Source organism: Pedobacter sp. Hv1 (genome assembly GCF_001412215.1).
Taxonomy (GTDB): Bacteria; Bacteroidota; Bacteroidia; order Sphingobacteriales; family Sphingobacteriaceae; genus Pedobacter.
This window is the reverse complement of sequence record NZ_LLWP01000007.1, coordinates 1-57,671: the sequence shown is the minus strand read 5'-3', so window position 1 is coordinate 57,671 and position 57,671 is coordinate 1. Positions and strand designations below refer to the sequence as shown.

The 57,671-nt window shown below is 38.5% G+C and carries 42 protein-coding genes and 1 pseudogene (1 of these 43 running past the window's edge); 19 read left to right on the top strand and 24 right to left on the bottom strand.

The window, feature by feature from the left end; genetic code table 11:
* Positions 1-2,683: pseudogene (locus AQF98_RS14145) on the bottom strand (N-6 DNA methylase) (it extends 2,743 nt beyond the left edge of the window).
* The gene (locus tag AQF98_RS14140; protein ID WP_055132623.1) at positions 2,670-3,107 is read right to left on the bottom strand and encodes a DUF1896 domain-containing protein; all 438 of its coding nucleotides are present in this window, start codon (positions 3,105-3,107) and stop codon (positions 2,670-2,672) included. Before AQF98_RS14140 ends, AQF98_RS14145 begins: the two are co-directional and overlap by 14 nt.
* 171 nt (positions 3,108-3,278) lie before the next feature.
* On the opposite strand from AQF98_RS14140, the gene AQF98_RS14135 reads away from it, so the two are divergent.
* Both AQF98_RS14135 and AQF98_RS14130 read left to right on the top strand, forming a co-directional pair.
* Positions 3,279-3,455 (top strand): histone H1, encoded by a 177-nt coding sequence (locus AQF98_RS14135; RefSeq protein ID WP_055132622.1) that lies wholly within the window; start codon positions 3,279-3,281, stop codon positions 3,453-3,455.
* A 218-nt stretch (positions 3,456-3,673) separates the two neighbouring features.
* Positions 3,674-4,897 carry a DUF6051 family protein gene (locus AQF98_RS14130; protein ID WP_055132621.1) on the top strand — a complete coding sequence of 408 codons (1,224 nt, stop codon included), beginning with the start codon at positions 3,674-3,676 and terminating at the stop codon, positions 4,895-4,897.
* 54 nt (positions 4,898-4,951) lie between these two features.
* On the opposite strand, the gene AQF98_RS14125 is transcribed toward AQF98_RS14130, so the two are convergent.
* The 6 genes from AQF98_RS14125 to AQF98_RS14100 all read right to left on the bottom strand — a co-directional run bounded on the left by AQF98_RS14125 (position 4,952) and on the right by AQF98_RS14100 (position 11,268).
* Complete coding sequence (locus AQF98_RS14125) at positions 4,952-5,833, bottom strand: ORF6N domain-containing protein (RefSeq protein WP_055132620.1); 882 nt, start codon at positions 5,831-5,833, stop codon at positions 4,952-4,954.
* On the bottom strand, positions 5,833-7,917 hold the full coding sequence (locus AQF98_RS14120) for a type IA DNA topoisomerase (RefSeq protein WP_055132619.1): 2,085 nt from the start codon (positions 7,915-7,917) through the stop codon (positions 5,833-5,835). Before AQF98_RS14120 ends, AQF98_RS14125 begins: the two co-directional genes overlap by 1 nt.
* Positions 7,918-7,923: 6 nt before the next feature.
* Entirely contained in the window at positions 7,924-9,399 is a 1,476-nt protein-coding gene (locus AQF98_RS14115; RefSeq protein WP_055132618.1) for a DUF3945 domain-containing protein, read from the bottom strand.
* 85 nt (positions 9,400-9,484) lie between these two features.
* Positions 9,485-9,793 (bottom strand): helix-turn-helix domain-containing protein, encoded by a 309-nt coding sequence (locus tag AQF98_RS14110; protein WP_055132617.1) that lies wholly within the window; start codon positions 9,791-9,793, stop codon positions 9,485-9,487.
* Positions 9,794-9,819: 26 nt separating this feature from the next.
* Positions 9,820-10,173: a helix-turn-helix domain-containing protein gene (locus tag AQF98_RS14105; protein ID WP_055132616.1), complete on the bottom strand. Its 354-nt coding sequence runs from the start codon at positions 10,171-10,173 to the stop codon at positions 9,820-9,822.
* A 249-nt stretch (positions 10,174-10,422) separates the two neighbouring features.
* Positions 10,423-11,268, bottom strand: coding sequence for an RteC domain-containing protein (locus AQF98_RS14100; protein WP_055132615.1), 846 nt, complete (start codon positions 11,266-11,268; stop codon positions 10,423-10,425).
* A 454-nt stretch (positions 11,269-11,722) separates the two neighbouring features.
* Here AQF98_RS14100 and AQF98_RS14095 point away from each other — a divergent pair, with 454 nt between their 5' ends.
* The 5 genes from AQF98_RS14095 (at position 11,723) to AQF98_RS14075 (ending at position 16,145) form a co-directional block, all read left to right on the top strand.
* On the top strand, positions 11,723-12,067 hold the full coding sequence (locus AQF98_RS14095; protein WP_055132614.1) for a hypothetical protein: 345 nt from the start codon (positions 11,723-11,725) through the stop codon (positions 12,065-12,067).
* 160 nt (positions 12,068-12,227) lie between these two features.
* Positions 12,228-12,578, top strand: a complete 351-nt coding sequence (locus AQF98_RS14090; RefSeq protein ID WP_055132613.1) for a hypothetical protein — start codon at positions 12,228-12,230, stop codon at positions 12,576-12,578.
* 133 nt (positions 12,579-12,711) lie between these two features.
* Positions 12,712-14,487, top strand: coding sequence for an arginine--tRNA ligase (gene argS, locus AQF98_RS14085; protein ID WP_055132612.1), 1,776 nt, complete (start codon positions 12,712-12,714; stop codon positions 14,485-14,487).
* Between the two features lie 215 nt (positions 14,488-14,702).
* A complete protein-coding gene (locus tag AQF98_RS14080) occupies positions 14,703-15,362 on the top strand; it encodes a hypothetical protein (RefSeq protein ID WP_055132611.1) in 660 nt (219 codons plus the stop codon).
* Between the two features lie 18 nt (positions 15,363-15,380).
* Positions 15,381-16,145, top strand: a complete 765-nt coding sequence (locus AQF98_RS14075; protein WP_055132610.1) for a TSUP family transporter — start codon at positions 15,381-15,383, stop codon at positions 16,143-16,145.
* A 451-nt stretch (positions 16,146-16,596) separates the two neighbouring features.
* Here AQF98_RS14075 and AQF98_RS14070 read toward each other — a convergent pair whose 3' ends face one another.
* On the bottom strand, positions 16,597-17,709 hold the full coding sequence (locus tag AQF98_RS14070) for an AI-2E family transporter (protein ID WP_055132609.1): 1,113 nt from the start codon (positions 17,707-17,709) through the stop codon (positions 16,597-16,599).
* A gap of 280 nt (positions 17,710-17,989) precedes the next feature.
* Here AQF98_RS14070 and mnmE point away from each other — a divergent pair, with 280 nt between their 5' ends.
* Positions 17,990-19,348: a tRNA uridine-5-carboxymethylaminomethyl(34) synthesis GTPase MnmE gene (gene mnmE / locus AQF98_RS14065; protein ID WP_055132608.1), complete on the top strand. Its 1,359-nt coding sequence runs from the start codon at positions 17,990-17,992 to the stop codon at positions 19,346-19,348.
* Positions 19,349-19,570: 222 nt separating this feature from the next.
* On the opposite strand, the gene AQF98_RS14060 is transcribed toward mnmE, so the two are convergent.
* From AQF98_RS14060 to AQF98_RS14050, 3 genes are all read right to left on the bottom strand, one after another.
* Positions 19,571-20,908 (bottom strand): metallophosphoesterase family protein, encoded by a 1,338-nt coding sequence (locus AQF98_RS14060; protein ID WP_055132607.1) that lies wholly within the window; start codon positions 20,906-20,908, stop codon positions 19,571-19,573.
* A gap of 534 nt (positions 20,909-21,442) precedes the next feature.
* The gene (locus AQF98_RS14055) at positions 21,443-21,997 is read right to left on the bottom strand and encodes a dihydrofolate reductase family protein (protein ID WP_055132606.1); all 555 of its coding nucleotides are present in this window, start codon (positions 21,995-21,997) and stop codon (positions 21,443-21,445) included.
* A gap of 167 nt (positions 21,998-22,164) precedes the next feature.
* On the bottom strand, positions 22,165-24,699 hold the full coding sequence (locus AQF98_RS14050; protein ID WP_055132636.1) for a M1 family aminopeptidase: 2,535 nt from the start codon (positions 24,697-24,699) through the stop codon (positions 22,165-22,167).
* Between the two features lie 194 nt (positions 24,700-24,893).
* Here AQF98_RS14050 and AQF98_RS14045 point away from each other — a divergent pair, with 194 nt between their 5' ends.
* From AQF98_RS14045 to AQF98_RS14030, 5 genes are all read left to right on the top strand, one after another.
* A complete protein-coding gene (locus tag AQF98_RS14045; RefSeq protein ID WP_055132605.1) occupies positions 24,894-25,415 on the top strand; it encodes a GNAT family N-acetyltransferase in 522 nt (173 codons plus the stop codon).
* 30 nt (positions 25,416-25,445) lie between these two features.
* Positions 25,446-25,655, top strand: coding sequence for a helix-turn-helix domain-containing protein (locus AQF98_RS22440; RefSeq protein WP_200911889.1), 210 nt, complete (start codon positions 25,446-25,448; stop codon positions 25,653-25,655).
* A 204-nt stretch (positions 25,656-25,859) separates the two neighbouring features.
* Positions 25,860-26,318: a hypothetical protein gene (locus tag AQF98_RS14040; RefSeq protein ID WP_152969722.1), complete on the top strand. Its 459-nt coding sequence runs from the start codon at positions 25,860-25,862 to the stop codon at positions 26,316-26,318.
* Between the two features lie 19 nt (positions 26,319-26,337).
* Positions 26,338-27,036 carry a hypothetical protein gene (locus tag AQF98_RS14035; protein WP_055132603.1) on the top strand — a complete coding sequence of 233 codons (699 nt, stop codon included), beginning with the start codon at positions 26,338-26,340 and terminating at the stop codon, positions 27,034-27,036.
* A gap of 6 nt (positions 27,037-27,042) precedes the next feature.
* Positions 27,043-27,756, top strand: coding sequence for a DUF1266 domain-containing protein (locus AQF98_RS14030; protein ID WP_055132602.1), 714 nt, complete (start codon positions 27,043-27,045; stop codon positions 27,754-27,756).
* Between the two features lie 145 nt (positions 27,757-27,901).
* Here the strand turns inward: AQF98_RS14030 and AQF98_RS14025 are convergent, their stop codons facing one another.
* From AQF98_RS14025 to AQF98_RS13990, 8 genes are all read right to left on the bottom strand, one after another.
* Positions 27,902-28,681 (bottom strand): hypothetical protein, encoded by a 780-nt coding sequence (locus AQF98_RS14025; RefSeq protein ID WP_055132601.1) that lies wholly within the window; start codon positions 28,679-28,681, stop codon positions 27,902-27,904.
* Between the two features lie 344 nt (positions 28,682-29,025).
* The gene (locus AQF98_RS21935; RefSeq protein WP_082435077.1) at positions 29,026-30,162 is read right to left on the bottom strand and encodes a nuclear transport factor 2 family protein; all 1,137 of its coding nucleotides are present in this window, start codon (positions 30,160-30,162) and stop codon (positions 29,026-29,028) included.
* A gap of 36 nt (positions 30,163-30,198) precedes the next feature.
* Entirely contained in the window at positions 30,199-30,663 is a 465-nt protein-coding gene (locus tag AQF98_RS14015) for a nuclear transport factor 2 family protein (protein WP_055132600.1), read from the bottom strand.
* Between the two features lie 290 nt (positions 30,664-30,953).
* Positions 30,954-32,090: a serine hydrolase gene (locus AQF98_RS14010; protein WP_082435080.1), complete on the bottom strand. Its 1,137-nt coding sequence runs from the start codon at positions 32,088-32,090 to the stop codon at positions 30,954-30,956.
* Positions 32,091-32,153: 63 nt separating this feature from the next.
* On the bottom strand, positions 32,154-32,876 hold the full coding sequence (locus AQF98_RS14005) for a hypothetical protein (protein WP_055132598.1): 723 nt from the start codon (positions 32,874-32,876) through the stop codon (positions 32,154-32,156).
* A gap of 28 nt (positions 32,877-32,904) precedes the next feature.
* Positions 32,905-33,675: a DUF4097 family beta strand repeat-containing protein gene (locus AQF98_RS14000; RefSeq protein ID WP_055132597.1), complete on the bottom strand. Its 771-nt coding sequence runs from the start codon at positions 33,673-33,675 to the stop codon at positions 32,905-32,907.
* 86 nt (positions 33,676-33,761) lie between these two features.
* Positions 33,762-34,586, bottom strand: coding sequence for a HEAT repeat domain-containing protein (locus tag AQF98_RS13995; protein ID WP_055132596.1), 825 nt, complete (start codon positions 34,584-34,586; stop codon positions 33,762-33,764).
* Entirely contained in the window at positions 34,576-35,115 is a 540-nt protein-coding gene (locus AQF98_RS13990; protein ID WP_082435075.1) for an RNA polymerase sigma factor, read from the bottom strand. The genes AQF98_RS13995 and AQF98_RS13990 overlap by 11 nt, the downstream gene beginning before the upstream one ends.
* Before the next feature lie 243 nt (positions 35,116-35,358).
* Here AQF98_RS13990 and AQF98_RS13985 point away from each other — a divergent pair, with 243 nt between their 5' ends.
* The 6 genes from AQF98_RS13985 to AQF98_RS13960 all read left to right on the top strand — a co-directional run bounded on the left by AQF98_RS13985 (position 35,359) and on the right by AQF98_RS13960 (position 44,008).
* Positions 35,359-35,727: a BlaI/MecI/CopY family transcriptional regulator gene (locus tag AQF98_RS13985; RefSeq protein ID WP_055132594.1), complete on the top strand. Its 369-nt coding sequence runs from the start codon at positions 35,359-35,361 to the stop codon at positions 35,725-35,727.
* Positions 35,728-35,885: 158 nt separating this feature from the next.
* Positions 35,886-36,836 (top strand): M56 family metallopeptidase, encoded by a 951-nt coding sequence (locus tag AQF98_RS13980; protein WP_161805873.1) that lies wholly within the window; start codon positions 35,886-35,888, stop codon positions 36,834-36,836.
* Positions 36,837-36,954: 118 nt separating this feature from the next.
* On the top strand, positions 36,955-39,381 hold the full coding sequence (locus AQF98_RS13975) for an outer membrane beta-barrel family protein (RefSeq protein ID WP_055132592.1): 2,427 nt from the start codon (positions 36,955-36,957) through the stop codon (positions 39,379-39,381).
* Positions 39,382-39,520: 139 nt separating this feature from the next.
* Positions 39,521-40,132, top strand: coding sequence for an RNA polymerase sigma factor (locus tag AQF98_RS13970; RefSeq protein WP_055132591.1), 612 nt, complete (start codon positions 39,521-39,523; stop codon positions 40,130-40,132).
* Between the two features lie 92 nt (positions 40,133-40,224).
* Positions 40,225-41,250 carry a FecR family protein gene (locus AQF98_RS13965; protein ID WP_055132590.1) on the top strand — a complete coding sequence of 342 codons (1,026 nt, stop codon included), beginning with the start codon at positions 40,225-40,227 and terminating at the stop codon, positions 41,248-41,250.
* A gap of 88 nt (positions 41,251-41,338) precedes the next feature.
* Positions 41,339-44,008 carry a TonB-dependent receptor gene (locus AQF98_RS13960; protein ID WP_055132589.1) on the top strand — a complete coding sequence of 890 codons (2,670 nt, stop codon included), beginning with the start codon at positions 41,339-41,341 and terminating at the stop codon, positions 44,006-44,008.
* Between the two features lie 310 nt (positions 44,009-44,318).
* Here AQF98_RS13960 and AQF98_RS13950 read toward each other — a convergent pair whose 3' ends face one another.
* From AQF98_RS13950 to AQF98_RS22045, 4 genes are all read right to left on the bottom strand, one after another.
* The gene (locus tag AQF98_RS13950; RefSeq protein ID WP_055132587.1) at positions 44,319-45,560 is read right to left on the bottom strand and encodes a TlpA disulfide reductase family protein; all 1,242 of its coding nucleotides are present in this window, start codon (positions 45,558-45,560) and stop codon (positions 44,319-44,321) included.
* Positions 45,561-45,848: 288 nt separating this feature from the next.
* On the bottom strand, positions 45,849-47,810 hold the full coding sequence (locus tag AQF98_RS13945; RefSeq protein WP_055132586.1) for an OmpA family protein: 1,962 nt from the start codon (positions 47,808-47,810) through the stop codon (positions 45,849-45,851).
* Between the two features lie 34 nt (positions 47,811-47,844).
* Positions 47,845-48,816 (bottom strand): type IX secretion system membrane protein PorP/SprF, encoded by a 972-nt coding sequence (locus AQF98_RS13940; protein WP_055132634.1) that lies wholly within the window; start codon positions 48,814-48,816, stop codon positions 47,845-47,847.
* Between the two features lie 59 nt (positions 48,817-48,875).
* Positions 48,876-57,671: gliding motility-associated C-terminal domain-containing protein (locus AQF98_RS22045; protein ID WP_055132585.1), on the bottom strand; the 8,796-nt coding region annotated here is incomplete at its 5' end.

The following is a 57,671-nucleotide window of genomic DNA, read 5'->3' as shown; positions in this document are numbered from 1 at the left end:
GGGCATGAAGCCATTCGGTAAAAGCGGTACGGATTTCGTCAATCCTGGTATTCGCCATTTGTATGGCTTCCATATCCCGCACCTTGACCTCTTGGTCGCCAACCGTAATTTTTTTGGTAATATCAGGCGTGGTATTGACAAGGGCGTGTTTGAACAGGGCAATCCCATCAAACGTCCGGCTTTCAGCTTTGACAGCGTATTTTTCCCATATAAGCAAATTCTTCCGGTCACACTTTACTGAAAAGTCATCAGAGCTTTCAGAGTAATGAACGAGTACATCCGTATCAAAAAGATGTGAAGCAAAACGGGCATAAATGCCAGTGGGTATCCAGCGTTCGCCGAGGTTAAAATCGAGTTCCTCAAATTCGATACGCCTTGGTCGGGCTTCTTCTATGACTGTAAGGCTTGCTTTGGCTTCGGCATCATCGGGATTGCGTTCGAGATACGCTTTGACCTCTTGGGCTTTCTCTACTACATTCCCTGCAATCCAGCGTTCGGATATTTCATATTCCTGTTGCAGAGGATTGTAGTAAATACGACCGTGCAATGCTTCTTTCAAAGCATCGTCCGTCATACCGCTGATTTCGGACATATACTCCAAATCCACGCTTCCGTATTTGTTCAGCGAATCCGCTAACGCTTCTTCGGGATTGTCCGTTGCTATTGTTAAGGTGGAGAAACTTACAGGACGGCTGAATATATCCGCTTTGTGTACCACGCCACCAACGACACGTTCCAAATAAGGGATTTCCTTACCGGAGCTATCCGTTTTGATGAGCTTGATATTATCGGCACTGTTGAGATTTCCGTACCTTTTGACAAAGGCATCGTAAAGGCGGTTAAGCGTTTCCCTTTCTTCCTTGTATTCGGTCTGAAACTTTGCCTCTTTATTATAAAGGTCTTGGTAAACATCACGTACAGCAATGTACGCTTCGGCTCTTGCTTTCTGTAAGGTCGGTAAAGTTAAAGGGTGGAAAACTGCCGTACCGTCTGATGTATCTACATCTTGCAGATAACCGACCCAACCATTATCCACAACAAGACAATCGTTACGGTGGTACGATTGCAGTTTGCCACTATAAGGGGCAGGTTCGGGAATGGTATTGGGAACGGCTGGCTTATCAGCTTGGCCATTCCCGTTTATTTGTGAAAACAGGTCGCCGATAGCTTCCTGTTTTTTACCGTTATTAAATGTATTTCCATTGGTAGCTCTATTAATAACAGGGGGCGTATAAGGTTGCTGCATCGCACTGCTGAACAGGTCAGGTTGGCGACCTATTGCACCTCTTCTTTTGTTGGTGCTTTGCCTTTTAACTTGTGTCGTTCTTTTGGGCGGAGCAGCAACCATTACAGGTTCGTCCGCATTTTCAAACAAGTCGAAAATGCTTAGTTGCTTTAATTCCTGCGGACTTTCCCGATTGATTATAGGAACAGATAAAGATTGTATTTCTGGTTGAATGGTTACAGGTTCGATAACCGGAGGTGTAACCGTTGGTTCAATCGGAATTTGTATTACAGGCTCATCGTTTCGTTCGCCTTTATATAAACTCAAATTCAGGTGCTTTCCAAAATCTTCTGAAAGCATTTGTTTGAGGTCTTTAGCAATTCCCTCAATACCGACTTTGTGTGTATAAATAAGTGCAGGTTGCCCGTAAGGGTCGGTATCTAATCTGCGGTCGGTATGCACAATCCTTGTGCTGTCCTGAAAGAGCGCATTGCCCGGAGTATTGTATTCTGTTTGCCTGCTTTGGCAAAACAGATCTTCCCTTTCGGTCAGACTTTGTTTTGCCGTGTTCTTTTGCAGGATAATCAAATCGCTGCCAACCTCCGTTCCTGCATATTCCGTAAACAGGTTGTTGGGTAAGCGGACAGCCGAAACCAAATTATTATCCTGCATCAACGCCCTGCGTATCGGCTCGTTCTTCGGACTATTCAGAATGCCCTGTGAAGTAATGTAAGCCAGTAAACCGCCCTCACGGAGCATATCAGCACCTTTCAGAAAGAAGTAATTGTGCATGCTTCGGGCTGCTTGTACTTTTGCACTGTCCCTGCTTCGGGAATAGGAAAGGTCGAAAACGGAAGTATCGCCAAATGGAATATTACTGGCGATTACATCAAAGCTGTTTTGTCCCTTTTCGGGGATTTCCTCAAAACCGCTTATACGGATTATGCTTTCGGGATAAAGCTGTTTTAAAATCTTGCCTGTCAGCAAGTCTTTTTCATAAGCGGTAACATTTGCCGATTGATTTTCCGAAAAGGATTGTATGAATGACCCTATACCTGCGGAGGGTTCAAGGAATTTATCAATGTTCAGACCGCTTTCACGCAAAGTTGCGGAAATCGCATCTATGACCTGTGGCGGTGTATAAAAAGCCGTCAGAACAGAGCTTTTCATACTATCCACATACCTGCGGTATTGCTTTTCGTCTTCGGAATTTTCTTTGAGTAGCTGGTGGAGTTCCTGTGTGAGCGGAAAAAGTTCGTGTTCAGTCTTTCTCCAATTGTTGATGTCTATTTCGTTCGCTATAGGGTTCAACACGAATTTAAGACCGCCAAATCCGCTGTATTGCATCATTAGCAGTCTTTCGCCTACGGTGGCTTGCCGTTTCTCCTTTTCCAGTTTAAAAGCAATTCGCAGGGCATCAATGTTCTGTTGGAGATGTTGCTTTTTACTGAAGCCCATTTTTCTCTATCCATATTGCGATGGTTCCGGTTATTTCGGTATAGAGTAAATCAAACTCATAACCGTATGCGAAGTCATCAGTTAGTTCATAGCCGGAGAAAACAGGCTCACAAACAGGAAACATTTTAAGGGCGAACGGTCGCAGTTCCTCGTCTGCCATTATGGTATCAAACTCATTGCATACCACCTGAAACACGGTATCGAATTTGGAGAAGTGCAAACCCTCAAAAAGAATGTAATTGGCTATTTCGTTGCATTGCTCAATGCCGTTTCCCGAACTGAAAGCACCCTCGTAGGCATTGGCAGCCCACGAAGAACGTTGCTCAATAAATTTTTGGTCGTTAGCTTTTTCGGGGAAGCTGGTGTTTAATAATTCTTGCAGTCGTAATCTGAAATACGATAGGTCTTTTTGTTGTGTATTCATACTATAATTTTGTTTAGAATTTTACTTGAAGCCTAAAATTATAGCAGTAGATAAGCCCCTTTGCAGAAGTGGCAGGGTTTGGCGTTGAGAGGCGGGATTTGGCGTAGAGTAACAGGATCTAATAAAACGAAAGTGTATTTTTGCCACTATAAATTTTGATCCATTACCATAATGAACGAACTAATTGAAAAAATCAATGTGAGCTTTGAAACCCTAAAAGCCGACGTAGAATTGCAAGCAGAAAAAGGAAACAAAGTAGCAGGAACAAGAGCCCGAAAAACTTCTTTAGAGTTAGAAAAACTATTTAAAGAATTTAGAAAAGTATCTTTAGAAGCATCAAAAAATTAAAATAAGCCCTCTGAATTCAGAGGGCTTATTGTTTATTCAGGATGCGGAACATTCATTTAAAAGTAGATTTATGGTACTTTGGCAGGAGTTTCAAGCTTTGACGTGAATGGGCATAATTTGAATTAAAATATATGTTTTAACAGCTTGACCATGAGTTGTTTTGTATATTTGCATAAAATCTATGCTTGCTCTAAGCCCGTAGAAGAAATACAGTATATATGCATTATTACCAACTCTATGAATTATTAAAAAAATCCTTTCATAATTCAGATAAAATAACAGATTTGTCTGAACTTGATATATCGATATCACATTATGATTTTGATTCTGAAGATGCTAAGTTTCTGCTTCCGGGAAGTCATAACCTTACTTGTAATAATCATCAGATTTCTTTTGAAGAAATCAGTAACCATCAACCTTATAATCCCGCAATACTTAATAATTCTGATTTTGATATTGACTGCAATAAATCTTTTAAGTATCATGTAATTCAAAATATTTCTTCTCAAAAGGCTAAAGGAATAATCATTATGTTTCATGGACTGAATGAAAAGAATTGGGACAAATACCTTACGTGGGCATATGGGATTGCTCATAAAACTCAAAAAACAGTGATACTTTTTCCTATAGCTTTTCATATGGATCGTGCTCCTAAATTATGGGGACTTCGAAAAGAAATGTATGATATTTCAATAAATCGTAGTAATGAAACAGGAAATTCCGAATCTTCCTATGTCAATGCAGCAATAAGTTCACGATTAGAAGAAAACCCTCAAAGAGTTTTTTGGTCTGGTTTGCAGACTTATACAGATATATTAAGACTTATAAATACTATTCGTGAAGGAAAAATATCCACCATAGATTCCAATGCAACTATTGATTTATTTGGATATTCTATTGGCTCCTTTTTATCTATGATATTAATGATGGCCAACCCGGGAAATATTTTTTCCAATTCAAAACTATTTTGTTTTTGCGGAGGTATGACAATGGATAGGATGAATCCAATATCCAAATATATAATGGATACCCGTGCAGCTATTGAAATTCAGCGATCTTTTGCTTTACTGCTAAATTCAAATTTCTCAACCGATGCAAGGCTTTCCCATTATTTGAATGATATGGATGATCACAAAGAGGGGTGGTTCAAGTCTATGTTAAGATACAGTTATTATCAGGAGGAGCGTGAACAAAGAATTAAAGAAATACAATATCAAATAAAGTCTTTGGTTCTGAAAAAAGATATAGTAACCCCGCCTGTAGAAGCTTTAAACACTCTTCAGGGAGGATACAGAGATATTAATACAGAAGTTCAAATTGAAGATTTCCCGCACCCTTATTCTCATATGGTTCCCTTTCCATTGACAACCAAGAACGCATCAGAGATTGATAAATCATATCATTTATTAATAAATTCTGCTTCTGATTTTTTCAATAATTAAACAAAAGCATCAATCAGTAAGTTATAAGAAGTAAACCCTCCAATTTTGGAGGGTTTACTGTTTGTTTAAAATTTGAAGCATCCTGCCGACTTCTATATCCATTCGTGAAAAGGCAAACCATTTTTTACCCAGGTCTTTCAGTGATGCTCCGATATGGTAGAGTTCCGTATCATCAATAATTAAAAAGCGGTCGTGTGCATCGGAAAAAGCCTCAATTTCAATCAGAGGGTATTGGCTATTGTACCGTTGCACATCCAGCCTTAGCTGGTTGCTGATATTTTTGGTATAGATGGTTGCAGTTACGGCATCGCCACGTTTACCCAATAAGGTCAGTACCGTATCATCTACATAATTATCCAAAAGGATAATGGAACTTTCGGCACTTCGGATAATATCGGAAACAAAGGCATAGGCATCAAAAACCTGCCCGTTGTAGAAAATACCTTTTTCACTGCGGAGCTTATCGCTTTCCATAGCCTTAAAAATCTCTTCAAATTTTTGGTCAGCTTCTAATTGTTTCAGTTCAATGTTATCTAAACGATGAAACAAAGAGGCATTGCTGATAAGCATTCGCCGCATTTCTACAAAGGCTTCCATAATTTCAACACTGGCTTTAACCGCTATATCTGAACGGAGTATAGCAGAAGCCATTGCAACCCCTTGTTCGGTAAAAACATAGGGCAAATAACGTCTTCCGCCGTAGCTTAAACTTGAGGTTCCAAATTGGAACCTCAAGTTTTCAACTTCCTCATCGGTCAGTTGAAAGCAGAAAGAAACAGGAAACCTGTCTATATTTCTTTTTACGGCTTTGTTAAGGTTCTTTGTTTCTACCTGATATAAATTAGCAAGGTCGCTATCCAACATCACTTGCTTGCCCCGTACAGTATAAATCAGGTTTCTGATTTCCTTGCTAATAATGATGGATTTATTTTCCATTACTTTTTGTAGCTTTTATTTTTATCAAACTCAAAAGAGGTTGTACAATCCTCTTTCAATACGATATACGCATCGAATTTCTTACCTGCCTTGCTTTTCATTCCTTTGATTAGTGAAGTTTTCTTTTTATTGATAAGGATTTCAATATCGGCTATGCCGATTTGTACGCCACACACATTACGGAACTGTACCCAATTACAATCCTCATCAGGACACTTCACGATTTTATCACGGATAATGAGTTGATGGCTTTTGCATTTCGGGCAGACCAATTTAGGCAGGTTGTTTTGGGCAATGGAAGTTTGCAACAATTCATCGGTAATAGATGAAGCGTATTTCTCCATTTCCTTTTGAAATGCTCCGGCATCAGTTTCGTTGTTTTCGATTTTCTGCAATGCGAGTTCCCATTCGGCGGTCATTGCCACGTCCGCAATTTTGCGGTCTTTGACCAATCCATATACCTGCAATCCCTTTTCGGTTGGTATCAAAGATTTCTTTTCCCTTTGGATATAATTTCGGGTAAACAGGGTTTCGATTATTGCGGCTCTTGTAGCCGGAGTACCGATACCGATATTTTGCAGGGCTTTCCGTTCGTCTTCATTTTCGATTTCCTTTCCGGCACTTTCCATAGCCGACAAAAGCCCTGCTTCGGTATAAAGCACAGGGGGTTTAGTTTTCTTTTCGAGAACGGAGGCTTCTTTTATTTTAAGTTCATCGCCTTTTTTCAGTTCGGGCAAATCCTGTAAAGGTTCGGTATCATCGTCCGTGAAACTTCCCTTAACGGAACGCCAGCCAGCTTCTATAACCTTACAGCCTTTTGCGGTAAAATCGTAATGCAATACCTGTAAACCGACATCGGTTAGCTCTTTGATACAGGCTTGTGAAAGGGCTTCGAGCAATCGAAAGGCAATCATATCATAAACGGCATTTTCCTTTGCGTTCAGTGCTGAAGGAATTTTGTCTGTAATCAATAATCCGTGGTGGTCTGTAACACGCAAATCGTTCACGATACGTTTATTGAAACGTCCCCATTTCATTTTTGATACGGTTTGCTTGCAGGCTTCCCTGTCCTGCAAAGCTCTCACGAGATTGGGAATTTCTGCCCACATATCTTCAGGAATGTATTTGCTTCCGGTGCGTGGGTAAGTGATAAACTTCTTTTCGTAAAGGCTTTGGGCAATGTTGAGGGTTTCTTCGGCAGAAAGGTTCAATTTTTTGTTGGCTTCCTTTTGCAAGCCCGTAAGGTCGAACAATAAGGGTGGTTGATCTGTAACGCTTTTGGTTTCTACTGATATAACTGTTGCCGTTTCGCTTCGCTGAATGGCTTTCAGCGTATCATCGGCAAGTTTTCGGTCTTCCCATTTGGTTTTGGAAAGGCTTTTAAAATCTATCCCTTCTTTATTGTGCAATAACTGTATCTGCCAATATTTCTTTATTGAGAAATTCTTGTTCTCCAAATAGCGTTTGCATATCAAAGCCAGTGTGGGTGTCTGCACTCTTCCGAGCGAATAGATGCCATTGCCTGCGGCAATGCTCAATGCCTGTGTAGCATTAATGCCCACAAGCCAATCGGCTCGGCTTCTGCCTTGTGCCGCCTGATGCAATCTGTCAAATGCTGCCCCGTCTTTAAGGTTATCAAAGCCTTGTTTTATGGCTTTTTCGGTAAGCGAACTAATCCAAAGGCGTTCAAATGGCTTGTTGCATTTGAGGTATTCGTAGATATAGCGAAATATCAATTCGCCCTCACGTCCTGCATCGGTAGCAACAATAATGCTGTTGCTACGGCTAAAAAGCTGTTCGATAACTTTCAGTTGCTTTAATGCACCTGTATCGGCGGTATAGCCTTTGTCCTTTTTGACTTTCCGGACGGTCAGCAAAAACGGGTTGGGGAGTATTGGCAAAGCTGCTTTGTCAAATCCCGAAATCCCGTAATCTTCGGGCATTCCCAATCCTATCAAATGACCGAATGCCCACGTAACAAAATAGCCGTTACCTGTCAGGTAGCCGTCCTTTTTATCAGATGCTCCCACAAGTCCGGCTATTTCCCTTGCTACGCTTGGTTTTTCTGCAATAATTGTTTTCATACTTGATTACCTTTTTACGCCTTTGGACTTTGCAGGAGCTTTGGGTTTTTCCTGTTGTTCCTGCTGTTGCTTGTTTTTAGGGCTTTGCTGTCCCGACTTCAAAGGCTCGTTGATGTTTTTGGTCGCTTCGTTGGTTTTGCCCTCCGAATTGACGGCAGTTTGCGTTTTGTGGGCTTCGGCAGGTTTTGCCTGTGCCTTAACCTGGCTTGGAAATTGGAAGTTTGTTTTTCCCGTTTCCGCATTGAAAGTGATATAGCCCTGATAAGGTTGCCCTTTCTTATCCCTCAATCCCTCAATGTAGATGGTTTGACCGTTTTTGAAATCCTTATGTTGCTCGTCGGTCAGTTCCTTGCCACGGAATGTTTTTGGAGCTTCCTGCGGTTGGTTTTGCTGATTACTTTGCCCGTTGTTTTGAGTTTGACCGTTGCTTTGGCTTTGCCTGTTGGAATTATTGCGGTCAAAAAGGAACTCCACATAACGTTTGTCTGCATTGAATTGTACCGTTGCCGAAAATTCAGTTCCTTTTGTGGAAATCATACCATCTAACTTTAGCGGTTTGCCCTCCATTAAGGTTTGCTTTTGAGCATCGTCCAATTTTACACCCTTAATTTCATCGGGAATTTTTATGAAATCCGTTCTTAGTGCAACAAGTTCATTGGTAAGCCTGTCCACACTGATAATGGATGGCATTAGTTCGCCAGTTTTGGAATTTTTCAAATCAACCACACGCCCCATATTTGCAGTTTCGAGCAAGTTTTTCTTGTCGTCATCTGTAAACTTGTGTCCGAAAAACTCAAAGTTGAGGTTAGGTTCTTTTCGGATACCGTTTAATGCCGGAACTACTTTTCCATCTTCGGTAGTCTGTAAAGACAAACGTACATCTGTACGAAGAATAGCTGTACCGAAATTAACGCTCACAGGTATAAGCTCATTGGTTTTGTAGCCTTTCAATAAAGGTTCAAGGAGGTTTCTTTTTTCAAGGTATTCCTTGCTTAATCCGAGATTGTTCATTGTGTCCCAATCAATCTGTTCCGGCTTGTAGCGGTATTCGCTTGTTTCCGGCGTTGCCTGTGCTGTTTCCATATTATTTTGATTTTCTTGTTTCTTATCCGGTTGGGGTTCAGTTTTCACTTCGTGTTCTTTCATCACTTTTTCGCCTTCGGGAGTTGGCTTATCCACCTGCTTTTGCATTTCCTGTGCTTTTTCAATGGCGGTAGGTGCGGGTACTTTGAAGAATGAAAAGTTGGTAGGGTTCTTCAGTTGGCTGAAAAAATTGGAGAAGAAGTTGGAAAAGAAATCACCGCTTTTGTCCACACGCATAAACTGGTTTTCGTTTTTCTTTGTGGGGTCAACGGTTTCCATTTTCCCGTTTTCGTCTATACTCTTTACGGCTTGGATTTTCATTTTCTCTTTATCCAGCACCAATAATATGTCCGATAGTTGTTCGGGCATTTCCTGTTTGTTTGTGGTTTCTTCACTCATAATCTGAAAAATTTTAAAGTTCGATGCCGAAAGTAAAGGAAGTGTTCACCGCATTGCACTAATTGGCACTCAAAGGCAGCGTTTGTCACTTATTGGCATTCAGTTTAGTTATGGGAGGATTAAAACTCTCCCTTATAAACTGATGCACATCAGACAGCTTGTAATACAATTTTCCGCTGATGGTATAATAGGGCAGTTTGCCGATTGAACGATACCGTTGCAGGGAGCGGTTGCTGATTTTTAGCATTTGGAGCAAATCCTGGTTATCCAACAATTCCTCACCATCTATACTGTTTCGTTTCTTCTGTAACTCATCTATATTGTCCCCCAGCATATCAAGGCGACCCATTAAGCGTTCCATCCATGCCAAAAATTCAATTCTATCTATATTCATAGGGATATACTTTTAAGGGTTCATACCTACTTTTTATCTGTCTTTAGCTTTCTGCCTTTTTCGATATAGCTTTTGCCCTTTGCCATAAGTTCCCCTACAAATTCATCACTGCTCTGTATGGCGTTAGCATTGAGCATATCCTTAATAGCTCCAATGGTGTAGAAGTATTGACCATAGATTTTTGAATAAGCTATCTCCCCTTTGGTACGCATACGCCAGAGGGTTTTCTCGCTGATATGCAGGTACTGGCATACCTCGTGGTTATTGAGCCATAGGTCATCATAGCTTTTATCTTTCTGTCTTTTCAGATAATCGGCAATGGCATTGATACGGCTGTTAAGCTGTTGCCAGGCTTCTTCTTCAATGGTTATTATTTTCATTGCACAGTTTTTTAATATTCACTATGCAAAATTGTGAAAGGTGGCAGTGTTTGTCTGCCAATGCTTGCCAATTGGTTTGGCACTTTTTTGAAAATTTTACAATTAGGGAAAACCCTTGTTTAATAAGGATTTTGGGGCAGTGGGGATATTTTGTCATCGAGTTTTGCCAACATTTGCCAATTGGCAGATATGGGTAAAGAAAAAGCAGCACGTTTTAGGTACTGCTTTGAATTAATTGTGTTGATATGGCTAAAGGTCTTTATCCATATATTCTTCGAGGGATATTTTGAGCTGGTCTAAAAATGCAGTCCGGGAGCCAGCTCTTGTTTTCATTCGGTGGAAAGAATGATGCAGGTCACCAAGTGGGATATGGAAAAGTATCTGAAACATAAGGCTTATTTTTCGGATACCGATTTTACCGTGAGAAATTACACCTGAAGCGTGAAGTGCATACACTAATTCAATGAGAGCATTTTTGCTGTCTGTCCAAAATATATCTTTGGAGCTTTCCTGCTTTTGCAAAATCATATCAGGACCTTCATCAGGATTGATTTTTGTAAGCAAGTATGAATAGAGCAATTCATTAGCGATAATCCTTGCAATTTTGTAATCGAAAAAAGTCGAGAATGCCGGATCTATTTCAAACACAATACTGTTAAGCCCATCATGGTAGTTTATATTTCCACGTTTGAAATAAGTATCATCACGGTCTGTTCGTCCCGAGCGGTAATACCTGTAAAAATCGGAATTACAAATATGCTCAATATACTCCCGTTTCAGGTTTGCAAACTGTGTGGAAAAGTAACTGTAATACATTTTTCCATTGCTTACTGGGCAAGTTGTTTCTATTCTATAAACTTTATTATAAAAAATGAGCTTACCGAGTATTTGTGGCTTTATGGTATGGAAGAAATGTATCTCTTCCGCATCGTTTTTAAATCCTTCTTCAATGATGTATTTCTTGACCGAAAATAAAAGGTCTTGGAGATACAAAGTCATTTCATAAGCCTCATCAATCAACCTTTTGCTTTGTGCTGAAATCTTATTCTCCTTGTTGTGTATCTCTAAAAGGATGTTTTGCAGAAAGTATTTCATAGCTTGTAATTTTATAAGGATTAACAGTACTTCTAGGCGGTTTTCCCTAATTAAATAACAAACATTAGTATAATAAATGACAATCTTTCCCAACTTGGGGGCAACAGGGGAAAGGTTTTTTTGATTTGCCTATTAATAATTTAAGTTTTATACTGCTAAATAGAAAAATAAGTAGGCATTGTATAAGTATAAAAATATAAGCATCCCTTAACCTATTTTTTGTATTTTTGTAATGATTTACAAGGAAAAAAATAGAAAATTAATGCAAATAGTACCATTACTAAATCGTTACCTGATACGATTTCCTACCTCGTAAACTACTCTTTATTAGCCACTTTGGACTTTATTAACCTTTTTCAAATAAAATAATGAATGAGATGAACATTGAATTTCTTGTATAGAAAAATTCAAAAAAGATATATTTAGTTAATCTTTAACCCTAAAACTAAAAAACATGAAAAAATTATGTTGTCTATTGCTGTTCGCCAGTTTGTTCTTGGTATCGCCAGAATTTTCTAAAGCCAATGCTGTTAGTGCTAAGTTTGATCCACCACCGATTCTAACCTGGTATTGTGGAGTATTTGAGTGGGGTGGAGGTGGAGGGCTGCCTGCAGGTACTTATCAGGTATTGTCTGATTTAGATGGATCACATACCGATGTGCTCTATATCTACGATGGTACTACCAGTTACGCTTGTACAGGTAGTACTTATGATCCGTTTGCTGGTACGGCCAATTTAATTGTGCAAATTCCAGGTTATGGTTACAGCTTTATAGGCAATGTAACTGTCGTCTATTAATAAGAAATTAAGGGAGAATAGTTATCGTGCTGTTCTCCATTAATTATTTAATGTTTTGAGTTTTTTTACTCACAATGAATGAGATGAACATGAAATTCTTTGTTGAGCTAAGTTTAATAAAAGGTATATTTAGTTAACCTTTAACCTAAAACTTAAAAACATGAAAAAACTATTTTTGTTGCTATTTATTTCTTGTGCTTTTTTAGCTAGTCCATTACATTCAACCGCCGAAGTTGCCGTTTTAAAAAGTGATACCCCTCCAGTAAAAACCTATTATTTAGGTTATTTTGAATGGAGTGGAGACATGCATTTACCCGCTAGTACTTATCAGGTATTGGCAGACCCTAGTGATACTACCAAAATACTTTATCTGTACGATGCGTATAACGATATTAGTTATGAGTGTTTGTATAGCACTTATGATGCTGTAAATAAGATTGCCAATATTACATTAAATACACCTACCCACGGAATGGTGTATTGGGGTAGTGTAGGTGTGGTAGAAGAATAAAACTAATGAAATGGAGCAAGGTTTTTTGAGCCTCGCTCCATTTTTATGATGATTTCTCTGTGTTTTCATCTTGCTGCAGCGTTCTTTCTGCTTTGTACTTTCAGCTTTAGGGTTTAATCGCTATTTTTGGAACATGAATTTTATCATTACCGAAACTTTAAACGCAATTAAACAAATCTACAACGAAGAAGTTGCCGAAAGCGTAATCAATGTACAAGAAACCCGCAAAGAATTTGAAGGGCAGCTCACCATTGTTGTTTTCCCGATTGTACGGTTTTCTAAGAAATCGCCAGAAGAAACGGCAAGTGCTATTGGCCAATACTTGGTAGATCATGTAGCAGAAGTTACGGCTTTTAATGTGGTAAAAGGCTTTTTAAATTTGAGCATTGCCGATAGTTATTGGTTAAATCTATTTAACAACGAATTGTTGAGTGCTGATTTTGCCAAAATCAAACCTAATGGCAAAAAGGTAATGGTAGAATATTCATCGCCAAATACCAACAAACCTCTACACTTGGGCCATGTTCGCAATAATTTATTGGGTTATTCGGTTTCGGAGCTGTTAAAGGCCGATGGTTACGAGGTATACAAAGTAAACTTGGTAAACGATAGGGGTATCCATATCTGTAAATCGATGTTGGCTTGGCAAAAATGGGGCAATGCAGAAACCCCAGAAAGCTCAGGGCTAAAAGGCGATCACCTGGTTGGAAAATACTATGTAATTTTTGATAAAGAATATAAAAAACAGATCGAAGCCTTAATGGCTGAGGGGAAAACCGAAGACGAAGCCAAAAAGGGTGCAGCTTTGATTAAAGAAGCACAACAGATGTTATTGGCCTGGGAAGCAGGTGATGAGGCTGTAATTGCCCTTTGGAAAATGATGAATGGCTGGGTTTACGATGGTTTTGCCGTAAGTTATAAAAACTTAGGTGTTGACTTTGATCAATATTATTATGAAAGCAATACCTACCTATTGGGTAAGGATATTGTTGATGAAGGATTAGCAAAGGGTGTTTTCTTTAAAAAGGAAGATGGCTCTGTGTGGATTGATCTCACTGCCGAAGGCCTAGACCAAAAATTGGTGTTACGTGCCGATGGTACTTCGGTTTACATTACCCAGGATTTGGGAACTGCCCAAATGAAATATGATGATTTTCATATGGATCAATCTATTTATGTGGTTGGTAACGAACAAGATTACCACTTTAAGGTATTGTTCTTGATCTTAGAGAAACTAGGTAAAAGTTGGGCAAATGGTTTGCACCACTTGTCGTACGGAATGGTAGATCTACCAAGCGGAAAAATGAAAAGCAGGGAAGGTACGGTAGTGGATGCTGATGATCTGGTAGCTGAAATGATTGAAACTGCTAAACAAAAGACGGAAGCCCTAGGTAAAATCAACGATTTCTCTGAAACTGAAAAAGAAGAGCTGTATTACAATATTGGTTTGGGTGCTTTAAAATATTTCTTGTTAAAGGTAGAACCTAAAAAACGTTTATTGTTTGATCCAGCAGAGTCGATCGATTTTCAAGGTCATACAGGGCCATTTATTCAGTATACCCATGCAAGGATCAAGTCTTTATTAAACAAAGCTAATTATCAGTTAACGGTTGGTGCAGATCAGTTTTCGGTTGGGCTTTTACCTACAGAACTGGAAATGATCATGTTGTTGTCCAAATATCCAGAAGAGATTGCGGCAGCTGCCAAGGCTTATAGTCCAGCATTTTTAGCCAACTATTTATACGAGGTGGCTAAACTGTTCAACAAATTCTACCACGAGGTACCACCTATTGTAAAAGAAGAAAATGTAGCCTTGAAACAGCACCGATTAAATATCTGTAAGTTAACAGCAGATATTTTGAAAACCGGAACTGCTATTTTGGGTATCAATGTGCCTGAAAGGATGTAGGTTGGTTCATTAGTATCATTGGTTCATTTGTTCACTAGTGTTGTTATTGGTTCATTGTCTTCGATACTTCGTTCAACTCAGTATAAACTAAGCTCAGACTGACAAAGTCATTGGTTCATTGTCTTCGACAGGCTCAGACTGACAAGGAATGGCTTTGTAATACGATAATTGATAAATTGTGGCTATCTTATGGCCGGTTTAAACAATCTTTTGATATGAAAAATATAGCTCTGGTTCTTTTATTTGCTTGCTTGTGCTGTTTGATAGCTAATGCGCAAGAAAAAGTCATTTTTAAAGATGATTTTGAAGGGTATGACAATGACTGGAAGCTTGTGAATAACAAGGAGTTTGAGGTTAAACAAGAGAATGGCATTTTATCTATCAAAAAAGCAACTGAAAACAAAGTGATCAATGGCTGTTTATGGTATAAAAAAACCATATACGATTTTGATGTCACCAAAAATTTCTCGATTGAGTTTGATGCAAATTACCTCAGCTCAGAAGCTGATTTTCGTGTTTTTGATATTCAATGGGGTAAGATACATGAGGCCGATGGTGTAAGAAGAACAACCATCTACCAAATCGATTTTGGAGCTACGGCAATTAGAGTAAATAAATTCGACTTGCATAAAGGTTGGACGTATGGGAAGTGGTCATATCAATTAAGAGATGAAACTCTTTCAAAGTTTAATATCAAAAGTGGTACTTTTAATAAATATCAAATTATACAGCAAGATGGCATGCTGATGGTAAAAATGGATGGTCAACTCGTTTACAAGGTACCTATAGAACCATTACTGATTGGAAGTGAGATAGGTTTTCAACAATGCTTAAAAGGTGAATGGCAAATGGATAATCTTGTAATCAAACAATAACTTTTCTCTATCAATTCCATGCTCCAAGAACTCATTTTACTTTGTTTGGCAGCCTTTGCTGCAGGTTTTATAGATGCCATTGTAGGTGGCGGAGGTCTATTGCAAACGCCTGCTACGTTGCTGATCTTGCCACATTATCCGGTAGCTACACTTTTCGGCACGGTTAAACTTCCATCTTTGGCGGGCACCTGCGTAGCGGCTTTTAAATATTCTAAACAAGTAAAGTTCAATTACAGGGTGTTGATTGCCTGTGTGATTGCAGCATTTTTTGCTTCGTTACTAGGTGCATATTCGGTAAGTATGATCAATAATGCGGTGATTAAGCCTATTATTTTGGTGGTATTGGTCTTGGTAGCAATTTATACTTATTTTAATAAACAGTTTGGTATCCATCAACATAAAGAACACTCTGTTAAAAAGCAGGTGCTGTTGGCCGCCATCTTTGGTTTGGTGATTGGTTTTTACGATGGGTTGATTGGCCCTGGGACTGGTTCTTTTCTAATTTTGGTATTTATAGCAGTTTTGGGTTTCGATTTTATTGGGGCAAGTGCACATGCCAAGATCGTCAATATTGCTACCAACCTGGCGGCTATCATCTATTTTAGTTCTACGGGTCATGTATTGTTTCAATATGCAATTCCTATGGCTATTTTTAATGTGATCGGTTCCTTTTTTGGGGCCAAGCTTGCCTTGCTTAAGGGCAATAAGTTTATCCGAATCTTCTTTCTGATCGTTATTTTTGGAACTATTTTGAGGTTCGCTTATGATGTGTTGCTGAAGTAGTAGTTTTACTATATAAAAAATACAACCACATAGGTACATAGTTCACATAGATTTTAACCATCTAAGACACCTGAGTTGCACATCTAAGTCTTAGCATCCCTTAGGTTTCTTAGGTGGTGAACAATTAAAAATGCGACCACATAGGCACATAGCTCATATAGGGTTTAATTATATAATGCATCTTAGTCTAATTATTTCTTAGGTTATTGAGGTGGTGAAAAATCATAATCATGACCACATAGGGTTTACCATCTAAGGCACCTGAGTTGCATCTAAGGCTAAGTATTTCTTAGGTTACTAAGGTGGTGAATAATTAGAAACATGACCACATAGCTACATAGTTCACATAGGTTTAATCATCTAAGACACCTTAGTTACATCTAAGTCTGCGTGTTTCTCAAGTGGTAATAGAAAGATTATCTTAATGCCTTCATGTTTCAACCTATTTTAATCAATCCGCACTTTTGGTGCTTACTTTGGTCTTTTTGCCAAAACCGGGAAAAGACATTGGACTTTTTGATGGTCTTTCATCGCCCAATAAAACACCCCATTGTTGATACGAATCTGTACGATCGAAAATGATTTTTAGTACCGCAATAATTGGTAAGGATAGGAACATGCCGGAGACCCCTGCTATAGTACCTCCAATCAGCACACCTAAAATGGAGAATAAAGCATTTATTTTAACCTTCGAGCCTACAATACGAGGCATCAAGATATTGTTGTCTAAAAATTGTACCACTGCAATTACCCCTAAAACAGTTACTACAGGCCATAATTCGGTAGAAGAAGTTAAGGTTAACAATACTCCAATCAAGTTGCCAATCAATGCCCCAACATAAGGAATCAAGTTTAAAATGGCAAAGATTACCCCAATTAACAAAGCATGTTTAATGCCAACCAACATCAAAATACCGCCCAATAGAATGGTCATGTAACTTACCTGAATCAATAAGCCAATTAAGTAACTTTTAATAATCGATTCGGTTTCGTAAACAGCTTCTTTTACTTTAGGGTGATCGTTAGTTTTGAACCACATAAAAGTAAAACGGAGTAGAATATCTTTGTAAAATAAGATCAGGTAGATGTAAATTGGCAAGAGGCCCACAAATACAAAAACACCACTCAACGTTACAGCGGCACCACCAGCAGCTTTGCCTGCCATGCTCAGCATATCATTGCTTTTGTTTTCTATAAATTCGGTTTGTTTAGTGGTTTCAACCCCAGTTAGATTAAATATCCATTCTTGTAGAGATTGGAGGTGTTTGGTTACGTTCTGTTTAATTTGTGGGAAATCACTTACCAAAATACCGATCTGTGCCGAAAAGAACCAGACGATACCTGCAATAAAAATCACTACAAATAAAATGGGCAGGATAATAGAAATAGATTCGGGTACTTTATATTTTCTTAAAAATCGGTAAATGGGCAAGAGCATAATGCTGATGAAAAATGCCATCACAATCGGCATGATGATATCTCGGCCCACCACCAAAATGGCAATCAATAATACAAGGCCCAATAATTCGATAGATCGTTTTACACTTAAGGGTAGTTCTTTCATAGGTTTCTAGTTTGTTCCAGCTTTAAACACTAATGTAGGTAAATTGTTTTGAGTACTAAGATTCAAGTACGAAGTATAAAGGTTAGAGTACTAAGTATAAAGATTAAAGTACAAAGATCAGTTGTCAGTTAACAGTTTGTATGCTTTAACCTTTGGTATTTGAGCTATGAACTATAAACGATGAACCATGAACCATGAACAATCGACAATTGACCAATAAACCATTGTGCGAATGAACCTACAAAATCTTTGCCCTTAATCCTGTATCTTTGCACTCAATATGTATACAACAGATACCATCATTGCTTTGTCTACTCCTCCAGGTAGCGGTGCCATTGGCGTAATTCGTCTATCAGGTCCAGATGCTATTCAACTGACCAATCAGGTTTTTGCAGGTAAGGACTTGACAAAGCAAGCTACCCATACCTTACATTTTGGACTGATCAAGGATGAAGACATGATGATAGACGAGGTGGTGGTAGGTTTGTACATTGCCCCAAAATCTTATACCAAAGAGAATGTGGTAGAGATCTCTTGCCATGGTTCTAACTACATTATCCAGCAGATTTTAAACTTGCTGATTAAAAAGGGGGCAAGGGCAGCCAAACCGGGCGAATTTACCTTAAGAGCCTTTTTAAATGGTGCATTCGACCTGAGTCAGGCAGAAGCTGTGGCCGATCTCATTGCCTCAGATAGTAAAGCCTCTCATGATGTAGCTTTGCAGCAGATGCGCGGTGGTTTCTCTACCGAGCTGAAAGACCTTCGTGAGCAATTGATCCATTTTGCCTCCATGATAGAGCTAGAACTTGATTTTGCGGAAGAAGATGTAGAGTTTGCCAATCGCGACCAATTAAGGGCATTAATCGTCCGCATCAATACGGTATTGCATCGCTTGATTTCTTCTTTCGAAATGGGAAATGTACTTAAAAATGGTGTGCCCATTGTAATTGCGGGTAAACCAAATGTAGGTAAATCGACCTTGTTAAATGCCTTGTTAAACGAAGAAAGGGCTATCGTATCTGATATTGCAGGGACCACTCGCGATACTATTGAAGACGAATTGAACATTAGCGGCATCATTTTCCGTTTTATCGATACTGCCGGGATCCGTGATACCGCAGATATTATTGAAGCCAAGGGGGTAGAGCGTACCTTAGAGCGAATGAAACAGGCCAAATTGATTATTTATATGGTCGATGCCTTGCAAACGCCCGATGAGTTGCAAGAACAACTGGTAGACCTGCGCAAAATAGATATTCCTTATCTGGCCTTAGTGAACAAGGCCGATCTGTTTACACCTGAACAACGCCAAGCTTTTGAGCAACAAGAAGTACTTTTCCTTTCTGCCAAAGAGAACATCGGGGTTGATGAACTCAAAACCAGTTTATTGGAAAAAGTGAACCTGCACCACATCAATACCAGTGAAACCTTGTTGAGCAATATTCGCCATGTAGAAGCGCTTAAAAACACGGAAAATGCCTTACACAATGTGCTCAACAATATCGATAACCCCATTACCTCCGATTTTTTAGCGATGGATATTAAACAGGCTTTACATTACCTTGGTGAGATTACTGGTACGGTTACAACGGATGATTTACTGGAGAATATTTTTAGTAAGTTTTGTATAGGTAAGTAGTTGATTATCAATTAATTGCATATATTATCATATGATCGATTGAACTAGGTTTCTGCTTTCTTATTACTTCTTTTAACTTCATTTACCTGATAATTTTTCAGAGTATTTCCGAAGTTTTATTTTTCGTTCGAAAAACGACAGAAAACAGTTTTATTTTCGTGTTATCATATAGCTTCTTTTATCTACAGACTTTATGGCTACTACTAAAGCTGTCCGACTGCTTTACCTTAATTTTTTCGATTTTGATTTTACCGATACCTGATCGATCGCATTGCCATTTCGATCGTAAAGTGTCAGCGTTAAGCGCTTTTTCTCAGCTTTCATAATTAACGCTCCGACGGTTTTACTCCCTTCAGACCAGCGGAACTTGATTAAATCTTTGTTGTAGAGTTGCTCTTCAAGGGGACGACCTCTCTCGTTATCCGAGGAAGGTGTTTGTATATAAACTGTTCCTTTTGAACCGTCTGTTTCCTTGTCAGCATATATGGCATTAGTTCGCACGTAGATATGGTTATTCCCGCTGATGGCGAGGTCAACACCGCACTGGTCAAATAACTCCTTCCACCTGTTATATTGTGAACTCTTGCCATCGTCTCCCATGAACCATTGGTAATGCTCTAAGACTATAACGTATTTGGCCGGATTGTTTTTGATTACTTCCCTTGTCCAGTCCTGCGCCTTTGCTAGCTCTTCATCGCTTTTCATGGCCTCATTGTTAAGCATAACGAATAATGCATCGCCATAAATAAAATGATAGGATACTCCAATTTCTCCCTGATAACCATTGAGCGGATTGTTGTTCACGCTGTGAAAAAATTTATTGCTTTGTGCATTTAGCCGGGTCATATTATCGTGGTTTCCATTGACTCCCGCCCAAACGTATTTACTGAAAGTGGAATCTGCGTACAATGTAGGCCAAAACGAATAACTACCTCCCCAAGCGGCCATATCTCCAACATGGAGCATCATATTAAAAGGTTTTTTATTTTGTTTTTCCAGTTGCCGTACCATTTCCATAGCAGCCTTTTGCCTGTTTGGTAGGGGAGCGTAAACGTGCATATCGGAAATAATGCCCATGTTCCATTTTGAGGATTTTGGAGCTGTTTTGAAATAATGAATTTCGCTGTTTTGGTTAGAATGGGGACTGCTAGTAGGTTTTTGTTCTGAAGAGAGCTTATATTGATACTCCGTATCCTCTTTTAGTCCTTGCAGGGCAATGGTATTACGTATAAAGCGGACATCTTCATAGAAATTTTCACCATTTGGTTTTTTTGAATAAATGCTATCGAAGACGGTACATAATTCTTGATCGGCTCGAGCACTGATCGCGTTCTTCCAGTTTTTATCTGATCTCCTGGTATATATAATGTAAGAATCCCCGCTACCAATGTTTGTATGCCAGTTGAACCGGATTTCGCTTGAAGCATTTTCTCCGGGGTTGGCTATGATGGTATAGGGAGTATTTTGAGCTGCAACCGGATTTAGCCATGCAAAAGCGGTTATCACAGCTAGAAGTAGAGACAGTTTTTTGAGCATTTCTAAATAATTTCTAGCATACATCCTTCAAAGATATTGTTTATTCCTCTCCTTTAAAAAGGTTCTTTTGGTTAAAATCGGACCATATTTTGGGACAAATAGATACCGCCTTTGCACTGAACTAGTTTTGCGGAGATTAATTATGACAAACTATCTAATCGTTTGATAACATAGCTTGAACTTTGGTTCTGGGCATTCTGGAATTGGTTGTTATAGCTTCTGTGGGGATTTGATTTCGCTTAACACGGTTTAATAAAATTAGTACAACAGGGTTAATAGAAACAGCACCGAGAAAATCTCCTTACTTGGAAAGGAAAATAAACGCACAAAATAGAGTAAGGAAAAATAAATAAAATCACTTATAGTCAATTATTTAAGTTTTTTTGCGCTGCAAAACCATTAGTTCTTGCTTTCTGTTCTTAGGGAAGGCATACATAAAGGCTTTGTTTTTACTTTAGGGGCGCACTCTGACGAGACGCACTTTTTGTTTAGCCACCAAGAATAGGTTTAAGAAAGTCACCATTTGTTCTGCCTTTCTACCTTTTCAACTAATTATGCTTAAGCCTTTTTGCGGTAATGATGGGCTACGCAACCATTTTTAAAGGTTCGTGTTCCTACCAGATCTAGCTTAAAGTGCTCTTGAAGGCTGCCGTCATTAAGTAGGTGCCTGCCGCTACCCGCTATAACCGGATGCACTATGATATGAAATTCATCAATTAGCCCAGCGGCCATTAGCTGGGGCAACATGCTGACTGTGTCCATCGAAATTGTTTTACCAGGCTGCTGCTTAAGTTTCCGTAGTTCGGTTGCTGGTTCACTACGAATGATCGTTGTATTGTCGTCTACTTTTTCTAGAGTTCGTGATACCACCACCTTATTGGTGGAAACAAGCCGATCAGCAAAACTGATCTCGGCAGCAGAACCGGAACGGTCCCTTGCCACATCGGCCCAGTAGGGGAACATGAGCTGGTACATGATGCGGCCATAAAAGAGCAGGTCTACATCATCCATCAATTCGGTGAAGTACTCCATCAGCTCTTCGCTGGGTTCCCCTAGGGTATGGTCGCAGTAACCGTTAAGGCTAATGTTGATGGTAAATGATACGTTTCTCATTCTACAAATTTAAGTGATGTGGTCAAAAATGGTGAGGGTCGCTCTTGACAAAAACAAGGGTCTTTTGAGCCAAATGAAAGCTATGAATAACCCTTGACACCATGCTTTTGTAAGGTTTCTGCAATTTCATTAAACCCTTTCTCTTTTTGTCTGCATCTTTTTGTCTCCTAGTTTAACTTTTGAGCCCTGCGAAGGTTGTCTGTTGCCTGCAAGATCTTGTCTTTTAACATGGGATTATAGTTTGGATGCGTCTTTAAGAAATTTTGGACAACCTGATAGGCGTATTCAGACTGATAGGAGCCAAAAACAGCAGCAAGCCAGCTTTGCGGAAAGAAGATATCACCAGTCTGCTTAATCTGCTCTAGCAATAGCAGACTTTCTTCAAGGTAGGCCTGCGATTGGCGCTGGCGTAATGGATGGTGTAAGTAGGAGAGACCAGCGGTTACCCAAGCCTCTTTTTTACGGTTCGCTTTCTCCCGTAGGCTATAAAAAAAGGCTGCTCTTTCGGCCGGGTCAGTAGCTAATGATGGTGCCAGGAAGGCAAGTCGCTCCTTACGGTCGTTATTTAGCGTTCTTTCAATTTGTTGGGCTATAATAGTTGTTGGACTGTTTGCCCTTAATGCGATGGAAACAGCTAGGGATATATAATCATCTTCAGTAAGCTTTATCCCCTCAGGTGGCGTTTTCTTTTCCCATATTGCTACCATGCGCTCTGATGCCTGGTTGCTTAAGTAAAGGTTCTGATAGGCATTGAATAAGATTTTTTTACCATTTGCTTGTTGCTGGCCCATCATATTCCATATCGATTTTTCTAGTTCCTGATGAATTGCATTCCTGTCTTGCTCTTTAATAAAATTCCAATAAAGGTTTGACAGATAGCCGGTAAGGAGCTTCAAGTTTAGTTCGTTCTTTTCAAGCCCTAGCATTTTAACGTAGAAATCTATGGCCTCGAGAGGTTTCAGATACTTGCCTGCAAGGGTGTTTTCATAAAGGTTGATATATACAGATGCCCGCTCTACCGGTTCAGCTAGCAGGTTAACGGCCTGGAGCATTGCGTTATCTACCGGGAAAAGTCCATATCCCATTCCATTGGCATTAAAAAAGTAATAGAGTGGCTTTTCTGTACCATTTAAGCTTGGTAGATCAAGCTTTGCGTCTTTCATGTTTACCGTTACCGTGGTGGTGCGACCGGGATAAACCAGGTTCAGGGTAAATACTTGGGGCCAGAGCCTAGGTTCGCCCTGCTCTGGACGCTGGCTAATGCTAAAATTGCTTATGCGATTGCCTTGATACTTTACATCATAACTGAAGATGGGCCTGCCTGGAAGATTAACCCAAACCTTGTTCCATGCATAAAGATCGGCTGTCGTATGCCTAGCTAAAATGGTGATCAACTCTGGCCAGTCTGCATTTTTATTGGCATATTTAGCCAGGTATTCCCGTATTCCTTTTTGAAAGTCTACCGGTCCCATAAGGGCCTCTAATTGGCGCATCATAATTGGAGCTTTATGGTAGATGATATTACCGTACATAGAGCCGGCATCTTGCAGGTTGTTGAGCTTCTGCCTGATTGGATTGGCACCAAGGGTTCGGTCTACCCCATAAGCAGCTGGAAAATGGTCCTGAAGAAATTTGAGGTTAAAGGCCTGTTCGCCCATCATTTTTTCAGCAACTTTATCTGCCATAAAATTTGCAAAGACTTCCTTCATCCATACATCATTGAACCATTTCATGGTTACAAGGTCTCCAAACCACATGTGCGCAGTTTCATGAGAAATCAGATTGGCCCTTGAAATGTATTGATCTTTAATTGCGCCATCATCCAGAAATAGCGAAGAAGACTTGTATAACACCACCCCGGGATGTTCCATTCCCCCAAATTGGAAATCTGGGATCGCTGCAAATCCGATTTTTTGGAAAGGATAGGGGATGGCTGTCCAACTGGTCAAAAAGTCAAGGGCATCAGTATGTAATTTGAAGATGGAATCTACGCTTAGGCTTATTTTTTGTGGATCGTTTTCACGATAAAGCAGCTCCATAGGTTGCTTGCCCATTCTTTTTGCCTGATCAAATTTTCCGCTACAGAAGGAGAACAAGTAAGTAGAGATCTTATCTGAATTGGTAAACTGGTACCTGACAGTGCTGTTTTGTGTAAGGGAATCCTTTAATTTACCATTTGCAAGTACCTTCCAGCCTTTGGGAACGGTAAGGCTCAACTCAAAACGGGCCTTTAGATCTGGCTGGTCGAAGCAAGGGAAAGCTGTCCGGGCATTTGCGGGTACAAAAAGTGCATACAGGTATTCTTTATTTCTGTTGAGCGATCCGTTTCCTGCAATAAAAGCAATCTTAATACGATTTGCTGTCTTTTTAAGGTTTTTGCCAAATAACAAGATATGCTCATTTTCAAAAATAATGGGTGTTTGCTGCCCGTTTACCCATAAGCTTTTGAGCTTGCTTTTATCCTCTTTAAAATCTAATTGTAAGACCTGGGGTAGCTTGCTGAGATCGAATTCAAGCTCGAGCAATGACTCGATGTCCTGCTCCTTGTTTACTGGGATATTAAAATCCAATCGGTATTGAATGTTGCTGATCAACTCGCTGCGAAAGGTAGCAAGCTCCTTGGAGACGCCCTTTTCGATTTTTTGTGCAAATGCACCTGTACAGATCAGCAGCGCAATAAAGGCAGCTATAAGAGATTTCATCTTCATTAATTTAATGTCATTGGCTTAATTCAAATAATTAGCACAATATAGCAAATATTGCCAATGACCCAGTTCATGTTGAATAGCTTTAAATAGAAGTCATACCTGTGGAATCTATGAAGTAAAAATTTATCTTAATTGTGAAATTGCTATTGAGTGGATAGATTGCTTATTTTTGCGCTTTACTTAATGTTATGACAATAAACCGCGCTACCCCTGAAGACGTAAAGGAACTGAACAAACTGGTGAATTCTGCCTATCGCGGTGAGGAATCGAAAAAAGGCTGGACAACAGAGGCTGAAATCCTTGATGGCATCCGGATAGATGAACATACGCTTGAGGCCCTGTTGACTAGATCAGAAGCAACGATCCTTAAATGTACGGATTCGGATGGTAGGATTCTGGGTACGGTATGTTTGGAAGTAAAACCGCATGGCCTTTACCTAGGAATGTTTGCCGTGTCACCTGTTTCCCAAGGGCTTGGTATCGGAAAATCCCTATTAAGTGCAGCAGAAAGGTTTGCCCTTGAAAATCAATGTGGCAAGATTATCATTTCTGTGATCAGTACCCGCATTGAGCTAATTGACTGGTACAAGCGCCATGGCTATGTTGCAACTGGAGGAGCTATTGCCTTTGAGCAGATCGAGGGTAGGTTCGGTGATCCCAAAGTGCCAGCTATTAGCCTGATCGAGATGGAAAAGGTACTAGACAAGTAAGTAAGGGAAAGTCGAGACTGATCTCTCCTAATCAATCATCAGTTAAGACAGCATTTTTATGATTTTGTAAATGCCTATCGTATTGAAAGTGCAATGGATATTTTAAAAGGTGCTACAAAAAGCAAGGTAACGCTCCTGAAAATTCTATATGAAGTAGGTTTTAATTCAAAATCTTCTTTTAACACAGCTTTTAAAAAGCACAGCGGCAGCACGCCTACCATTTACAGCAAACAACTGTAAAACAATGTTTTGTGATTATTCGTACTTCTCTTTGTAACTATTCGTACTTGTTTTTTGAAACAAATGCGTACGAGTATTTTTATTCGGTCGTAGAGGGCCGACTTCCTTCTTATGTTTGTCGCAGATTTTTAAGTGAGTTGGGCAAATCAAAATTCGAAAATTGTTTTCCAGGAGCTTACACGAGCGAAAATCAAACACAGAAAAATGGTAAAAAAAAATCTCCTATTGTCTTTTGTTTCAATGTTGGCAGCAAATGCTGTATCAGCAAAGCCAAAAATTCCGTTTGGCAAGATTGACAAAATAGAGATTGTAGCCGATCTCCCAAACACAGAAAAGTATGCGGTAAGTATAGGCTCCAAGGAATACCTGGATTTAGCAAGAATGCATCAAGAATATAATATTGCCTGGGTTATTCCAGTTTGGATAACACAAGACCCAAAATTGGTTTTGGCAAAAAAAGAAAGTGATGAATATTTCGAATTAACCAATGCACAGCTTGATCAGATTGTGAATGAGAATAAATTGAATAAAGAAAGTCTTCTGCAACTTGGGCTTTACACAAAATATGGAGGAAAGCTTATAGTGCTATTGATCATCGGACTAATCCTCTACGGAATTTTTTCTAAAGACAACACTAAAAAAGTAAATCCAATAAATATTTAAACACTTAAACCGAAAAAGAATGAACCCATTATTTTTAATTCCAGTTGTATTGATAATTGTAGGTGTAGTTTTCATGATGATCATGAATAAAAAACACAAAACAGCAAAATCAGAAATTGATTTAGATTCTGAAAGAACTAAATATGACCAATATAAACGAGAACTTTTAGCTCAGGATTTTTCAAAACTAACAGCATGGATGAAAGGTAAACCAATTGACGCTTTTACTTCGGCATCTGTTCCCCAGTCAACAACTCATAAAATACAAGAGCTTGTAACTGATGGCATAAAAAATATAGCATTATCCGCAATTGGTATAAAACTTAAACGAATTGAAACAGATTGTTTCTGGATTTTAAGTGGAAGCGATTTGCATTTTTTTAGCACTGATACAGTTGGCAAATTAGATGAACACATTGTATTTGATAATTTTAGAATCGAAAAAGCTACGCTTCAATATGGGGGCCTTCTGAAATCGCAATTGGGTGTTTATTCAAAATCATCAGAAGAATATTTACCAAAAACACATGTTATCACTTTTGATATTGACGGAAGTTCGTTAGCTCTTGAAATTCACGATAGACTTAATTATATGGTTGATCCTGAAGATCTGCTTAACCTAAAAAAGCAATTAGAAACAAGAGCAAAATATCAGGTAGTTGGCGAAAAATTTGTGAAAATTTTGCAGGATAAATTTCCTAACCTAAAAATGTCTTAATATAACATGACATTTTTTTCAAAATTTTTAAATTCATTTAGAAGCATACGATTAAATGATAAGAATGCTGTAGATGGTTATTTGTTAGATCATTTGCTTGTAGGTTCAATGTATGCCGAACAACAGTCGGCATACCTGAATTCTTATGAAACAGGTTTAAACAAATCAAATATTACAAAGTTAGTTGAAACATATTGGGAAATATCAGACCAAAATCAGGCAATAGAAGTTCTCCAAAGTTTGCACGACAGAAATCAAGATGAAAATCTTGACATTGTATTTAAAGCATTTGAAAATTCGGAAAACTACGCTGATATTTTAAGATCAAATCTATCAAATGAAGACGGCGTTTTTGATGATTATTTAAACCTATTCAGAAAATTAAGGAATATTGTCCCTGAATTGATTGAGGAGAAAATCATCACAGATTATCTTCAAATAAAAAAGACAAAAGATAGCGGTTGGAATTATGGAAGAGCTGTGTTTTTAGCACGCTGCTGCTACGAATTAGGTTATATTTCCGAAAAGGAATTAATAGCATATTTAGCAAAATCGCACAAGGAATTGAAAAAATATTGTAGCACATGGAAAGAATATACAACGAGTTATATTTTTGGAAGGGCAGTTTGGGGTGGAGGCAATAATAATGGGATGGTACAGATTGCAAATGATTTATTGACTAACAACCAAAGCCCACTCAAAAATAAAATGTACATCTAGATGTTTATCAAAGCTATTTCAGGCCTGATTACAATGGGAAAACCGATTTGCTTTCTATCTTTTACAAGGTAGATGTACCCTGTTAATGAGGTATTTTTGATAAAATAAATTATAAAATGAAGGATAAGCTGTGATTGGTATATGCTTACAATCTATCAAATTTTACAATCCAATCTTCAATTGCCCTTTTGGTACTTGGATGCAATGAAGTGGTATTTGTCTTTTGAAGACTTTCTAAGTAGTAATTTTTGATCCAGATGTATTTTTCAAAAATACTTTGATCAGCATATAAATTACTTTTTATCATTTCATAAACAGATGAAACTGTTTTATGAATTTTATTGTCTTCATATAAGATTTCAGCATAGTTTATAAATACAGCATCATCTTTGATAAGTGAGGAAGAACTGTTTTTGTAAATTAAAGCGTCATCGTTATTATAGGTTTTGATAAAATCAGTTCTGTCTTGATTATTTAATGAAATGATATAGGGATCGATAATTACTCTGGGATAAATTGCTTGGCTTTCGAGCTTATAAGCTTTTATATATCCTTTTCCAACAAGTATATTGTTCTGGTTATCAAAAAATACAGGGCCGAAAGAAAGCGCACCTCTAAGTAGAATTCTTTTCTTTAGCAGCGTGATTTGGATTTCCTTAATCGTTCTTATGATTTGTTTTAATCCATTTATTCCTGTGGGGGCTACTATGATTATAGAGTCGCTAATTGAAATGAAATCGATCTTGGAATTAGTTTCCTTGAGCTTTCTTAGAATTTCATTCACATAATAAAAGTAACGATCAAGTTGCTCTAGGTTATTTTGAGAGACAAGATTGCTAAAACCCATCACATCTAGGAAGGCCACAAACTGGTCTTCAAATTTTTCAGGTAATATTTTGCGTATGTAAGTATAATTTTTTTCCATTAAGAAAGTAATGCTCAACGTAGCTGAATGTCACATACCATTTTATATAGTACTCCTCTAAGGTAAAAAACTTGATATGATATTTATCAAACTATTCAAAAATAGTAGGATACAGTAGCTATATTTTGCAAAAAAGTAATGCGGAGCATAAGAGATAGAAAAACGAAAGTTAATATTGGTTTAGTTATACCCATTGGCCGATAATCTATTTTCTAAATATAATTAAACTTGATCTTATTAATGCATGGATAAATCAACAACGAAAAACTGGGCTCGCCAGCCCAGTTGATCTACTAAAAACTAAATTGAAATATAAATTGGCTAATACTAAGGAAAGAGCAATGCTAACGGCTGTCTTTTGATAATTCTCGCCAACTATAACTTTTGTGTACAATTTTCCAAGTGCCTTTGTATTTAAGGAGTAGAAAGTAGTCTGTGAAAATTCGAGAATTGGGAACTACAATTTCTGCTTTCGCAATTGCTGCGTCTTTTTCAATATCAATGGAAATGATCCGCCCAATTCTGTTGGACTTTTCGCCAACTTTGATGTTAGCAATGTATTGTTCACCAGAACGAGTCCATAAGGTATCTTTTGCAACCGTGTACAGATTGAAATTAGGATGAAAGGCCTTGCGCAGTCTTTCGGGTTGTCCATTTGCTGTACCTTCAATGTAATCAAGCAATACCGCTGTAACTTCATCTAATTCAGTTTTTACAGGTGCCTTATTCGTACCCTTAGCATTGGTATTTAAAATGGTAATAATTGCATTGGTCATTTTGGAGGCAGAAGAAGGGTCTTGTCCAGTTACAAAGCGGCCATCAACAATATAAAAGCTATCTCCGCCCTTGTCTGAATGCACAAAGTTTCCATCATTGTTTTGAATTGCCTTATCTATTGCAAATGGAAATGTTTTGTAATATTCCATCTCTTTATTCTCAAATTTGTCTGGATAACCTGTCAGTTTTCTGCTTTTATATAAAGAATTGCCATTTTCATCTTTTAAAAAAGCCAATCCGGCTGTGCCATGACATATGGCTGAAACTACCCCATTTTTGTTGTAAATTTCTCTGGCAATTTTTTGGATGGTTACATCCTCTGCCACACCATACATGGCCGCACCACCACCACTATAAAAAATGGTTGAATAGTTGGCAGGATTAATTTCACTTGGTTTGTGGGTATGTTCCAATTTGTCCATAAACCAACCATCGTACAAATACTTTTTTTGAAGACTGTCTGACGCGTTAATGTAGCCAATAGGAATTGCTCCTCCCTTTGGGCTGATGAAATCGACCACGTAGCCAGCTTTTGTAAATAGGTGATAGGGAACCACAATTTCTTCAAAGTGGTTCGATGTACTTATTTTTGTATTTCCATAAAAGCTCTGATTTGAGGTAACAAATAGGATTTTTTGTTGTGCAGAGCTACTTATTGGGTGTAAGCCAATTAAAACAAGTAATAAAATGATTATTTTATTCATATCATTAGAATGATGAGGTAAGAAGAAGACAATGAATTATTCCTTTGATTTGGCTACTGGTACTTCGACCGTTTTATGTGGAATACGGCTTGAAATTTTATCTACAATCAGCCAACCCTGATTCGTTTTCAGGAGATTGAAGTAGTCGGTAAACAATAATTTTGCCGTACTGATTTCAACTTTTGCCACAGCCGCATTGTTTGAAATGTCGATAAATACGGTACGGGCCGACCAATTGTTGGGTTTGCTATCACGTTTTTTATAACCTACCAAGTACTTTGATTTGGGTATGATCCTAAATTCGCCATCGCTAAAACCTTTCAGTTGCCAAGAGTCGTGAAAGGCTTGCGCTACCATGGCCGAGTCGCCCGTGGCCTGCCCATCAATGTAAAGGTTTAACGTTTTTTTAATCGCCAACCAATCATTGTTAGTTTCATCTACTTGAGCATTTACATTCAGAAACAAAAGACTAAGTCCGATACATAGAAATACTTTTCTCATTTTTTTAAATTTTGATTGTTAAATAATGAGGGCAAATGTCTGGGGTATGCTTCTTTTAAAGGCTTTGGTTTATAAAGTAGAAGTTTGATTCTATAATATTGAACTCATTTTGAGCATTATTTTTGATCTGTTGGGTGAGTATCAAAGTTTTTATGCAGTAGGGGTGGTCAATTTTGAACTAAAACTGCTATCAAAAAAAATCCCGGCTACTGTTGCAACCGGGACTGATAATGAATTCGTCAACTTATTTCAGGACGATTTACTGCAAACTAGGTGTAATTGAAAGAATGTTATTTCTTGTCTAAGGGTATTCCATAGAGTATTCTTCGGGTGTTTTTAGAGGGAAGTTCAGTGTTCTTCAACATGTTGTTCTGCAGGATAATGATCGTTTTGTCATTATCTAAGTCCCTTTCAATATAGGTAATATAACCTGCCCAACTGCCCGAATGATAAACCATTTTGCCAAAATCTTTGCTGTTGTTGATAAACCAGCCAAAACCATAGTTGGTGCCTTTAGTGTCATTGGTAGGGTAAGAAGAGAAGATCATTTTTTTATCTTCTTCATTCACTAGTTTATTGGTGTATAAAGCCCTGTCCCATTTGAGGAGGTCTTTTGCCGTAGTATTTACCATCCCATCTCCAACAATTCCATCTAAGAAAACGTACATATTTCTTCCCATTTCATCCACTGTAATTTTTCTTTTTAAACTGTCAGAGTAGCCATACGCCAAGGCATAATTTTCGATTTTTTGCGGCTGGTACCTGCTCCGGTAAACCAAGCTGTTCTTCATATCCAATGGTTTAAAGATGTATTGTTTCAGGAATTCGCCAAAAGATTGGCCACTTGCCCTTTCAATAATACTGCCTAAGATCAGGTATCCTGTGTTGCTGTATTGCCACTTTTCATTGGTTTCAAAAGCCTTTTTTGGTTTCAAGGTTAGAAATAAGTTGAGGATATCGTTATTGGTAGCAATCTTATCCTTATCCCAATTGGCAATGGCCATATTCATGTAATCGGGCAGGCCCCCAGTATGCACTAACAGGTTTTGAATGGTTATTCCCTTGTAATCGGCCAATTCTGGAATATATTTAGTGATATCATCCTCATAAGATAGTTTTCCTTGTTTTTTTAGTAGAACAATGCCCATTGCAGTAAACTGTTTGGAAACAGAAGCCAGCTCAAAAGTGGTATTTGCATTTAATTTTGCGCCTGTTTTTTCGTTGGCCAGCCCGTAACTTTTCTCAAAAATAACTTTGCCCTTTTCGGCAATCAGCACGTTGCCATTAAAAGCATCAGCCGCATGCAAGGCGCTATACATTGAATCCAATCTTTTGGTCCTTTCATCTGCATAATTGGTTTGGGCAATGGTCACAGTTGTGCTAGCCCATAAAATAAGGGCTGCTAAAATTTTCAGCTTATTTTTCATTGTTGGTTTGTTTGGTTTGATTATCCGGGTAGGCTTCATCTTCCTCTCGGTATCTGTAAAAGCTTATTGTTTCCTTAAGTAAATCTTGCCGTAGGTCGATTCGAAAACGTAAGCTGGTCCTTTACCAGGCTCGGCTGTAATGGAAGTTAGAAAATTCTCCTGTTTTTTGTCGGTTAGTACCAGATCAAGGTTGGAGTAGATTCTGCCATAATTGGTGGTTACTTTTATTTGCCCTATTTGTGCTTTGCTAAGGCTGGCATCAATGCCACCATATTTAGCATCTACATTAACTGGTGCATTGAAATCAACCAGCTCAACCATCCCATAGGTCGATTTGATATTTGTAACAATGTGAGCCGGCACTTTTATTTCCAGTTTAACATCAATATCTGTTCCTTCCGAATAAGATTTGATACCAGTTTGGTCTTTATAGGCTTTAAGATCTTCGATGGTTTTAAAAGTGGTTTTCTTTCCATCTTGCCATATGGTATACCGACGTGGCAATTTGTCTTGGTCCTTAATCAGATCGCTTATTTCTAAGGTTTCTGCCGTAGATTGGTCTTGTAAAGTAAAAGCACTATCATGTTCACCACCATTTATAGTCACTTTTGCTGTAATAGCTACTTCATTTTTATCCCAGGTGCTGATCCTTACTAGTGGATGATCAAATTTTAAAGATAATTTCTGCCCGGCTTTAACTGGGTAAGAGCGATTGATTACTGTTTGTGCAAAGGTAACCAGTGGTGAAAGCAATACTAAAAGAATAATGATCTGTTTGGTTTTCATGTTATTCAAATTAATGGTCGATGTTCAATTAATTTCCTTTTCTTAGGTATACTTTTCCATATTCGGAGGTGAGGTTAAATTCGATACCGCCACCGTTTAAATTGCCGGCAATATTGCTGCTATTGTATTCAACCATACCATCTTCTACACGCTTTTTCAAATCAATCTTCATCTCTGAAGCGGCAAAAACATAACCATAAGAGCTTTTAAGTTTGAGGCTCGCTTTGGTATCAAGTGGTACAGATACATCAACATTTCCATACATAGACACAAGGGTGATTGGACCGGTAATTTTATCTTTAAATTTGGCAATAACCGATCCATAGATGCTATTAATGCTGATTGGTCCGCTTACATCTTCTAGTTCTATTGTATTGTTACGTGCAGAGATGTCGATCTCTTTTTGGATGTTTTTGAAAACAATTTTGCTCGCATTGATCATATTTTGCCAGTTATATGATATGCTCATACCTTTTGGAACCAATATTTTGATCTTGCCCAAATTAGGCGCAACCTCATTCACTTCTATCGTTGTTCCTTTGTCTGTTACATTGATGCCAATTCCGGTATTGTCGGTAATACCTGTACCGCTAAGTACTGATAAGCCTGCTGCCCGTTCATCAGTAATTCTTTTGTTTTGACTGCTGAAGATCACTTCATTTCCATCGTAGCCCTCAACACTAACTGATGATAGTTTGATGACCAGTTTACCAGTTGCTTTCGCTACTTTAAACTCTTGTGCAGAAGCACCACCTAGGGCACCTAGGCAAATTAATAGGATAATAATTCTCTTTTTCATTTTTGTGTTTAATAAATTGTTTGGTTAAATAATTATTTTGATTTCTGATTAATATTTGGAAATAGACTAGGCTAGCTTTTGATGATTTAAGTTTTTTTCAACTCGAACATACTGGTATAAGCTCTTTCTTTAACCGCATCCATGGTATCTTGGTCTTTTACCATCTGCTCCAGTTCTGAGAGAATGGCCGATTCCTTCATTCGGGTTAACAAGCCAATCAATGCAATCTGTACCATCGGATCTTGTTGTTTCTTTAAAGAATTGACCAATTGCTTTTTAACATAGCTTTCTCGGTAAAATTTAGCAAGACCATCTAATGCCGCCAACCTTACGTTGGTATTTGGATCGTTGTTCATCGTTTGAACGAGTACATCTACTACATCCTTGCTCATGTTTTTCATTTGGTAAACACCCGATAGTATATGAATACGGGTAGCTGGCGATTCCTGATTATGCAGCTTATCAAACAAGACCTGTTTAGTAGCAGGAGCATTGGTCTTTTCAAATACTTCCTTTATGCGTACTTTTCGGTTAGCAATGTCTTGATCTACGTCCTCAAAACGATGCTCTTTAGTTAATGGTTGTTGTGCAACTTCATTTGATGGCAATGTTGCGCCACTAGTAGTTGTTACCTGTTGAGGAGCTTTGTTAGCTGTTTTTGCAACTATTTTGGTCTCCTCAGGTTTGTTGTTTGCATTCATTTTCCAAAACACTGTACCCAATACCAATACAAAACATGCTGCTGCACTCCATTGTAGGGCTCTGAAAGAAATGACAACAACTTTCTTTGGTTTTTTAGGTTCTTGCCCCTGCATTTGCAGTTTGATCCGCTCCAGTACCAAAGGGTTTGGTGTACGGTGATCAAATGCTTCGCTTTCACTATCAATAAACTCTTCTAATTTACCTTTCATATTGTATCTCCTTTAAGGTTTCCAAGAGCTTGTTTTTTGCTCTGAAATATTGTGTTCTTACTCCTGTGTGTGTCATGCCCAACAATTGCGCAATTTCTAGCTGGGGTATATTTTCAATGGCATAAAGTTGAAAAACCGTTTTATAGATCAATGGGAGGGCCTCAATGGCTTTATTCACTTTGCTCATGGTGTATTCAAAATCATCCTCATCAATTGGTTCTTCTGCTATGCTTTCTTTTTCTGGTTCCAACTCGATCATTTTAAATCGCCTTCTTTGCAGCCAATTGATCGCTTTATTGATCGCTATTCTTTTTACCCAGCCTCCAAAATTATTTGGGTTGTTTAAGCTGTTGATATTTCGATAAGCATCTACAAAGGTTTCTTGCAATATATCTTCCGCTTCGGCAGTGTGTTCTACATATCTGCAAATTGCATTATAGACATATTTGGCGTATTTATTATAGAGCTCCGTATACGCATTGGGGTCTCCATTTTTGCACATGACTATAAGGCTTTCTTGTGTAATCATTTACCTGTATTGTATCGATAGTTTTAGGTTCGTTACTTTAAAGTCACCATTCGAAATGGAATGTTGCAGAATTTTTTACAAAATCTTTATTTTTTTTATCAGTTCTGCTGTTAGGATAACTTTTAGCTAAAATTATCCCAAATTGAGATCTAAATGGGAAAAATTTTTGCATCATCAAATTGTATGGATGTTTAGTTGCTATAGCTAATTTATTAGTTTATATTTGTACATACTTTTTTAGCTATGGACATTAAAGACTTAACCAAAGTAGAAAGCCAATTGATGCAGGTACTTTGGAAATTAGAAAAAGCATTTGTAAAGGAAATTATTCAGGAGCTACCCGATCCAAAACCCGCTTATAGTACAGTTTCTACCATTATTAGAATTTTGGAGAATAAGGGGGTATTAGGTTATGAAGCCTTCGGCAAAACCCATAGGTACTATCCATTAATTACTAAAGAAGAATATATGCGCCATGAAGCAGATAAGTTTCTTGGTAGTTATTTTTCAAATTCGGTGCAAGATATGTTCTCTTTTTTTGTTCGAGAAAAGAAAATTGATATGAAAGATGCAGAACAATTGCTTAAAATGATAGATCAAATTAAAGATTAAAAATGGCTCTTCAATTTTACTTTTTCTGGTCGAGCATTTCGCTTACAGTATTTTATCTTTTCTATTTGTTGTTACTTAAGCGAGAAACATTTTTTGTTTTAAACAGGATTTACTTGCTCTCAGCACTTTGTCTGTCTGTGGTTATCCCATTCTTAAACTTGTCTGTATTATTTGCGCTGCCCAAGATGGAGCTGATGCTTTCTACAGTTTCAACTATCGGTGCTGAAAAATTAATGTTTGTTGCCAAAACAGAGTTGGATTGGCTATTGATTATTTATTGGACTGGTGTAGTAATTAGTGGGGCTTTATTGTTGATCAAATTGGTTGGTGTAAAAAGGCAGATGGCATTACCTGAGAAAGGTGCTGCTTTTTCTTTTTGGAAAACAAAGATCGTAGATCAAGAACTTTCTGAAGTAGAGGTAATTCAGGCACATGAAAATGTACATGTGAAGCAGTTTCATACCTTAGATATTTTATTTGTTGAATTGATTGGCATATTTTTTTGGTTCAATCCATTAATTTATTGTTACCGCAGAAGTTTAAAGTTTATCCACGAGTATTTGGCAGATGAGCATGCCGCAAACTTTGCAGAAAGTAAAAAGCAGTATGCCATGGTATTATTTTTACAAAGCTTTAAAACTGGTCCGGCATTAACGAATACTTTTCAAAGTGCTACTACACTTGAATCGAGGATAAAGATGCTGCAACGCAAAAAATCTAAACACTATCGTTTATGGAAATATACACTGTGCCTACCTTTAATTGTTTTGCTGACCGTTATGTGCTCATTCCGATCATCAAATTTTAGGACAGATAAGCATGACAATAATAAAGTTGATAAAGCAGCTAGCTTTCCCGGAGGATTTGAACTTTTTAAGGAATACCTGATTAAAACAACAAGAAAGGTTTCTAATCAAAAAGGAAGCGTAATGGTGAGTTTTGTTGTAGAGAAAGACGGTGAAGTTACCAATGGAAGTATGGTGAGTGGCTTAGATGAAGCTACCGATAAAGAAGCAATTCGACTTGTTGAATCGAGCCCAAAGTGGGAACCTGCCTTGCAAAATGGTAAAAAAGTACGTTCATCATATCAAATGAGAATAAATTTTTAAGCTGATAATCAGGTAGATAAATATTAAATATAAATAATTAGCTGTGATAGCTAATTATTTAGTTGTTTGACTAATATGTTAGTTGTATGTTTGGGTAAATTAATTTAATCCAAATGTTATGCGATTTTTAACAGCTAAATGCTCAGGGTATCTATGCTTCTTATACCTTATTTTACTTCTCAGTTCGGTACCCATAAAAGCGCAGTTAGCTGCAGGTAAAGTTACGGGTAAGTTAGTAGATGAAAACACACAAGCACTTCCTTTTGTACAGGTGAGTTTAAAACGTAGTACCGATTCTACTTTAGTTAAAACTTTGCTGGCCGATGATAAAGGACATTTTGCTTTTGAGCCAACTATAGGCAAGTACTTCATCGAATTCAAAATGATGGGTTATATTGAAACCTATTCTAAGGTTTTTAATATCCTAGCTGGACAGACTGAATTATTGGGTACGATTGAGATTAAATTAGCAACTACACAGTTGGCACAGATCCATGTTTCGGCAGTGCTTCCGTTTGTGGAGAGGAGGGCCGATAAACTCATAGTTAACCTTAACGGATTAGGCTCTGGAGCACCAATAATGGAAGTAATGAACCAATTACCTGGAGTAACTGTTACTCCAGATGATCGGATTAGTTTAAATGGAAAATCTGTGCAGATTTACATAGATGGTAAAGCAACCACGTTTTCTTCTGAAGCACTTGCAAGTTTGTTAAAGGGTATTTCTTCATCATCTATTCAAAAAGTAGAATTAATTGCTCAGCCATCGGCAAGGTATGATGCTGCTGGAAATGGAGCAATTATCAATATTATTCGAAAGCGTAATTATAAAGCCGGATTAAATGGAAATATCTATGGTGGTGGTGGTAAAGGAGAATTTGGAAAGGCAAATGCAGGGATTAACCTTAACTATAAGGGAGCTGCTTATAATATATTGTTGAATCTCGATTATAATTACAACAAGTATTTTTACAATAATCTCATCAACTCAACTTTTATCAATACAGGTAGCGTGGCAATTGGTCAATCTGTTTCTGATATTCAAAGTATCAGAACAACGACTAATTATACCCCAAACTTAGGTTTAGATCTCTATCTTTCCAAACGCACTACACTTTCTGCCTCGGTTAAGCCTGGTTTTCAGTTTTTTGACCGCGAAGGAGCAGCTCATATTGTCAATACAGATCAAGCTAATTTAATCACTTCACGTTCTAAGTTTTTAAGTGAGGCGGATATTCGTTCTACCAATCTTTCTTCAGGTCTGCGTCTACAACATCAAATTGATACCTTGGGACGAGACCTATCGATCGATTTAGATTATTACCATTACGGAAATTTTAACGATCAGGATAACCGTACCATTAATTTTGATCTAAACCTAAACCCAATTGCTAACTTACCGAGTGTGGTAGCACAAGATCGTGTTTTTGATGTCTATGCATTTAAAGCAGATTACATCCATCCCTTAAAAAAGGGCAAACAATTAGAGATGGGTATGAAAACAAGTTATGTTAGCGCTGATAACTCCAATTTTTATAGTGACGTAAAAAGCCAGCAAACAGACCTTTTTTCTTATAAGGAAAGTATTTCAGCACTTTATTTAACTTATGCCAGTACTGGAAAAAAGTTTTCTTATCAGCTAGGTCTTAGAGGAGAGTATACTTTTGGCGAGGGAATACAACAAGTAAACAAAGAGAAATTTAGGCGAAGTTACTTTCAGCCATTTCCATCATTGCATTTGGATTATAAATTTACTAAAAACCATAGCTTAAGCTTAGGGCTTAACAAAAGAATTGAGCGCCCAAGTTACGAAAGTCTAAACCCTTTGGTACGAATTATTAGTGCCAATAACCTTCAACAGGGAAATCCAGAACTTCAACCAGTAATTGCTTACAATGCCGAATTATGGTATGGTTATCAAAATGCGTTCTTCTTAGGTGTTACCTATAATTATGGTTTGGATGACTTTACAAGCATCTCAGTGCCCTTAGCAAATCAAATTACTACTACATTGCCAGGAAATGCAGATTACGCTCGTTATGCTACTATTCAAGCCATGTATGGTAAACAAGTATTGCCATGGTTGTATACCAGTTCTAATTTAATTGTTTCTAGACGATCTTTTAAAGGAGAATTTAATGGATTTTTGCTCCAGAACAATGGCATCACTGCATTTTCGGCAACTTCTTATAATAGTTTCTCATTGAGTAAGAATCTCTCTTTTATGGTTCTTTTAAATTACCGGAGTAAAAGTATGGAAAGAACAATCACCAATAAAGCTTATGCCTATGTTACTGCAGGTGTTCGTCAGCAGTTTCTGAAAAAACGTGCTTCTGCTCAACTTAATTTTATGGATATATTTAAATCTTATCGAAATAGCTACAAGCAAAATAGTGGTACAGTGCAACAATTATGGCGCAATCAATTTGAAACTAGAATGGTGAAACTAAACTTAAGTTATAGTTTTGGAGGAGCCATTAAGAATACTAAAAAGAACAATGGGGCAGAAGAAGAAAAGAACCGAAGTGGTGTAGTTGAAAATTAGTGGCTAGGTTTTTATAAGATGATAAACTTCAGGTGAAAAAAAATGTACAGAACATGACAACTGTTTAAGAATGCATTTTTTTTGAGTTGATAGTGGATAAATCAAAAGGAATGCCTATCATCGCCGTGAAATCCACACCATGAACCTAAAGGCAATACCTACCGCTACCCCCGAGCAGCATTGGCATGCGCTGAAAAACGATGACGGCCAAGCTTTAGAAAAACTGTACCATTTGTACGCAAACATGCTTTACAACTATGGTACTAAGTTCAGTGCTGATCAGGATTTGATTAGGGAGTGTATCCAATTGCTGTTTGTAACTCTTTGGACCAGAAGAAACCATCTTGGACAACCAAAAAACGTTAAGAACTATTTGTTCAAGGCATTTCGGCTTTCTATATTTAAAAAAGCAAAGTTGCTGCAGCGGCACGAAAGTTATGAAGAAGTTGAACATTATCACTTTCAGGCCAGTATCAGTATAGAAGAAGAGTTGATCATCGGTGAAGATCATATCGCCTTACAGCAACGTATCCAAGCAAGCCTTGATCAGCTAAGCTCAAGGCAACGAGAGGTTATTTTCTTAAAATTCTATGAAGGTTTAAGCTATCCAGAGATCGCAGAGGTGATGGGCATTTCGGTAAAAGGAAGTTACAAGCTCATAGCCAGAGCAATCGAAAGTTTGAGAGACAAGATGGATAACCGAGATTTTCCATTGTTGCTATTGCTACTTTCATTAAAATTTTTCAATTGATTATCAGTGGTTTAAAGGTTGCTTGTGTTTTTTTTGGTAATTCATGGGGTAAAATATCAGCCTTAGGTCTAATATGATCCGTAAGACAACAAATGAAAAGAACAATTACTAACCTTGGGAGCTATACCTTAGCAGAATTGCTAGACGATCCAGAATTTATGGCATGGGTAATGAACCCAAATGAGCAATTGGATGCTTATTGGGCAATGCAGCAAAATAATTATCCAAACTTAGTTGGGCTGATTGCAGATGCAAGAAAATTGATCCTTTCGCTAAAGTTTGAACAACAGCAGATGGATAAACTTTCTTATGAAAGTCTCTGGCAACAAATAGCCCAACAGACAGCAACAAAACAATTTCAAAGACCAACGGTAGCCATCTGGATTAAAAGCATGGCAGCAGCTATTGTAGCTATCGCAGTATTTGGAACAGCCTTTTATTTTTATACCAATAGGCAAATAGAAATTACTACCGGTTATGGGCAAACAAAGCATATTTCATTGCCAGATGCTTCTGAAATTATATTGAATGCCAATAGTACCTTAAAATATCCCAATAATTGGAACAAAGAGGAAACAAGAGAGGTTTGGCTCAAAGGCGAAGCTTTTTTTAAGGTCAATCACCTCCACCAACAGGGTAAGCTTACAAAAGGAGATTTCTTTTTGGTACATGCAGGCAATGTTGCTATTAAGGTATTGGGTACCACATTCAATGTTAACCAAAGGAGGCATAAAGTTGGGGTAGCGTTGATGAATGGAAAAATAAGCATGGAGATTGCAGATAAAAAACATCAAGCATTGATCTTGAAACCCGGAGATTTAATGGTGTACGATAACAAAAAGGATAGTATTCTTCGCGAGTTGGGAAATGTTCATGCAAAGATGGCATGGAAAGATGGTTTATTGATATTTGAACAGCTCAGTGCAGCAGAACTCTTTCAGCAATTGGAGGATAATTATGGGTACAAAGCAATTTTTAAAAATCCAGCTATCAAAAGCAAAAAGATCTCAGGAACCTTTAATGTAAATAACTATGATGATCTTTTGAAGGGCATAGAAATAGCTTTGGGCATCTCCATTAAAAAAGATGAGGATCTTCATCAACTCATTATTCAATAAAAACGTTATAGGCTGTTCCATGACCTTTATCAAATACCGTATCGTTCTATTTTTTTTCTTTTGCCTGTTTTGCATTAGTCCTTGGTATATGGCCATAGCTCAGGTCCAGCCCAAATCGTCGACTATTAAAATAAATGATGCTTTAGACAAAGTAGCAAAGATTTTTCAGGTTCATTTTATCTATGAAAGCAGTTTGTTAGCCAACAGAGCCATTATGGTAGAGAATAAAGCGCTGCAGCACAAAAAGCTAGAAACAGTGCTTTCGGCACTGCTTGAGCCATTAGAGATTGGTTATTATCGTGTGGACAATGCCAATTACGCATTATTCAGGTCGCTTGGTGATAACCAAAAATCGGAGGGCATAAATCTTCCAAATTTATCCAATACTGTAGAAAACGATGCGGCAACAATACGCGGGCAGGTTCGTGATCAATCCAACCAGCCACTAGCATATTGTACAGTTAGCCTATTGGGAAAGGATTCTGTACAGATTGCCAATGCCATTGCCGATTCGGTAGGGAGGTATAGGTTTAAAAATATAAGTGCAGGTAACTATAAGATACGGGCCACGAGGATCGGCTATCAATTAGATTATTCTGAACCTTTCCAGTTTGTACAAGGAGGTAATCTTGTGTTAAAAGACTTGATCTTGGTTGAAGTTCCCAAACTATTGGCACAAATTTCCTTTAGCGCAGACAAACCACTATTTGAATACAAGGCCGACAAAACAACTGTTAATTTAGAAGGAGGTTTTATTGGAAACAGTGTATCGATTAGCGATCTGTTGGAAATATCACCTGGGGTAACTATAACTAATGATCAGATTAGCCTTAAGGGAAAACAGGGCGTAACGGTTACAATAGACGGAAGACCTGTTAAGCTGTCGAGTGCTCAGGTGGTGAACCTTTTGAGAGCGATGCCTACAATTGCGGTTTCACAGATCGAATTGATCCATTCTCCTTCGGCCAAGTATGATGCTCAGGGTAAGGGGGGAGTAATCAACATTAAAATGGTCAATAGTGAAGCCAGAGGGCTTAGCGGAACAATCAACTCCGTTTTCAGTGTAGGTAACCATCCGAAGTTTACAGAAAGTGCTAGCCTTAATTACGGATCGAAGGGACTTAACTTATCAGCCAACTACAGCTATCAACATTTTAAAAATTCAAATAAATTCTTTCGTGATAACGTGATCAACGGATCTAATCCCATAGCCTATGGGCAAGATGAAAAGGGTAGCTCAAAATTAATTGACCACAACGCCATGCTTGGAGCAAACTATCAGATTAACCATAAAAATGCCATATCCCTTGTGGGAACAATGGATATAAGCAACAATAACTCAAATTTTTACCGCTACCTCAGTTTAAATCATCAGAAAAATGCATTACCAGATTCGAGTATAACTTCTTTAAATAGAGGCTCACAACGCCAAAGTACCTACGGATTGAACTTGAACTCGCAACATAACTTGGGATCAGCTGCACACCTATTGCTGTTCAATGCAGCTTATACCAAATACAGGTCTACTAGCCCAGATACTTACCAGAATTTTTATTTAGGGTCATCAGGGTTAACAAATAGGTCTGAAGAAAATATATTCAGTAATACCCAGGTCGATCTAGAACTTATTACTGCTGGGGCAGATTACAGTTATCCTATCGGGAAGAGTCATCAGCTTGATGCTGGAGCAAAGATTGCATTTACCCATTCTAACAGTAAAGTTTTGTTTCAATATGGAAGTGCAAATGCACAAATGTTTGCCGATTTTGCCCGAAGTAATAGCTTTAAATACAAAGAGAAAATCAGTGCTGTTTATTTGAACTATCAGGGCAAAATTGGAACTGGTACTACATTGCAGCTAGGGGTGAGGGCAGAAAATACGAGTTATAAGAGTGCGTCTATTTCTGGCGACCAAGCTACTCACCAAAATTATATTCAAATTTTCCCAAACTTTATGCTGAGGCATGGGGTTGGTAATCATTTGTTAGCCCTTTCTTACCATCGCCGTGTTGGGCGACCAAGCTACCAAGACCTTAACCCGTTTGTAACGTATTTCTCGCCCTATTTTTATGCCATGGGTAACCAGTTTTTAAATCCAGAAACTACACATACTTTAGAAATGGATTACAGTTATGGCCCATCTCTACATTTCAGCTTAGGCTATAGTGCTACCCATAACTATTTGGGGCCACTTATTGCTCTTGATAATGGTAGCTTAACCATGAGGCAAGCGATGGGTAATTTTGGCAGCTACAATACCTTTAACCTTTCGGTAGCTTACCAAAAAACGTTACTGAAGTATTGGAATGTTAATGCCAATGGTAGCCTGTTGTATGATCACTATCAAAGTGAATATATTAGCTCTGCTATTGGAAATGCGCTTTTTGGCTTTAGTTTTAATATCCTGAATAGTTTTAAGCTCAGTCCAAAACTTTCTCTCGAAGTGCTCAACCTTTACCAATCTAGGCGAGCCCAATTGGCTGGCACAGCATTTGGCAGGTATCGTGCAGACGCAACACTGAAATACAGTGTTTTAAACAATAGCGCAAGCTTAAGGCTAGGAGTGAGCGATATTTTTTACACTTACCTTAACCAAGGATCTAACCAGTTTCTACAGCTTTATAGCAGTTATTCCAACCGAAATGAGAACAGACGTTTCCATCTGGGTTTTTCTTACAGTTTTGGTTCCAAGAATATTCAAACAAACAAAATACAACACCACCAACAAGAACTTGATCGGATCAAACCACAAAAATAAAAAAGGCAGACTTCATATCATTTCTAAATACTTATCAACCATGACCAAATTCCGTTATTTTCTGATTTCGTTCCTCTTATTTTTGGCGATGTTAGCTATACTTACCATGTCAATACAATCAACAGAAATTGAAGCAATGGTAAGTGCAATAAAGGCTATTTTTATGCCAGTGCTCTTATTTTTCACTTCTCTTTTGTTGCTTGCAATGTCTCTCTATTTTTTCTTTAAGGGAAGAAGAAAAGGGAGACCTAAAAAACATATAAGATTTCTCTAAACCTTTTATAGGCTAACAAATTGTTGCTCCAATTTTTTATTTTGTTTTAGAGATCAGCGCCTCAATGTCTTTAAAAACCTGATCGCTTGAGCCTTTATGTATTTGAACCACCACACCAGCAGGATCGATTAAAATTTTAGTAGGGTACTCGCGTAAGCCAAATAAACTACCAAATTCATTGGTTTCACTAAAAAGTTGTGTCCAGTTAAGTTGATATTGTTTAATGGCTTTTATCGCATTTTCCTTAGTGTCGTTTGCAATTAGACCAACTATTTGTAATTCTTGTTGGTATTTGAGTTGTAGTGCTTTCATCTGTGGAGATTCGTCGAGACAAGGTTTGCACCAGCTTCCCCAAAAATCAAGCAACACATATTTTCCTTTGGTGTTACTAAGTTTAAATGATTTGTTTTCTATGGTATTTGCTTCGAACTCTGGCATTTTTTTACCAACAGTATTATTGAACCAGCCATTCATTAAGCGCTGCACTTCTTTTCCAAAAAAGCTCTTTTTAACCTCTGGGGTTAAACTACCATAGAATGAGATTACGCTATCCTTTGGTATAGATTTCATCAGCAGTGCCGAAGCTTCGTAATTGGGGTGTTGTTTAATAAATTTGATAGCTTTGACTTCTTGCATTCTAAGATTGTTATTCCTGATTTTTTGATAATTGGAAACTTCCTCATTAGATCTCTCATTTTCCTTTTTTGTTTCGAAAATAAAGGCTTGTGCTATCTGATCTTTTGATACATCTAAAGTCTCATTATGAAATAATGCATATTGCTCAGATACTTTATTCCCTTTTACAGTAAACAACAAACAACTGTCAACTAATGTAGCTTCTATCTTCATTTGGTCGCCAGGGTTTGCATAACAGGTTATTCTAGAGCCTCTTGTTGGATAAAACTTCCCATTTTTAAACTTGTGTATCAGGCTAAGTGGCATAATCATTAGTTTGATAGGCTCATTGATATTTACTTCATATTTAAGCATGCCATTTTTGAGCTGTGCAGTATGTTCAACTTCAATATCTGGATTTGATAAAATTTGGTAATAAATTGATACAGAATCTGTGGGTAGACTTTTGAGCTGTAGGGTTAAGGTAATTTTCCCTTCTGTGTTTCTGTTGGTTTTTTCAGGGCTATCTTTCTTTTGCTCTGTTGGCGAGTTAGAAGTATTTCCAATTTGCATTTTGATTTTGCCATTACCAACAGAGTTTTGCTGGGCAGCCAGTGTTAAACTTGCCATTGCCAAGGCAAAAACGGTGATCAATTTTTTCATGTGTTATTTGGTTCTTTGTGTGAATGGTTAGGTTATTAAAAAATCTTAACTGTTTTAGTATTGAATATCAGCCATCGCATGAAATTCAATTGGCCAAGTTCATGTTAAAGTTTTTAATAACTAAAACTAGTTATTTTACAGTTAGTTATTAATTAATTGGAGAAAATATTATTCAATATTGTGCGCTCATTGTATATGATCGAACAATTTAAGGGCTGATGTGTAAAAGAAAACCCCTTGGTTTTAACCAAAGGGGCTAGCATTAATTGATATAATTCGTTTCTTAGATCAATATTTCACAATCTTAAATTCTGTTCTTCGGTTAACCTGGTGTTCGGCTAAAGAACAGGCAACCCCATTAACACATTTGTTGGCTAATTGAGTTTCGCCATAGCCCTTTGCTATAATACGGTTTTTGCTGATGCCTCTATCAATGATATATTGTACTGCTAAATCGGCACGACTTTGAGATAATTTTTGGTTATAGTTATCATTCCCTTGACTATCTGTATGTGAACCCAACTCTATCGATATCGTTGGATTATCTTGGAGGATTTTAACCAGTTTATCCAATTCCTTTGCAGCATCAGGCCTAATGTCCGATTTATCAAAGTCGTAATAAATATTGTCAATTTTGATGGCTTTGTTAATGACAATGGGTTCCAATTGGAGATTTTGTTTGAGTTCGGTTGATGCAATTAGGTTTTGTGTAGTTACAATGGCAGTATCGATTAGAAAACTTGTTTTTAGGCCCTTTAAACTGTAGTTAGATGCTTTTTCTAAATTAAATTTGTATCTGCCATCTGCCTCGGTTTGTACTTTAAATTGGCCTCCAGTTGTTTTTGTAAGGATAATACTTGCATCAGCTAATGGTTGCCTTGTCTGTTTGTTGTAAGCTACCCCAGTTAAAGTGAAAACGATCGGTTCTGGAGTTCTAAAGCTATAGATATCATCATTACCAACACCTTCTATTCTGTTTGATGACAGATAGCCAGTATAAGGGCTACTCAAGTTATAGGCAAAATCATCTTGTGGCGAATTGGTGGGGTAGCCCATGTTTACTGGCTTTCCAATTTGGCCATTGGCCCTTTGGGCTTTGAAAATATCTAAACCACCCATGCCTATCCATCCATCACTGCTAAAATAAAATGTATTTTCACCATCAAAAAATGGACTACGCTCGTTACCTGCAGTATTCAATTCTTTAAGATTAACGGGTTGCCCCCAGCCACTACTAGTTTTAATACAGTAGTACAGGTCAGTGCCACCTTGTCCGCCAGGTAAATTAGCAGTAAAGTACAATGTTTTTCCATCTTTGCTAATGTAAGGGTCGCCTACAGCATACGCATCAACTTTGTTATATGTGAAGGCTATTGGTGTTGTCCATTTTCCATCTTTATCTTTTTGGCTACTATAAATTTCAATGTGTACTGTTGCTAATTTGCCATTTACATAAACTGGCTTTGTTGGGATACGCGTTAGGGTAAAGTACATTTCATTGCCATCGGCTGTAAAACTGGCTGAACCAACATGGTAATTGGTTCCTACCTCTACAGGTAACTTACTAATAGTTTTATCAGCTGCGGCTTGGTTGTATAGGTGTAGGTAATGGTTTCCGGTCCATTCATATATTTTTGGATTTGGTTTTTTTGCACCATCAAACTTTAAAAAAGTTTTTACTTCAAACTCGTTTAGGCTATCAGTTTTAAAGGTCCTATCTGACGCGAATACAATAGACCCATCAATCTGGGTTGCACCCCAATCTGATTGAGCAGTATTCAAGGCTCTTTGATTTTGAATAACGGTATTTCTCGGATTTTTTATCCAATATATGGCAGAGTCGCAGGAGAGGAGCCAAGTGCTTTTTTGGACCGCAGTTATATTTTTATCAAGACCTGCATATTTTTCATATTGAAGCCGTGCCTCAGTATATTTCGAATTATTTTGCAGGGCCTTGGCGTAACTGAGTACATTTTCTGGTTTGCTGCCCTTCATATTGGTTGCAATGGCGGCCCAACTTTCCGTTTCCTTATAATTACGGATTTGCTCAAAGCAATTTGCTAGTTGCTGAGCTGCATGTAGGCTAGGTCTTTTCTGATAAGCCTGTTGATATAGGTCAATGGCTTTGAAATAATTGTATAGCTCGTATTGTGAGTCTGCTTCCTTCAAAACATATTGGGCTTTTGAGTTCTGTATCAAGGCCAATAACAACATTGTACTCATTAATAGGCTTAAAAGGCTCTTTTTCATATACTATTTGATGTTGAGAGATTAAAGTGAAGGGTTAAAAATATCTTGGACTAAGCATGCGGACTTGTTTACGGTTAAAGAAATAGCCGATAGAAATTTCATGAGTTCCTCTATTGTAACCTTTCAATGGACCAATAGAAAAATCGTATGCATAGCCAATTCTCAGGTTTTGGTTTGGAAATAGCTGTATAGCAGCCACAGCAGCACTCAGGTTGCTCAGGTCATTTTGCAAATGAGGCTTGTTATAAAGCTTTACACCTGTTCTGTAAGAACCACCTAGCCAAAGTTTATCTGCTAGGATAAAAAATGTACTCAGATCTAAACTTGTTGGTCCGGCCCGATCGTCCTTAATCAAAAAAGATGGTTTCAATAACACATTTGTTGAAAGAGGCATTATCACACCTGCAGTTAAGTAGTAGTGCGTTTTGGGTTTGGGAATAAAAGCATACTTATTAATGTCAATATATCTAGAGATGAGGTTATCGACAGAAAAGCCCGCATAAAACCGATCGGTCGAAAAGAAAACCCCAGCTCTAGCATCTGGAACAATAGTGCTTTGCAAACCGTATGGTTGTTCTATTTCTGGGGTATTGGGGTTAAGAATTGAGCCATCAATACCTAGTTGTATCGCACCTGCACCAACGCCAAATGCTAAACGCGAAGTACCTTCATTATTCAGCCGAATGCGATAGGCATAATTGGCGTAAATTGAATTGTTGCGTTGTGCACCTAGCCTGTCGCTAGAGAGTTGAAGGGCCAAACCTACATTACCATCATTTGCAATGGCATCTACAGCCAAAGAAAATGTTTTTGGTGCACCATCCATACCAGTCCATTGGTTACGGTAAAAAGTATGTATGTTCAATTGTTCTCGATAACCAGCATAGGCTGGATTGATATAGATTCCATTGAACATATATTGGCTAAATTGAGCATCTTGTTGCGCTTGTGCCGGTTTTACCAAGAGCAGCACAGCACCAGTTATCAATAGGATTAATTTTTTCATCTGTTGCATATCTTTAAAAGGGAATGGATAAAATCCAATTCCCTTTAGTTTCTACTTTTCTATTTCTTAAAGGTTCTTACCAGTGTGATGTAACCTTTGTAAATCACCCATTCTGAGTTGTCAGTTCTTTTTACTTTCAACAGGTAGAAATAAGTGCCTTCATTTAAGCCTTCTCCTGTCCAGTTGTTTTGGTAGTTTGTAGCATGGTACACCTGATTTTCCCAACGGTTAACAATAACAAGGCTATTTTCACGGAATTGACTGAGGCCAATAATTTCAAACATGTCATTTTTGCCATCGCCATTTGGTGTGAACAGGTTTGGTATTTTAAGCTCAACAAAATCTGGTTTTACTGGTATAGGCGTTACGGTTGAGCTATTGTCAGACAGATCAGGATCAGGGCTTGTAGAAACAACCGTTGCCGTATTGGCATATAAACCTGTTGCATTTACCTTAGCAGTTATGGTAAGGATGGCATCTGCACCGTTGGCTAAAGTGCCAATTGTCCATAAACCACTGGTACTGTTATAGGTATTGCCTGCTGGTGCATTAGCCGATATAAAAGTATAACCACTTGGCAGAATATCTGTTGCCAATATTCCAGTAGCATCACTTGGGCCATTATTTACAACGCGGATGCTAAATACAACATTACTACCTATTACGGGTGACATGTTATTTATGGTTTTGTTGATAGCTACTTTAGCCATTGCAGTTGTAACTAGTGTTACGGTTGAGCTGTTATTAGATGGATCAGGATCAGGTGTTGTTGAAGTCACCGTAGCCGTATTTGCATACAAACCTGTTGCATTTACTTTGGCCGTAATGGTCAATATGGTATTAACACCATTGGTTAGGTTTCCAATTGACCATAATCCAGTAGTGTTATTGTAAGTTGTACCTGCTGGTGCATTAGCCGATATAAAAGTATAACCACTTGGCAGGATATCTGTTGCCAATACTCCAGTGGCATTACTCGGGCCATTATTTGTTACACTGATACTAAATACTACATTGCTGCCTATGGTTGGATTGGTATTGTTTACGGTTTTGTTTACCGAAATATCAGCTGTAGATGCCGGTATAGGCGTAACTGTCGAGCTGTTGTCTGATGGATTAGGATCGGTAGTTGCCGAAGTTACGGTTGCCGTATTTGCATAGGGCCCTGTAGCATTTACTTTGGCAATAATGTTCAATACAACATTTGCTCCATTGGTTAAGTTTCCGATAGACCATAAACCATTGGTGCTGTTGTAAGTTGTACCAGCTGGAGCATTTGCTGATATAAAGGTATAACCACTTGGCAGGATATCGGTAACCGTAACTGCTGTTGCTACACTCGGGCCATTATTTGCTATACGGATACTAAATACAACATTGCTGCCTACCGTTGGAGTGAGATTGTCAACAGTTTTGCTTACTGAAATATTTGCTGTGGATGCTGGTGCAGGTGTAACGGTAGAACTATTGTTAGATAAATCTGGATCATCCTCGTTAATGTTAATTGTTGCTGTGTTTGCATACAATCCTGTTGCATTTACCTTTGCGGTAATAGTGAGTATGGCATTTGCGCCATTGGCCAAGCTTCCAATTGTCCATAAACCAGTATTGTTATTGTAAGTTGTACCTGCTGGTGCATTTGCCGATACAAAGGTATAACCTGTTGGTAGAATATCCGTAACAGTAACTCCTGTTGCCATGCTTGGGCCTGCATTTGCAGCTGTAATACTAAAGACAACGTTGCTACCTACTACTGGACTGGCATTGTTTACAGTTTTGTGAACTGATACATTGGCCATTGAAGCTGTAATTGGTGTTACACTAGAGCTATTGTTTGATAAATCAAGGTCAGGAGTAGTGGCACTAATTGTAGCTGTATTGGTATAATTTCCACTTGCATTAACTGTTGCAGTAATATTGAGGCTTGTACTGCTACCATTAGCTAGAGTTCCGATTGCCCATAAACCAGTCATACTATTATAGGTAGTACCTAATGGAGCTGTAGCTGAAACATAAGTATAACCTGTTGGTAGTATATCGGTTACGTTAACTCCTGTAGCCGTACTTGGTCCTGCATTTGCAGCGGTGATGGTAAAGGTTACATTAGTGCCTACTGTTGGAGTGGCATTATCCACGGTTTTGTTCACAGAAACATTAGCTGCCGATGCTGGTACAGGCATAACTGTAGCGCTATTGTTAGACGGATCAGGATCTAGAGTTGTAGAAGTAATCGTAGCTGTATTTGTATATGGCCCTGTGTTATTTACCTTAGCGGTAATGGTTAATATCGCATTTGCACCATTAGCTAGGTTTCCAATTACCCATAAACCAGTGGTACTGTTGTAGGTAGTGCCTACTGGGGCGTTTGCAGTTATAAAGGTGTAACCATTTGACAGTATGTCGGTTACGTTAACTCCTGTAGCCATACTCGGCCCTGCATTTGCGGCTGTGATGGTAAAGGTTACATTAGTGCCTACAGCAGGTGTCATATTATTTACTGTTTTGCTTATCGAAACATTAGCTGCCGCTGTTGGGATAGGTGTTACAGTAGAACTGTTGTTAGAAGGATCAGGATCATCTTCGTTAGCAATAATGGTTGCGGTATTTGTATGCAACCCTATTGCATTTACCTTTGCTGTAACGGTTAGAATGGCATTTGCACCGTTTGCTAAATTGCCAATAGACCATAAACCAGTTGTACTATTGTAGGTAGTGCCTGCTTGTGCTGTTGCTGATACAAAATCATAACCACTAGGTAATAAATCATTTACTTTTACACCTGTAGCATTGCTAAGGCCTGTATTTGTTGCTTTAATGGTAAAGGTTACATTGCTTCCTACATTAGGATTGGCGTTGCTGACTGTTTTTATTACTGTAACATCTGCTTCTGGTACAGGAATAGGGCTTACGCTCGAGCTGTTGTTGCCAGGTGTAGGGTCTATTTCAGTAGCGCTTATGGTTGCTGTATTGGTATAGTTACCAGCTGCATTTACTTTGGCTGTGATAGTTAAGGATACATTTGTGCCATTAACCAAATTTCCAATAGACCATAAACCAGTTGTAGCGTTATAGGTTGTGCCTGCTGGCGCATTTGCCGAAACAAAAGTATAGCCTGATGGGAGTAGATCGGTTATGGTAACCCCTGTGGCGTTGCTTGGTCCTGCATTTGCAGCCTTAATAGTGAATGTAATGGTATTACCTACGGGTGGTGCAGTGTCACTTGTAGTTTTTACAACAGATACGTCGGCCATTGAAATTGGGGTAGGTGTTGCCGTAGCACTGTTATCAGAATGATCTGGATCATCTTCGTTAGCGGTAATAGTTGCTGTATTTGCATATAAGCCTACTGCATTTACCTTTGCTGTAACAGTTAGAATGGCATTTGCACCGTTTGCCAAATTTCCAATAGACCATAAGCCAGTTGTATTGTTATAGGTTGTACCTGCTTGCGCTGTGGCCGATACAAAAGTATAACCACTTGGCAACAGGTCGTTCACCATAACCCCTGTGGCATTGCTTGGCCCAGCATTGCTTGCAGTTATGGTAAAGGTTACATTACTACCCACATTAGGGTTAGCGTTGCTGACTGTTTTTATTACTGCTACATTTGCTTCTGGTACAGACATTGGCGTTACACTCGAACTGTTGTTACCTAGAGTTGGGTCGGTCTCAGTAGCACTTATGGTTGCTGTATTGGTATAGTTACCCGTTGCACTTACTTTGGCAGTGATAGTTAAAGATGCATTTGCCCCATTTGCCAAATTTCCAATAGACCATAAACCGGTTGTAGCGTTATAGGTTGTGCCTGCTGGTGCATTTGCCGAAACAAAAGTATAGCCTGATGGGAGTAGATCGGTTACGGTAACCCCTGTGGTGTTGCTTGGTCCTGCATTTGCAGCCTTAATAGTAAACATAATTGTACTGCCTACAGATGGAGCTAAATCGCTTACAGTTTTTATTACTGATACATCGGCCATTGATATAGGCACGGGTGTAACACTTGCACTGTTGTTGCCCAGAGTAGGGTCTGTTTCAGTAGCACTTATGGTTGCCGTGTTGGTATAATTGCCAGTTGTTTTTACTGTCGCGGTAATGGTGAGTATGCTACTTGCGCCATTTGCTAAGCTTCCAATAGTCCAAACACCATTGGTACTGTTGTAGTTTGTACCTATAGCAGCACTAGCCGAGACAAAGGTATAACCGCTAGGTAATATATCATTTGCGGTAACACCTGTAGCAGTGCTTGGTCCTGCATTCTTAGCAGTTAGGGTAAATGTAATATTGCTCCCTACATTTGGTGTTAAATTATCAACTGTTTTTGTGATGGAAACATCTGCTAACGGACTAGGTACGGGCGTAACAGTAGCGCTGTTGCTGGTATTTGGATCCGTTTCAGCAGCAGTAATGCTTGCCGTATTGGTGTAACTGCCACTAGCATTTACACTTGCCACCATGTTTAATGTAGCATTTGCACCCTTGGTTAAACCACCAATAGTCCAAACGCCAGTTGCATTGTCGAAGGTTCCTATAGATGGTGTAGCTGACACAAACGTATAACCATTTGTCAATACATCATTTACCTTCACAATTGTAGCATCACTTGGACCTGTATTTGAAGCTACAATGTTAAATGTGATTTGGCTACCTACCACAGGCGCATTGTTACTTGCAGTTTTGGTAATCGAAACATCACTTTCTTTAGTTAACGTTGTTACCACAGTACTACCCTGATTACTCAGGTCAAAATCGGTTAATCCCGGTGGTAGGGTAATGGTTGCTGTGTTGCTAATACTTGGAACTGTTACCGATGATTTAATGTTTCCATTTACTGTAATCATGATGTAATTGGCCACACCAATAGGAACATTTCCGGTAGTTTGAATGGTGTTGCCTGTAATACCCGTCCCATCTGGGCCGGTTAAACTTGCTGTACCATAAGCTGTAGCCTTCCAACTCACATTCTCAATTTCTGCTGGGACTATATCATTTATAGTTATACCGTTGGCAGCTATAGGACCATTATTACTAACCTTAATGGTGTAACTTACAGTCGACCCTACAATTGCGGTTTGTGTACCATTTTTGTCAATCTGAACATCGGTAGATTTATTTACTGCAGTAGTTACAGAGCTTTGTGGATTACCACCAGCTGTAACGGTTACTGTATTGGTAAAAATTGAGGCTGCGGAGCTATTTACCATACCGTTTATCGTAATTGTTATCTTGGCATTTGGATCTGCAGGAATGTTGCCTATGGTATTTACAGCGTTACTATTGCCACTTGTAGCACCAGTAATAGTGGCACCACCTGTGCCTAAAGCACTCCAACTACTTACGGTAACGTCAGCAGGAACGTTGTCTGTTATGATTGCACCAGCTACATTGCCAAGTCCGGCATTGGTTACTACTATGGTATAAGTAATAGGGTCTAGCACATTCACATTGGCTGGTCCATTTTTAGAGACACGGATATTTGCCGTATTATTAACTAGTGTTGGAATTGTACTTGTGTTAGAACTTGGCTCAGGGTCTGTAATTGGACTACCTGTCGGGAAACTTGCAGTTGCCGTATTGTTAAAAGTAGAAGCATTGCTTGTACTTGGATTGATGGTACCAGTAATCGTGATGTCAATAGTTCCAGTTCCAGAAGGAATATTTCCAGTAATATTGATATTTCCACTTCCATTATTTGTACTTACTGTGGCACCATTTAGAGCAGTAGCCGTCCATGTGGGGTTCAGTACTTGGCTTGGTATCACATCTGCAATCTGTACACCTATCGCATCACTAGGTCCATCGTTAACAATATGTAAGTTATAGGTAATTACCTCTCCAGCACCAATATTTGCTGGGCCAGATTTGGTAATCCTTACATTGGCTACCCTAGTTACATTAGTAATTACTGTACTTGTAGCAGGAGTTGGATCAATAATACCTGCTTCTGGTGTTGCAGTAGCTGTATTGTTCAATGTTGTGCCTACATAGGTATGATCAACAATTCCATTTACGGTTATGGTTATAGTGGCAGTTCCAGATGGAATAGCAGCAAACAGGTTAATATTGCCTATTCCACTATTTGCACCAGTTAGCGTAGCTCCATTTTCTGCGGTGGCTGTCCAAGTAACACTATTAATCCCTGTAGGAATATTGTCTATGATATTTACATTGTTGACATCACTTGGTCCAGCATTGCTTACCTTTATGATATAGCTAATTGCATTTCCAGCAATTACTGCACTAGGTCCAGTTTTTTGGATTTGGATATCTGCGTTTTTACCTATTGTTGTGGTTACAGTATTGGAATTGATGATCGGATCTGAAGGGTCAGGAGATGCTACAGTTGCTGTATTTGATAGTGAAGTTGCTGTAGTATTTGCTGGAATTTGTCCAGTAATATCAATGGTAATGGTATTACCTGCTCCTGCAGGGATGTTGGCATTGACTACTAGATGATTACCAGTGCCTATTGCACCACTATTAATGGTAGATGAGCCTTGTGCAGTTGCAGTCCAATTTACATTGCTGAGCGTTGCTGGAACGACATCATCTATTACATTTGAAAGTGCATTGCCTGTTCCTTCATTGCTAATAGTCAGTTTATAGCTTACCATTGTCCCTGCATTTGCAATAGCTGGTCCTGTTTTGGCTATTTTTACATCAACAGGCATACTTGTAACTGAAGATGTATTGTTTGTTGTATTAGGATCATGCTCTGCAGCGCTAACACTAGCTGCATTGGTATGGTTTCCACTTGCATTTACTGTTGCTACAATAGACAATGAAGCATTTGCACCATTGGCCAGATTGCCAATACTCCACAAACCGGTAACATTGTTGTAAGTGCCAACAGAGGCAGCAAATGATACGAAAGTATAACCACTTGGTAGTAAATCTGAAACGTTTACGTTGGTTGCATTATTTGGTCCTGTATTACTTGCTGTTAAAGTAAAGGTAACATTAGCCCCTACACTTGGGGTGGTTTTACTAATCGTTTTGAGTACAGATACATCCGCAACAGGCATAGGTACAGGTGTACTGGTTGCCGTATTGTTGGTAAGTGTAGGATCTGTTTCGGTAGCTGTAATGGTAACGGTGTTGGCGTAACTCCCTGTGGCATTTACTTTTGCCACAATATCCAATGTTGCGTTTGCTCCATCCACTAATGTACCTATCATCCATTTGCCTGTAACCTGATCATATGCTCCTGTAGATGCATTTGCAGAAACGAATGTATAGCCGTTAGGTAGTACGTCTGTTGCAATGATATTTGTGGCATTGCTTGGTCCGGCATTAGTGGCTCTAATGGTAAAGGTTACGTTGCTGCCCACGTTAGGTGTGCTGTTGCTAGCTGTTTTGGTAATAGCAACATCTGCAACCGGCACTGGCACGGGAGTACTTGTAGCAGTGTTATTGGTAGGTGTAGGGTCTGTTTCTGTAGCTGTAATGGTAGCGGTATTGGCATAATTTCCAGTTGCATTAACAGTTGCTATGATATTCAAGGTTGAATTAGCACTATTGGCTAATGTTCCGATGTTCCATATTCCTGTTATAGGATCATAATTTCCTACAGCAGGTGTGGCAGATAAGAAAGTGTAGCCATTTGGCAACAAGTCGTTAACCTTAACATTGCTTGCACTGCTTGGACCAGTATTGGTTGCCGTAATGGTAAAGGTTACATTATTGCCCACATTAGGAGCAGTGTTGTTTGCTGTTTTAGTAATAGCAACATCTGCAACAGGTACCGGAGTAGGTGTGCTTGTAGCGGTGTTATTGGTAGGTGTAGGATCTGTTTCTGAAGCAACTACAGTTGCTGTATTGGTAAAATTGCCTATCGCGTTTACAGTAGCAGTAATATTTAAGGCAACGTTAGTTCCATTAGCTAATGTCCCAATGTTCCATAAACCAGTAGTATTGTTATAGGTTGTACCTACAGGTGCAACAGCCGATACAAAAGTATAACCAGTTGGTAATAGGTCGGTTGCCATTACATTTGTGGCATTGCTTGGCCCTGCATTATTTACGGTAATGGTAAAAGTGATATTACTTCCCACAATTGGAGAGGTATTGCTCACCGTTTTGGTTATCGATATATCAGCTAAAGCTATTGGTGTCGGTGTACTGGTAGCAACATTATCTGTATGATCTGGATCATCCTCAGATGCACTAATGATCGCACTATTGACATAGTTGCCATTTGGCCTAACTGTTGCCACTACAGTTAATGTTGCATTGGCGCCATTGGCCAAATTACCAATGTCCCATATTCCTGTAAGTTGATCATAAACTCCAATAAAAGGACTTGCAGATACGAAAGTATAGCCATTTGGTAACAGGTCGTTAACTATGGTATGGCTGGCATCGCTTGGTCCATTGTTGTTTGCAGTAAGGGTAAAGGTTACATTGCTGCCCACATTTGGTGTAGGATTACTTACTGTTTTTGTAATTGCTAGGTTGGCCATAGGTACAGGTACCGGTGTACTTGTAGCGGTATTGTTGGTAGGTGTAGGATCTGTTTGTGTTGCTGTAATGGTAGCGGTATTGGCATAACTTCCAGAAGCCTTAACCGTAGCTATGATATCGATGGTTGCACTAACGCCATTTGTTAGGGTTCCAATGTTCCAGATACCTGTAACATTGTTATAGGTTCCTGTAGAAGGGTTGGCCGATACGAAGGTGTATCCGCTAGGCAGCAGGTCAGTTACGTTTACTCCGGTTGCATCACTTGGTCCGTTGTTGTTAGCGGTTAGGGTAAAGGTTACGTTGCTGCCTACGTTAGGTGTGCTATTGCTAGCGACCTTTGCAATAGTTACATCAGCAATTGGTACAGGTACCGGTGTACTTGTAGCGGTATTGTT

Excerpts from the sequence above, each read along its gene's own strand:
- AQF98_RS14025 (WP_055132601.1), bottom strand. The coding sequence starts at position 28,681 with ATGGAAAAAAATTATACTTACATACGCAAAATATTACCTGAAAAATTT.
- AQF98_RS13995 (WP_055132596.1), bottom strand. The coding sequence starts at position 34,586 with ATGAAAGGTAAATTAGAAGAGTTTATTGATAGTGAAAGCGAAGCATTT.
- AQF98_RS14045 (WP_055132605.1), top strand. The coding sequence starts at position 24,894 with ATGACAATAAACCGCGCTACCCCTGAAGACGTAAAGGAACTGAACAAA.
- AQF98_RS13940 (WP_055132634.1), bottom strand. The coding sequence starts at position 48,816 with ATGAAAAAATTAATCCTATTGATAACTGGTGCTGTGCTGCTCTTGGTA.
- AQF98_RS13960 (WP_055132589.1), top strand. The coding sequence starts at position 41,339 with ATGGCCATAGCTCAGGTCCAGCCCAAATCGTCGACTATTAAAATAAAT.
- AQF98_RS14090 (WP_055132613.1), top strand. The coding sequence starts at position 12,228 with ATGAAAAAACTATTTTTGTTGCTATTTATTTCTTGTGCTTTTTTAGCT.
- AQF98_RS14030 (WP_055132602.1), top strand. The coding sequence starts at position 27,043 with ATGACATTTTTTTCAAAATTTTTAAATTCATTTAGAAGCATACGATTA.
- AQF98_RS14010 (WP_082435080.1), bottom strand. The coding sequence starts at position 32,090 with ATGAAAAATAAGCTGAAAATTTTAGCAGCCCTTATTTTATGGGCTAGC.
- AQF98_RS21935 (WP_082435077.1), bottom strand. The coding sequence starts at position 30,162 with ATGAATAAAATAATCATTTTATTACTTGTTTTAATTGGCTTACACCCA.
- AQF98_RS14125 (WP_055132620.1), bottom strand. The coding sequence starts at position 5,833 with ATGGAAAATAAATCCATCATTATTAGCAAGGAAATCAGAAACCTGATT.
- AQF98_RS14140 (WP_055132623.1), bottom strand. The coding sequence starts at position 3,107 with ATGAATACACAACAAAAAGACCTATCGTATTTCAGATTACGACTGCAA.
- AQF98_RS14100 (WP_055132615.1), bottom strand. The coding sequence starts at position 11,268 with ATGAAATACTTTCTGCAAAACATCCTTTTAGAGATACACAACAAGGAG.
- AQF98_RS14110 (WP_055132617.1), bottom strand. The coding sequence starts at position 9,793 with ATGAATATAGATAGAATTGAATTTTTGGCATGGATGGAACGCTTAATG.
- AQF98_RS13985 (WP_055132594.1), top strand. The coding sequence starts at position 35,359 with ATGGACATTAAAGACTTAACCAAAGTAGAAAGCCAATTGATGCAGGTA.
- AQF98_RS14105 (WP_055132616.1), bottom strand. The coding sequence starts at position 10,173 with ATGAAAATAATAACCATTGAAGAAGAAGCCTGGCAACAGCTTAACAGC.
- AQF98_RS14130 (WP_055132621.1), top strand. The coding sequence starts at position 3,674 with ATGCATTATTACCAACTCTATGAATTATTAAAAAAATCCTTTCATAAT.
- AQF98_RS13945 (WP_055132586.1), bottom strand. The coding sequence starts at position 47,810 with ATGAAAAAGAGCCTTTTAAGCCTATTAATGAGTACAATGTTGTTATTG.
- AQF98_RS14040 (WP_152969722.1), top strand. The coding sequence starts at position 25,860 with ATGGTAAAAAAAAATCTCCTATTGTCTTTTGTTTCAATGTTGGCAGCA.
- AQF98_RS13950 (WP_055132587.1), bottom strand. The coding sequence starts at position 45,560 with ATGAAAAAATTGATCACCGTTTTTGCCTTGGCAATGGCAAGTTTAACA.
- AQF98_RS13975 (WP_055132592.1), top strand. The coding sequence starts at position 36,955 with ATGCGATTTTTAACAGCTAAATGCTCAGGGTATCTATGCTTCTTATAC.
- AQF98_RS14005 (WP_055132598.1), bottom strand. The coding sequence starts at position 32,876 with ATGAAAACCAAACAGATCATTATTCTTTTAGTATTGCTTTCACCACTG.
- AQF98_RS14000 (WP_055132597.1), bottom strand. The coding sequence starts at position 33,675 with ATGAAAAAGAGAATTATTATCCTATTAATTTGCCTAGGTGCCCTAGGT.
- AQF98_RS13990 (WP_082435075.1), bottom strand. The coding sequence starts at position 35,115 with ATGATTACACAAGAAAGCCTTATAGTCATGTGCAAAAATGGAGACCCC.
- AQF98_RS14095 (WP_055132614.1), top strand. The coding sequence starts at position 11,723 with ATGAAAAAATTATGTTGTCTATTGCTGTTCGCCAGTTTGTTCTTGGTA.
- mnmE (WP_055132608.1), top strand. The coding sequence starts at position 17,990 with ATGTATACAACAGATACCATCATTGCTTTGTCTACTCCTCCAGGTAGC.
- AQF98_RS14060 (WP_055132607.1), bottom strand. The coding sequence starts at position 20,908 with ATGTATGCTAGAAATTATTTAGAAATGCTCAAAAAACTGTCTCTACTT.
- AQF98_RS14135 (WP_055132622.1), top strand. The coding sequence starts at position 3,279 with ATGAACGAACTAATTGAAAAAATCAATGTGAGCTTTGAAACCCTAAAA.
- AQF98_RS14035 (WP_055132603.1), top strand. The coding sequence starts at position 26,338 with ATGAACCCATTATTTTTAATTCCAGTTGTATTGATAATTGTAGGTGTA.
- AQF98_RS14055 (WP_055132606.1), bottom strand. The coding sequence starts at position 21,997 with ATGAGAAACGTATCATTTACCATCAACATTAGCCTTAACGGTTACTGC.
- AQF98_RS14075 (WP_055132610.1), top strand. The coding sequence starts at position 15,381 with ATGCTCCAAGAACTCATTTTACTTTGTTTGGCAGCCTTTGCTGCAGGT.
- AQF98_RS14050 (WP_055132636.1), bottom strand. The coding sequence starts at position 24,699 with ATGAAATCTCTTATAGCTGCCTTTATTGCGCTGCTGATCTGTACAGGT.
- AQF98_RS13970 (WP_055132591.1), top strand. The coding sequence starts at position 39,521 with ATGAACCTAAAGGCAATACCTACCGCTACCCCCGAGCAGCATTGGCAT.
- AQF98_RS14115 (WP_055132618.1), bottom strand. The coding sequence starts at position 9,399 with ATGAGTGAAGAAACCACAAACAAACAGGAAATGCCCGAACAACTATCG.
- AQF98_RS13965 (WP_055132590.1), top strand. The coding sequence starts at position 40,225 with ATGAAAAGAACAATTACTAACCTTGGGAGCTATACCTTAGCAGAATTG.
- AQF98_RS14080 (WP_055132611.1), top strand. The coding sequence starts at position 14,703 with ATGAAAAATATAGCTCTGGTTCTTTTATTTGCTTGCTTGTGCTGTTTG.
- AQF98_RS14015 (WP_055132600.1), bottom strand. The coding sequence starts at position 30,663 with ATGAGAAAAGTATTTCTATGTATCGGACTTAGTCTTTTGTTTCTGAAT.
- argS (WP_055132612.1), top strand. The coding sequence starts at position 12,712 with ATGAATTTTATCATTACCGAAACTTTAAACGCAATTAAACAAATCTAC.
- AQF98_RS14070 (WP_055132609.1), bottom strand. The coding sequence starts at position 17,709 with ATGAAAGAACTACCCTTAAGTGTAAAACGATCTATCGAATTATTGGGC.
- AQF98_RS14120 (WP_055132619.1), bottom strand. The coding sequence starts at position 7,917 with ATGAAAACAATTATTGCAGAAAAACCAAGCGTAGCAAGGGAAATAGCC.